Raw genomic sequence first — 54054 nt, forward strand, 5'->3', positions numbered from 1 at the left:
AATCGTTAATCCTTGTTCTTAAATCCTTTTATCACCCTAACAAACCATTTAACTACTATTGATTTACGAATATCGATTAACGAATCATGATTTTAGAAGATAAAGAATGCAACACACAAGCATTTCAGCTTATAGATATTGATTGTTCCCTTAACTTCTGAAATCTAAAATCGTTAATCCTTGTTCTTAAATCCTTTTATTACCCTACCAAGCCACTCAACAACTTAGCAGAGCGATTTTCCTATGTAGCTAAGTGACTTTCCTAGGTAGGAAGTCGATAAAACAACATGGAAAAATGGTAAAAGGATATAGAAAAGTCGTTCGGGAATGTAGGAAAGTGACTTTTCCATGTAGTCGAGTCACTTTTCCATGTAAAAAATCGATAAAACAATGTAATAAAGTCGTTGGGGAAGGAAGAAAAGTGACAAAACAATGTAGGAAAGTGACTTTTCTATGTAGTAAAATGACTTTGGGATGTAAAAAATTGATAAAACAATTTGGAAAATGGGGTCTATTCAATGAAGTGTGTGGGTCTATTCAACGAACTGTGTCATGTGGGGTAATTATTGGATATTCATTCTATTAACACGTTCAAAAAAGCAAATTTATTTTGATGATAAATAAATTTGTTTAACTTTGATATAAGGATTACATACATGTATGCGGTTCATTCCAAATAGTAGTGTTTATGTTTTTGTAAATTTTGTTATGGAACATGGGGATAAAACCCTATTAATTTGGATGTAAGGTATTTTATTAGAACTTATAAATTTTATGAAATCGAAACAAATAAACATGATAACCCCTCACAAAAAAGTAGAGAATGTTAGTTCTTTCCTTTCGTGCCTCCCTGCACTGTTATACACTGGTCTCTCACCACCGTACTAACTAGTTGTTCGATTGGATATATCAAAATTGTATGAAAATAAAAACAATTGAAAAGACCATGAAAACAATAAACTAATAATTCATTCAAACTGTGGAAAAATATTTTGAAATTAAATTTTTCGTAAAATAAATAAACATGAGAAAAATAAATAAACATGAGAAAAATAAATATTTACATAATTGAATTAAAAACTATTATGAAAAGGTTGTTAAGACTTCACCTTGTTTGTTTAATAGTTATGGTCAGTGCCAATTTGGTTGTGGCTCAAATAAGTCAAATAAGGGTTCCTCGAAGTTTTGAAATAATTGACAAAAGCAAAACAAATATTGTTCCCTTTCGAACTATGCGTGCTGTAGATGTTGAAAAACTAAAAAAAGAGGATATAATTAACGATCAGCACAAGGATATTCCTTGGCGATTTGGCGATAATATTGATGTAAACTATAATATTTATGAATCGGGTGTGTGTGATAAATTCATAGATGGAAGTAAGTTATGGCGTTTTGGGATTAAATCATCAGGAGCTCTATCGATAAACCTATTATTTGGCCAATATAAACTACCCAAAGGAGCTGAACTATATATTTATAGTCGGGATTATAAACAACAACTTGGTGCATTTACTGATTTCAATAACCAAGCCGATGGATTATTTGCTACAACACTTATATTTACTGACAATATCATTATTGAGTATTACGAACCTGCAAAAGTAGATTTTCATGGAGAACTTGTACTATCTCAGGTAACACACGGTTATAGAGGAGTTGGAGATTTTGTAAAAGCATTCGGTGATGCTGGCACTTGCAATGTTAATGTTGCTTGTCCTCAAAGTGCTGGAAGAGAGGAGCAAATCCGATCAGTTGCAATGCTTGTTACAGGAGGAAATGGGTTTTGTACAGGAGCTCTAGTTAATAATACAAGTAACAATGGTACACCATATTTTCTTTCTGCCAATCATTGCTACACCACTCCAGGTTCAGTTGTTTTTTGGTTTAACTGGCAAAGCGCAACATGTTCAAAACCAAGTTCTTCACCTGCTTACAACTCATTAAGTGGGGCGGTTACTAAAGCTCGTTATGCTACTTCCGACATGTGGCTTCTGCAACTTAACAATACTGTTCCCGAAAGTTTTAACCCATTTTTTGCAGGATGGAACAGAACTTTAGACAATAATATCGCAGGAACTGTTTATGGAGTACATCACCCTTCAGCAGATATAAAAAAACTCAGCTGGTCAACTCTAGGAGTTTCTACAACTACCTACCTTCAGAACCCTGTCCCCGGTGATGGATCTCATTGGAGAATAACTAACTGGAGCGATGGCACTACAACTGAAGGTGGCTCCTCTGGCTCTCCTCTTTTTGATCCTTATGGCAGAATTATTGGTCAACTTCACGGTGGTTATGCTTCATGCACAAGTATTACTTCCGATTGGTATGGAAAATTAGGCGTTTCGTGGACAGGTGGTGGCACCGATGCAACCTGCTTAAGAACTTGGCTTGATCCCATAAATTCAGGTGTAGCTACTCTTAATGGATACGATCCTTTTTGCTTAGTTACCTCAGTTTCGGGCACAATAAGTACTAATAATACTTATACTGGTTGTAAAATAGAAGTAAACAATACATCTGTGACAAATTATTCAACTGTTACTTTTGATTATGAGTCCAAAATTATAATTAATGAAAGCTTTGAAGTTCAACCAGGATCATCATTAATTGTGCGTTAATACATTCTGAAAATTAATCTTTTAAATTAAAAAATAAAACAATGAAAAAACTAGTATTTCTTATTTCGGTTATGTCAATATTTATCAATGCTCAAAGTCAGATAACATTAAACGGATATACAGGCATTAATGGCCCCCCTGCAGTAGGATATCCATTAAATGTTACAAGTTATTATGGAAAAATAATAATGATCGATCCTAGTTTAACCGAAAGTATAATAGGGTCAAGTACAGATGTTATTAATTTTTATTATTCTTCTTCTATTGGTCATAATAAAGTGTATGCTCAATCGTTTAGCACAACTTCTGATTCAACAGTTAAGAAGAATATAGAGACATTATCGCCAGGAGCACTGCATAAAGTTTTAAGTTTACGTCCAATTAGTTTCGAGTTTAAGAAAGAAACGAATGCATCAACTAAAAGTAAACTGAAAAAAATTGGTCTAGTAGCCCAAGAGGTTGAAGCAATTGTTCCCGAAGCAGTTTCTTTCAGCGAAGTTGGTAATGTCAAAATGATTGACTATAATATGCTTATACCTGTATTAATTAAAGCTATTCAGGAACAGCAAACTACAATAGAAAACCTTCAAAAAGAAATCGATAGGCTTAATCCTGAAAAAGACAATTTAAAAAGTGCTACTAGCACCAAAGATATTGAACAAGAAGTAATTTCAGTACTTGAGCAAAATGCACCAAATCCGTTCACTCAAATTACTGAGATTAGATATAATTTGTCCAAAAAATCACAGAAAGCCACCCTATACATTTATAATATGAATGGTATACAGATAAAAAGCATACAAATTGCCCAAAAAGGACAAGGAAGTGTAATTATAAAAGGCTCTGAACTAAAAGCGGGAATGTATCTTTACACATTAATTGTAGATGGCAAAGAAATTGACACCAAAAGAATGATACTAACCCAATAGTGTCGAACCTAATGAATATTAAAAACGAAACCCTACTTTTGCAGGGTTTCGTTTTTCTTCTTAAATACAATATTATGGTTAATTGTTTCGCTATTGGTCACGACTATAGTATTTTTTTTGTTTCTTAAACGCCCCTGCGGGATGAAATCTGCGGCTTCATCTCACCTAAACAGCGTTTTCTAACCGCACCAAATCAAAAACAAACATTTCGATTATCCTATATTGCCTTCGCCAAGTTTGTGCGCCGTTTCTTATCTTCAAACAAATCCACTATTTATTCCTACTATCGCAAAATGCGATAATTAATCAAATTTTCTTGATCCCAGAGGGATCGGATGTTTATAGGGCTTGCTTTTCCTTTGCTATTCGACTCCTTCGGAGTCGGATTATTGCGGTGTGGGTTGTTTCTATAAATATCTGACCCCAATGGGGGCAATGCTATCCTCTGTTAGGCAAAATCTGCGGCTTCATCTTACCTAAACAGCGGTTTCTGACTGCACCAATTCAAAAAATAAATATTTTGTTTATCGTAGACTTCTTTCAACAAACTCACAAAACTTGTCTCTGTGCTTTTTATTGGGAGTAATCCAATTTTGGGCTTTCATGTTTTTTGGTAATTTTGTTAGGGGAATGGAGGGTAAATGCTATTAGGTTATGGCACTTTTAATGACAAAACTATGATTATTAGATTAATGATTTTTGTTTGCTTGACAGTTATAAGTTGTAATACAATTACAAAGAACAAATTGAACAATGATGACAGTTCATTTGAAAAAATAAAAATTGTAAGGAGACATTTTATGGCAAAAGAGGTTCAAACACTTTTTATTTCGGATAGGAAAGTTAAGAAGCCTGCTTTAGTTAAGAACTCTGAATTACCTGATTCCGTATATTTTCAATTTGAGAGGGAAAGTTATGCTTTATATAATAATGGGAAAATTGATCTTATTAAGAATGATACTATTGTTGAATCGTTCCAATTGAGTAAAGATTTAGCAATTATTGAAAGAGCATTTTTTTATTCTTATAATAATAACTTAATCGTATTTTTTTCAGATACAGATCATGACTCCGGTGGAAGCCTTATAGAATGCTTTGAGAAGCCTTCATATAAATCAAAGTGGAAGAATCAAATTGGTGGTTTTAATCTATCAGATCCAATAATTATAGATAGTTTGTGTTATGTTGCATCCATTGGGTTTATCGGGAAGTTAAATCTTAATAATGGGAATTTCTTTTGGCAACATGATAACTTATATGATACAACAAGAATCTCCTCATTCAGCGATATTGAATTTAGTAATGGTGTAATCCATTTTAATGAAGAACTTCTAATAAATAAGAATAAAAAACCTAATAAGATAATTGTTGATGACGAAACTGGTGAAATATATGACATACAAAAAAACCTGCCATAAAACTCTCTTCAAAGACTCATGTAAGTTATTTTCCCTCCCATCCTAGATTGCTTTCAGCAAAATCACAAAACTTGTCCCAGTTCTTTTTATCGGGAGTATGCTTGGTTAGGGAAGCGTATCTATATTGTAACTGACAGAACGAAAACTGAAGGAGTTAACGAAGTTAACGGGGCTCATCACTAAAATTGTTATCTTTGAAATAAAAATCGAACAATGAGAATTGTTGAAGAGAAATATTTTAATCAGTACAATGATTTAGTTGGGAATCAAATCGACAAGTTTATAGTGTCTTTTGATTACGCCGAAAAGGGTACTGATTTAGGATACAAGACACAGGCTTCAGCGGTATACTCATCGAATATTGAAGGAAACAGCATTGACTTGAATTCTTTCATGAATTACAAACTCTCACAGGAGAAGTTTAAGCCTCAAAAAGAGATACAAGAAATTGAGAATTTAATTTCTGCTTACGAATTTGCACAATCAAATGATTTGAATGAAAAGAATTTCTTGCATTGTCACAAGATACTATCTAAAACATTGGTGATTAAAAGTAAGCAAGGGAAATATCGCAATGATAAGGTAGGTGTATTCGGGCAATCGGGATTGGTTTACCTAGCAATCGAACCTGAATACGTTAAAGATGCAATGACCGAATTCTTCAACGATTTAGACATCTTAATAAAAGTGGATTTATCAAAAACTAAGGTGTTTTACTTCGCTTCAATGATTCATCTTAAGTTTGCCCATATTCATCCATTTAGAGATGGTAATGGTCGTGCCGCTAGGTTGCTAGAAAAATGGTTTCTTGCACAGAGATTAGGGAAAGATTTTTGGAAATTATCTTCTGAAAAGTATTACAGGGAGCATCAAATGGAATATTATAACAATATCAATTTGGGTGTGAATTGTTATACATTGAATTATGATAAGTGTATTCCGTTCCTATTAATGCTTACTAAGTCAATAGAAAACAAGTAAAGCACGTTGCCAATAAATAGGCTTTTTGCTGCATGCAGTTCCAAGCAAGAAACCTCCCACCCATCATACATTACTTTCAGCAAACTCGCAAAACTTGTCTCGGTTCTTTTTATTAGGAGTAATCCAATTTTGGGCATTCATGTTTTTTTGTAGTTTTGTTAGGGGAATGGGGGTAAGACCCTGTTAAGTTATAAATTAGCTAAGAAACCATTTTACATAAAGCGATGATTTTGACCGAAGACCAAATAAGAGAAATTGCTGGTCAGTTGGACTGTGGATTTAGATGTTTTATTCATAAACAAACAAGGGAATTAATCTTTATCCCTGATACGATTAAAAATCCAGACATGGATATGGAAGGCTGGATTGAAGAGAATGAAGAAATTGAGAATAACCACCTTGACTACTTTGAAATTGAACCGCTAGAATCATACAATTCCTTTCGAATCATGGAAGACTTTGCTGAAACCCTTGATGACTCGAATAGGCTAAAGGAAAGACTTTATGAAGTTTTGAATAAACGAAAACCGTTTAGAAATTTTAAGAATGTGATAGATTATTCTGGTGAATATCGACAGAAATGGTTTGATTTCAAGAATCAGTGGTTAAGAGATTTGGTAAGAAGAAGTATCGAAAGGATTGAGAATGTTGACGAATAATAAGCCAATGCATAATACGTGGTTTAAATTTATTTGGGTTGATGGAAATCGATGCTTGAAACAACCAATGAATTAAGGTTATGGTTACTAGAGAAATTGCAATAAATACTGAATGGCTTGACTTCTTATTAGATGCTTTTGTTTAGTTTAACTGCAAAGAACAAAGCCCATGAATGGCCGGATATTGATTTATTGCTTATTTCAGACCAGTTTGGCGACAATGTGTTTGAGAATCTAAAATTGTATTCCAGAATAAATATTAAATATCCAATAATTGAAACACATCCATACCCAACTAAATACTATAAAGAAGGTGACGACTTTATAAAAAAGATAAGCAAAGAAGGTATTGAAATAGCATAAATCGTCTACAGTCAATACATTGTTTCTTACATCGAACTGATGTTAATTTAGCAGAAGAAAAACATAAGAACCCTCGATATCATCCCTGGCGGGATACCTGAAAACCATCGTATTACCCTTTGCCGAGATAAAGTCCCTGGCGGAACCATCCTGTAAACATAAAACAACTCGTAGAACCCAGTATCGCATTTTGCGATATATAAAGATTTGGAATTATTCATCAAATTCCTTCAAAATTATCTTTTTAGAGCATATTAACACAAAGCCCTCTTTCTTTAAGTACCTTTACATATTATTTAACCACTAAAAACAGAAACCATGTACCTAATAGTAATTGGGATAATTGTAATCGTTATAGGATTTGCCCTTGCAAAGGGCGATCCTCAAGTTCGAGTTTACAGCTCCGTTGTAAAAATTGTTGGAATTGCAGTGCTGGTTATTGGCTTGCTTGTCGCCTCGCTTGTTCAAATTGAGCCAGGGGAAGTAGGAGTTCAAAAGCTATTCGGGAAGGTTAATAACACCACCCTCGAAAGCGGTTTGAATTTTATTAACCCTTTGGTTGAAGTTGTTCCATTCAATATCAAAACTCAGAACTATACTATGGCAGGAAAACACGATGAGGGCGACCAAACTGGCGATGATGCAATTCGTGTTTTATCAGCCGATGGGCTTGAAGTAGTAGTAGATCTCACCGTTTTGTATCGGGTTGTTGCGGCTGAGGCTCCAAGAATTTTGAGGGAAATAGGGCCAGATTATAAGAACACAATAGTTCGCCCTATTTGTAGAACAAAAATTAGGGATAATGCCGTATATTACGATGCAATTTCCTTATATTCAACCAAAAGGGATGAGTTTCAGGCAAGAATATTTAGTACTATCGATAAAGATTTTAAGGAAAGAGGTTTGTTCCTTGAGCAGCTGCTAGTTCGAAATCTTACTCTTCCCGAATCGGTAAAAACAACCATTGAATCGAAGATAAATGCTGAGCAGGATGCACAAAAAATGACCTTCGTTCTTCAAAAGGAGAAACAGGAGGCAGAACGTAAACGTGTGGAGGCACAAGGTATTGCCGATTATCAAAAGATACTAAGCACTGGGCTTAGCGATAAACAGCTACAGTACGAAATGATAAAAGCAATTGCAACATCACCCAATGCTAAGCTAATTATAATGGATACAAAAAAGAGTATGCCAATTATTCTTAATCCGGATAAGTAAAAAAACATAAGAATTTGTAAAATATAAGGCAGTAGATTAGGCATAAACGCTTTCTACTGCCTTTCTTATATCATGATCATTAATAAATTATAATTATCCTTATACGGTAAGGAAAAATTGTTTTATATCTGTCATTTTTTTGGAAAACTAGAAATTATTGTTAATTTCAATCTCTTAAAAATAATTTTAATGAGACAGATATTATTTCACCTTTTCTTTTTTCCATTGCTGATATTTTCAAACGCCTTATATTCAATAACAATCGATTGCGAAATTGTTAAGTACACATCGAGGTACGAGCTGAAAAATGGTAAATTAATTTTAAAAGATACAATTGTATTTCAAATTAATAATCGTAATGGGGAGCAATATTCTAAGTTTGCCATTCCATATTCTAAAATGGTAAAAGTTTCGGATATTGAAGGATGGATAGAAGATTTGAATGGAAAAATAGTTCGAAAATTAAAGAGCAGTGATATTGAAGAGCGAAGCGAATCTCCAGATTATACTTTTTATGAAGATAGTTATGTAAAATCCTTTAGCCTAAAACATAATTCTTACCCTTATAGAATCTATTATACATATAAGATAACCAAAGAGGAATTTATTACCATTGCCAACTGGTCTCCAGTCTTTTACTCAAAGGTTTCAACTCTAAAGGCTAGTTTATCTATTATTGTTCCAAAGAATTGTCCTATTAAAAAGTATATTAGGGGTGCAACTTTAGTAAAGGCAGATTCAACCAATAAGGAATTCAATAGCTACGTATTCTCTTCTAAGTATGATAGAATAAATACTGATGAGAAATTTTCAGAACCTTTTGAGGACATAAAGCCAAAAGTAGTTATTGTTCCCAATGAGTATCATTATGGTGTTAACGGTAGCTCAAGAAATTGGGTAGATTATGGTAATTGGTTTCTGGATTTGAATAGAGGACTCTTGGGTCTACCAGAATCTGAAAAGAAAACTATAGATGAACTTGTAAAAGGAATAACTGACCCCAAGGAGAAAATAAAAAAACTTTACTACTACCTTCAGGATCATACCCGATATATAAATGTATCCATTGGACTTGGAGGGTTTAAATCCTATCCAGCATCGTATGTGGCTGAAAATAAATATGGTGATTGTAAGGCTTTAACAAACTACATGAAAGCTCTTTTAGAGTATGCAGGAATAAAAAGTTACTTTACACTAATAAACAGTTCTGTTCAGCCAGAAAAAGTAATTGAAGAGATACCTTTTGATCAGTTTAATCATATTATACTTACTGTCCCATTGGAGAAGGATACTATTTGGATTGAGAATACATCTGCCACAGAACCTTTTGGTTACATTGGTTCATCAATTCAAAATCGAAAAGCCTTATTCATTGATGAGAATAGAAGTCGATTGATTAAAATTCCAATTGAAGGTAATAACCAAGTTTCAGTAATCAGAAATATTAAAATAGCTATTAATAAATTTGGTAATGGCGACTGTCAAATAAGTTTTGCTTTTGGAGGGTATAATTACGAACAGTATAATCAATTAAATACTTTTTATAGCAAAAAGGAACAAGATGATATAGTAAAAGAATTAGTCTCTTTTCAAAGTTATGATTTATTGAACTGGGAGTTAAAGAAGTTTAAAAGAGATTCAGTGGGAATTAGACTTGATTCTAGATTGAATATTTATAAGTTTTTCAAACCATTAGGATCAGAGGTATACTTCAATTTGAATCCAATCCTTCCATATTCATTTGAACGACCTGCGGATAGGAAACATAATCTTCAGATACCTTTTCCAATCAACAATATTGATACAACTATATATCAAATTCCTGAAGGATTTACATTAAAAAAGATTCCTGAAGATGTCAGAATTGCTACCAAATTCGGTAGCTGCGAGTTAAGTACAAAAAAAATGGGAGATTCAATATATGTCGTTAAAAAATTATTAATATATCCACAATCCTATGACCTTGAGAAATATAAAATATTTTACGAATTTATAAAGTCAGTTAAAGAAGTTGACAAAAAAGTAATAGTTTTTACAGGTAACATAACAAATTAAAGTTTATTTAAATATTCTGAAAATGAAAAAACTAAGTTTAGCAATTACCTTTTTTTTATTAATGATTAATATGGTGAAATCACAGAACTTTACTCATGATTTTGGTAAGTATAATTTTGAGGAACTTCAGATGAATTCATATAGTAAAGATGTTAATGCTGAGGCTGTTGTTATTTATGATATTGGAAAATCTTATTTTTTTGTAAATAGATATTATCGCTTGGAATTAATGTTTGAGAAAAAAATTAAAATTAAAATATTCAGTAAAGCAGGAATTAAATGGGCTCAATTTGAAATTCCTTTTTATGAAAAAGACAATAGCTCAGAACAAGTATTAACTATTGAAGGGAATACATATAATTATGAAAATGGACAAATACGGTGTACCCCTTTAAATGTCAAAAATATCTTTAATGAAAAGGTCGATAAAAACTGGAGTAATAAAAAGTTTGCAATGCCTGACGTTAAGGAAGGATCTGTGATTGAGGTGAAATATACGATTAGCAGTCCGTTCTTCTTTAACTTTCGAGGGTGGGAATTTCAAACCAAAATCCCGGTAATATATAGTGAGTACATTACTAAAATGATACCATTATATACTTACCAGTATATATTGCAAGGAACTAGCAAGTTAAGTGAATTTAAGCAATTTATTGATCCCGGTCTTGAAACTAGGTTTGGTGGTTTAACTTGGAAGGATATGGATTATGTTTTTATTATGAAAGATGTACCTGCTTTTAATGATGAAACGTTTGTCACTTCATCTGATGATTATATCATTAAACTTGATTTTCAACTTTCAGAATATATGGATTTAAGTGGTGTTAAAACCGAAGTAATGTCTACTTGGCCTAAATTGGTAAAAGATATTCTTGATGAGGATACATTTGGTGGTTATATTAAGAGTTGTCAGAATCAAGCAAAAAATATTATTGATACAATGGATCTAGTATCAATGTCACCTCAAGAAAAAGCTGAAAAAATATTTAGATTTGTTAAATATAATTATAACTGGAATGGAAGGTCGAGCAAATTTTCTTCACAGAAAACAAAGGAGTTTCTAAAAACTAAGGTTGGTAATAGTGCTGATATAAATCTGTTTCTTCTGGGAATACTTAAAGTCGCTGGTTTGGAAGTCAGTCCATTAATTATAAGTACAAGGAGTAATGGGAAGATAAAGTACGATTATCCTTTTCAGCATTTCTTTAACTATGTTATTGTAGTTTTAACCATTGATAATAAACATATTACGCTTGATGCAACAGAACCATTATGTAGTTTTGGAATGATTCCCCCGAGATGTTTAAATGATAAAGGGTTATTCATGAAAAAGGCTAAAGACGTTGAATGGTTTGAACTTTCAAGTTCATTAACTTCAAATACTGAGTATGAAATTGATTTACAACCTAAGATTGAGGCTGATTCTATTACTGCCACCATAAAAATTCTTACATCTGGGTATGATGCTTTAAATCTAAGAAAAAGATACTATAAGAGTTCATCGGATTTGAAAGAAGAAATTATAATGAGTAATCAAACTCTTATAGATTCAATTAAAGTGGTTCAGTTGACCCAAATAGAAAAACCGTTTATAACTAGCTTTAAAGCCAATACCAGCATTGATATAGTGGATGATAAATTGATCATATCTCCATTTTATGGTTTTTCTATTTCTGATAATCCACTTAAACAAATAGTAAGGCTTTATCCTATAGATATGACTTATAGAAAGCAAAGAAAATTTACTGCATCTATAAGCGTTCCTGAAGGGTACAAAGTACTTACAACTCCTGAAGCATTAGAAATTGATAATGATATCGTAAGAATTTCGTATTCATTTATTAATGAGAGTGATAAATTGGTTAAATTGATTGGTTTATACGAATTTAAAAAGGATGTTTACCCATCAACCTCATACCAAGTTCTTAAATTTTATTTTAAAAAAATTATCGATAAGTTTAACGAAAAGGTGATTCTTGTTAAGGAGTAATTCGCACTAATCAAAAAGAATTAAACTTCAATCCGATCTGATATTAAATTTTAACACCTTAAGGTGAACTCTATCATTCTATTTTTATTGCAGCATGATAGGATTTAAATATCTTTGCTCGTCAATTCGTAATGTAATGGGAAATAGTATAGAAACAAGAAAACCGGTAATTCTGGTAACAAACGATGATGGATTTCGTGCAAAGGGGATAGAGGCCTTAATCGAAATGGCAAAACCTTTTGGGCGAATTATAGCAGTTGCCCCCGATGAGGGCAATTCAGGAATGTCACATGCCATTACCATCAAAACTCCATTACGGTTAAAGAAACGCCAAAGGACTGATGATGTTGAGTTCTACTCGGTTAACGGCACACCCGTTGATTGCGTAAAGTTGGCAATGAATCAGCTATTCACAAACCCACCCGATTTAATTCTTTCGGGAATTAACCACGGTTCAAATTCATCGGTAAGCATTATCTACTCAGGAACAATGGCCGCAACAATTGAGGGTAGCCTTTACAATGTACCATCAATAGGATTCTCGCTGCTCGATTACGGTAGCAATCCCGATTTCTCTGCCGCCGTGCATCATGGTAGACCAATAATTGAAGCTGTTCTTGAGAATGGATTATCGAACAGATCGTGCCTAAACGTTAACTTCCCAGTATTACCAGTTGATAGGATTAAAGGGATAAAAATCTGTAGGCAGAATAATGGCATTTGGAGGGAAGAGTTTGAAAAACGAACCGATCCACGTGGTCAGGACTACTTCTGGCTAACAGGCTTTTTTCATAATAACGAACCCGATGCAACAGATACTGATGAATGGGCGTTAGCAAACGGCTACATATCTATTGTGCCAATAACCACCGATTTTACAAATTATAAGGAGATTGAAAGATTAAATCAATGGAATTTTAATAAACAGGATCAAAAATATGCTGGAAAAAATCGATAGGCAATGGATTGGCTTTGTTTTGGGAATGATTGTACCCATAATAGCCTTCTTTGGAATCTACTTCTTTGGGTTTAAATACAAAAGTTTGATTTCGTTCTACGAGATGATTTTAGCAAGAGGATTCTTTTCGCAGATACTTAGCTTAGCGGTTATTCCTAATGTTGCAGTCTTTTTCATATTTATTTGGACAAATAAACTTAGTGCTGCCAAAGGGGTACTTGCTGCAACAATTGTTATGGCTCTTGTAGTTTTTGGATTGAAGATATTTGGATAGATTTGATATTATAAAGTCTAAAATATTTCGATGCGAACCCTTTCAGGGTTCAAAACCCTGAAAGGGTTAACATGTGTTTACAACTTATTAATGAAATTTTTATACAAAACGGTTTTAGAATGAAATACTACCTTGTTGCTGGTGAAGCCTCTGGCGATTTACACGCATCAAACCTAATGCGCGGAATTAAGAAGCAGGATTCGAATGCAGAATTCCGTTTCTTTGGGGGTGACCTAATGGTAGCTCAGGGAGGAACTCTGGTAAAACATTATCGTGAAATGGCATTCATGGGATTCGTTGAAGTGCTGATGAATCTCAAATCAATCTCTAAAAATCTTCGTCTTTGCAAGGAGGATATAGTTGCTTATAAACCAGATGTTATAATTTTGGTTGATTACCCCGGTTTTAACCTTCGAATTGCAAGATTTGCCAAAGAGTCAGGATTCAAAGTGTTTTATTATATAGCACCCAAGGTTTGGGCGTGGAAGGAGTCTCGGGTTAAAATATTGAAAAACTATGTTGATCAACTCTTCATCATATTCCCTTTCGAAATAGATTATTTCAGGAAACATTCAATTGAACCAATTTTTCAGGGAAACCCTTCAATTGATGCCATTGCCTTTAAGCTGGATAAGAATCAGGTATTTGGTGAGTTTATTAAACAGAATAATCTCCCAAATAAACCTATAATTGCACTGGTTGCGGGTAGCCGGAAGCAGGAGATTAAGTACAACCTGCCCATAATGCTAAAAATGGTTGATAGATTTCCCGATTATCAATTCGTTATAGCCGGAGCACCATCACTTGGGGCAAGTGTCTATGAACCATATTTTAAAGGCAAAACCGTTTCAATTGTGTTTGGGCAAACCTATCAGCTATTCAGGCATAGTACCTTGGCACTGGTAACATCTGGCACTGCCACACTGGAATCGGCATTGCTCAATGTTCCCGAAGTTGTTTGCTACAAGGGAGGGTTCTTCTCCATGCTCATTGCATGGATTGTAATTAAAGTCAAGTATATCTCGCTGGTTAACCTAATAATGGATCGCGAAGTGGTGAAGGAACTAAAGCAGTACGATCTTAACCCATCAAGACTCTACAAAGAGGCATCAATTCTACTACCTGGCTGCAAGCAGAGGGACGATATGTTAGATGATTTCTCCAAGTTAAGGCAGATTTTAGGAGGTGAGGGTTCTTCGGAACGAGTTGGGGCACGAGTGGTTAACCTTTTAAAACAATAAATTCAATTTTTGGCAATGAATAGAACTTTATTGGTTACTTTAAGCCTTTTGCTCTGCACAAGCCTTTATTCACAGAAATTAAGCATCAGCCTTTTCAACGATTTAAGCTTAAATACAGTTTTGGTAACACCAACAGAAGGTAGTTACAAACTTATAACAGGAAAGGAGGAGATTCAGCTCAGAACAGATCAAATAATCTATTTGAGTAGGGTTGGGGATTCTATTCTCGTTCGCGATGCTAATTCAAACCTAGGAACTTGGGCAAGAGTCTCAATTGTTGGGCAAACCGAAAACGATGCCATTCGGGTTAAACCCATACTTCCATCGTTTCCTGCTCGGAACTATAGCGATAATATCAGCCTATATGTGGAATTCAATAGGCTTATGGTAATCAATATGATTGACCGCGAAAAGTATATTGCATCTGTGGTTGAGGCGGAATCTGGTCCAAATAAAGATGAAGAGTTCTACAAAGCCCAATCGCTAATTGCTCGAACCTTTGCATTGGCTCACCTCGAAAAGCATAAAGGCGAAGGATTTAATCTTTGCGATGGAACGCATTGCCAAGCCTATAAAGGAAAAATGAATTTTGATAAAGATATTTATAAGGCAACAGTAGATACAAAAGATTTAGTAATTGTTGATACTACCATGCAATTTATCACCGCTGCATTTCATTCAAATTGTGGAGGTTTTACTGCTAATTCACAGGATGTTTGGCTTGCCCCAAAATCATATTTAGTATCGGTGGAAGATAGATATTGTACGAGCACACGAAATGCCACTTGGGAGGTGAAAATTCCTCTTGGGAAATGGAAGAAATTCCTTCAATCAAAAGGTGTTGATACTACAGCAATAACCGACATTAAGCAGTACGATTTTAAACCCAAGGAACGACCAGTTTACTATCCTATTGCAAATCAGAAAATACCAATGATTCAAATTCGGAGCAATTTTAAACTTCGCTCTGCGTTTTTTTCAGTAACATCAGTTAAAAATATTATAAGAATTGATGGACGTGGCTATGGTCATGGAGTTGGCCTTTGTCAGGAGGGAGCAATGCAAATGGCATCAAGGGGTTGGAAATACGATAAGATTATCAATTACTACTATAAAAAAGTAAAGATTGTAAATATCAGCGAGGTTGATCAAACCCGATCCATAGATTTGATTATTGAGAATAAGGACTCAACCGTTGTGCAAACGGAGAAAAATAGTCAATAATTATAATTTAAAATATACCTATAATATAAAAAAGAAACTTACTGTCATTCCGGGCGAAGTCCCGGAATCTCTTAAAAGAAATAGATTCCTGCATTATTCGCTTCGCTCATGAGCTAGCGATTCGCAGGAACCGAGTGTATTTTGCGAGTTCGCCGAAAGGCAATGACAATTTGGTTTTTTTATTCTTTATTAGTTATTATTGCAAACAATAACAAAATTAACCCAAAGGAAATGTTCGCAATATTTAAAAAAGAGGTAAGTGGATTTTTCTCTTCACTAACAGGATACATAGCCGCATCGTTCTTTTTAGTGGTGAATGGTCTTATTATGTGGGTATTCCCTGGCTCTTTAAACGTTCTCGATAGCGGTTATTCCACCCTTGAAACTCTTTTTGTCATAGCACCTTGGGTATTCCTTTTCCTTATTCCCGCTATAACCATGAAAACTTTTGCCGAGGAAAATAGGAGCGGTACAATAGAGCTAATCCTAACCCGACCCATTAGCGATTTAAAATTGGTGCTTGGAAAGTATTTTGCCTCGGTTCTACTCGTTTTACTTATCCTCATTCCTTCGCTAATCTTTTTTATATCGATATTCTTCCTAGGAAGTCCTATTGGTAATATTGATACTGGCGGAACATGGGGTTCGTTTATCGGGCTGTTTTTTCTAGCATCGGCCTATGCTGCCATAGGAGTTTTTGCATCTAGCCTAACCGATAACCAAATAGTATCATTTATCCTTGCAATTATTATATCTCTGTTTATTTATAGCGGGTTCGATTCACTGGCTTCGCTTGGACTATTCACCGATTTCAAATATTTATTAGTTCAACTTGGCATCAACGAACATTACAGCTCAATGAGTCGTGGGGTGATTGATACTAGAGATGTTATCTACTTTGGATGCTTATCATCCATATTCATTATCGCCACACGGGTTAGAATTCAAAGTAGAAAATGGTAATATTTAACAGATAGGGTTATGTCGAAATCCGTTAAGAATCGAAATATTGTTCAACTCATAATTGCAGTTACTTCAGTTATCATTATCAGCTATATATCTAGTTTTATTTACTGGAGAATCGACCTTACATCTGAAAAAAGATACACCCTTTCGGAGATATCAAAGAGTACCTTAAAAGATTTGAAAGACGTTGTTTACGTTAAGGTTTACCTCGATGGGGATATGCCCATTGGTTTTAAACGGATGCAAAAATCTTTAAAGGAAACGTTGGATGAGTTTAGAGTCTATAGTGGAGAGAATATTCAGTACCAGTTTATTAACCCATCTGAGAGCACAAACCAAAAGGTTCGCGATGCAATTTTTAAAGATTTAATTGACAAAGGGCTTGAACCAACAAACATTCAGGTTCGCGATAAAGAGGGTGGGAATACACAGAGAATGCTTTATCCTGGCACGATCATTTCATTTAAGGGCAAGGAAATTCCAGTAAATCTTCTCCATAACAACCCTGCGCTTTCTGGTGATGAGAATATAAACCTATCCATTCAAAACTTTGAGTTCTACTTTATTGATGCCATAATTAAGCTGAGTACCGAGAAACTTCCAAAACTTGCTTTCATCCTAGGTCATGGCGAATTGGATCAGTATGAATCTGGCGATATTGATAAAAAACTATCCGAATACTATGATACCTACAGGGTAGAAATTAATGGCGATATCAAGGCTCTCGATCCCTATAACGTAGTGATTATTGCTGGTCCCCAGCAACCAATACCCGAAGCCGATAAACTGGTTATAGATCAGTACATCATGCGAGGGGGAAAAGTACTATGGTTTGTTGATCCCGTTACTGTTAGCATCGATAGCCTTTCGCAAGGTGCATCAACATTGGCGTACATGAATCAACATAACCTTGATGATCAATTGTTTCGGTATGGTCTTCGCCTTAATCCTTCATTAATTCAGGATGCACAATGTGCAATAATTCCTGTTAACACATCTTTGCCAGGGCAGAGTTCAAAGTTTGTTGCATCCCCTTGGGTTTATTACCCATTGATGTCTGCGTCAGGTAATAGCCCAATTACAAGGAATTTAAATATGATTAGGGCACAATTTATTAGCCCAATCGATACCGTTGGAGGAAACAGCAGCGTTAAAAAAGCCGTTCTACTTACAAGTTCAAGGTACTCTAGAACGCTTAATGTCCCATTACTAGTTAATTTGGCGGAGGTGAGCAGAAAACTTAATGAACGGGAGTTTAATCGCTCAAACATATCTGTAGCGGTTCTTTTAGAGGGAAAATTCGAGTCAGTTTTTCAGAATCGACCTTTATCAAAGTATAACCACGAGCACCCCTTTGAATTTAAGCCTTCCAGCGTTTTTACTAGGATGATTGTTGTTTCGGATGCCGATATTATTCGAAACGAGGTTCGACGTAGACCTGATGGGGCTTATGTTTCACCTCTAGGTTACGACCGTTACACTAAGCAAACCTTTGGTAATAAGGATTTAGTGATAAACATGGTTAAATATCTTGATGATAATATTGGGCTTATGAATCTTAGAACCCGTGATTTTAAGCTTCGTATGCTCGACAAACAGAAAATTACCGAATCGAGGTTTGTATGGCAGCTGTTTAACCTTGTTGTTCCTTCTGCAATACTTATCTTTGGTGGTTTAATTTGGCTTTATTTTAGAAAGAGAAAGTTTACACGGTAAAAACAGAAATGATTACAAAAATTTTTATAAAAAGATACATTTGGCTATTCATCCTATGTTGCATTGCCCTTTATTTCTTTATTTTCCATTACAAATCGGGAACAATTAACCCTGCCAGCAAAAACTTTTCTATTGCCGATACATCTACAATCAATAAAATTGTACTCAGCAAAGATTCAATAACAGTCACATTAAACCGTACGGAAAAGGGGTGGCTACTAAATAATACTACCTCCACGAGAACAGATGCCATAAAGGCTTTGATGAAGGTTTTAATGCTAGTAGATATTGGATCCCCGCTTCCAAAATCTGTTTCCGATAGCTTATCGGAGCTGATTTCATCTACCGGCTTAAGTGTTGAACTATTTAATGACGATGAGATTGTAAAATCATACTCTGTACTATCAACAAAAACATTAGGTTTGGGTGCTATTGGAAAACTAAAAAAATATAGAACCTCATATACTCTTAAGTTACCCGGTTTCAAGGGCGATTTATCATCGCTATTTGTAATTGATCCTGATTATTGGAAAAGCAATCGTTTGTTTATTGCTGATATTAAGCAGATATCGCATATCGATGTTGAAATACCGAATAGCCCCGAAAAATCATTTTCAGTTTCATTGGATGAAAAAGGCGTTCACCTAAAAGCCACTTATTTTGATGAGAATGTTAGTAGATTCGATACTTCTCGCGTTGTCAACTTTATTTTTGGTTTGAGCGATTTATCTTATGAAAGACTTCTGAATAAATCTTCTGCAGAGGAAAAAGCTGCAATTATTCTATCCCAACCCGAACAAATATTTACAATTACCCTTACAAACAGAAACAAACTTGTTCTAAAAACGTATCCAATCCCGGTTGACGAGTATAGGGATGAATTTGGACGAACAGTTAAGTTCGATCTTAACCGATTGTATATTTCTTTTAACAATGATGCAATCATAGCCATTGCTAATTATGTGGCATTTGACCCTGTACTTAAGGACTTATCGTCATTTAGATTGAAAAACTAGATATACCTTTGCCCTTGTGCTTAAAAATTTGTATTATTGACTCGTGAATTCTCAAAGGTAATTCCTTTGATTATCAATGATGAGGATTGTAAATATCAACCTTGAATAGATTAGAATCTGCATCTGCCCTTTATTTTTATGTTGAATATTTGAAAAATCGATAGCTTAAAATATATTTAGACTTTACATAATCATTAAAACGAATATCAGATGAAATTTGTAGTTTCAAGTACCGAACTGTTAAGTCATCTTAGCATTGTTAGTAGGGTAATTAGCAATAAAAACACCCTGCCTATCCTCGATAATTTTCTTTTCAAGCTCGAGGGGAATGAGCTTGAGATAACCGCATCGGATCTGGAAACCACCCTATCCACTCGGTTACATCTCGAAAATGTTATGGAAGATGGCTCCATTGCTATTCCTTTCCGTATTCTTGTTGATACTCTTAAGGAATTCTCCGAGCAACCTTTAACTTTTGATATTAATCACACAAACCTTGCTGTTGTTGTTAACTCTGAGAATGGACAATTTAATATTGTTGGACAACCTGCTGAGGACTTCCCCGTACGTGCTGAACTTAAACCAGATCGTAAGGTTACAGTTAAAGTAGCTGCGGATCTTCTTTTAAGTGGAATATCAAAAACCATTTTTGCAACCGCTGATGATGAATTACGCCCTGTAATGAATGGTATTCTTATGGAGTTAGCTCCTAATAGCCTTTCTTTTGTAGCTTCTGATGCTCATAAGCTGGTTAGATATAAACGTAAAGATGTTCAATCAGAATCTGAGGCATCATTTATCCTTCCAAAGAAACCAGCAGCATTACTAAAGAATATTCTTGGAAAAGAATCAGGTGCAATTATCTTAGAATTTGATGATAAGAATGCTCTATTTACCATGTCGAACTATACATTAGTTTGCCGCTTAGTAGAAGGTTCATATCCAAACTACAACTCGGTTATACCTGCTGATAACCCAAATAAACTTTCAATTGATAGGGTTGAGTTATACAACGGACTTCGTAGGGTTGCTGTTTATGCAAATCAGGCAAGTAATCTCATTAAACTAAGCCTTGGCGGTAATCAGCTTACGGTTTCGGCACAGGATCTTGACTTCTCTATATCAGCATACGAAAGGCTTAAATGCCAGTATGAAGGTGATGAGATGGAAATCGGGTTTAAATCTGTTTTCCTTATTGAGATTTTAGCAAATATTTCTACATCTGATGTAGTTCTTTCGCTATCAGATCCTTCAAGGGCTGGCTTAATATTCCCATTGGTTAATGAGAATGCAGATGAGGACATCTTGATGCTCTTAATGCCAATGATGATTAGCGCTTAATTTTTTAACAAACATATTTTAAGGCTGTTTCAAAACTAATATCGTATTGTCTGAGCGAAGGAACTGTAAGTATTCTTCGTTTTACTGATAATCAATAATATTTGGGTTTTGAAACAGCCTTTTATCTTTATAAATTGTAACAAACTGTAAACTGTCCATCAATGAAACTTAATATTAAAAATCCACTCGTTTTTGTTGACCTCGAAACAACAGGTATTGATGTAATAAAAGATAGAATTGTTGAAATTGCTGTTCTTAAGATTCATATTGATGGGAGAGAAGAACTAAAAATTAAAAGGGTAAACCCTGGAGTGCCAATTCCGCCTGAAACGACTGCTATTCATGGTATTACTGATGAGGATGTGAAAAATGAGCCTTTGTTTAAGGAGGTGGCAAAATCATTGGCTAATTTTATCGAAGGATGCGATTTTGCTGGTTTTAACTCAAACAAATTTGACTTCCCATTACTTGCAGAAGAATTTCTTCGTGCTGGAGTTGATTTAGATCTTAGAAAACGTAAATTTATTGATGTTCAAACCATCTTTCATAAGATGGAAAAGAGGACTCTAGGTGCTGCGCTTAAGTTTTACTGCGATAAGGAAATAGAAAATGCGCATAGCGCAGGTGCTGATTCCTATGCTACCTATGAAGTGCTTCAAGCGCAACTCGATAAGTATACAGATATTAAAAATGATGTTGATTTTCTTGCCGAATTTAGTGCTCAAACAAAAAACGTTGATTTTTTAGGACGAATAATACTTGACGAAAAAGGAGTTGAGGTTTTCAACTTTGGAAAGCATAAAGGCAAATCGGTAGTTGAAGTGCTAGAGAAAGAACCCAGCTATTACGGATGGATGATGAATGGCGAGTTCCCCCTTTATACAAAGAAGGTACTCACCAATATCTATTTGAAGATGAAGCAGAAGTAGTTATTCCCAGAGAAGAAATATTAAAAAAGTTAAAACTTGTCCGTTATAAATTTATAAACAATACCATTCATTTAGGTGGATGGTATTGTTTTTAAATTTACAATTACAGTTAAACTAATCTGTGTTTTCGTGAAAATCTTCCTTGCCAATACATGTATTGCCTATAGTAGTACCAACTACACATGTGCCACCAAGACAATCGCAAACTGTACATTCACCACCTTTAATTTCAATCATTTCTTTAGCATCCATTAACTGGATTACATTCAATTTTTCGTTTGTAAAATCATGAAGTTTTTTCATAAAAAATCATATTAGGTTTATTTTACAGTAACCTTTCCCCATTACTGGTTGGGTTTTCCTGATTTGAGGCGCAGGAGAGCCTTAGGGTATAGAAATATTGATTGATGTTAACTTTTTGAGTAGGTATTAAATTATTGGATTAATAAATGCTGGTGCTTTTTTGCAGCGAGGATCGGGATAATCCCAATTTTCGTCGCCATACACTTTTAAGACATCCGCCCAACATTTATTTGGATATTTATTGTAGCATTCATCAAGTAACTCACAATTTTTACAAGCACTTTCATCTCTGAAATCTTCCTTTTTGAAATTAACCCATTTTAAGGCGGCTGGAGAATTCCATATCTCTTCAATCGAATTTTCAAGGATATTTCCAATTGTAAACCTTTTTTTCCAATACATTTGTTCACAAATAGTAACATCACCATCTGGAAGAATATAGATGTGTGATCGATTGGCAGAGCATGATGCTCCTGGAAAAGATATGCTTCCTTTTTCAGCGCTGAAAAATCCTCGTTCCAAATAAGATTTATCAATGTTGACTTTAAGAGTTTTGCGATTATTCAATTCTTCTAAATGAGCAAATACCTCTTTACGCTCACGCTCCTGAAGTTTAATACTTTCAAATTCTGTAGAACTATATAATGATCTATAGGCGATACGTGCTTGCCATTCTTTTATGTTTTTTAGCGTTGATAAATAGCTATGCATTTCGGTTAACTCCTCTTTGTTAGAGTTTATGTTTGTTAGTACGCTTATTACATGGTAAGAAAGGCCATGCTTGTCCATCAGTTCCAAAGTGTGCTTCATCTTTTCAACATAACTCTCTGGCACATCCAGAATTTTATTTATTTTTTGTTTTGAGAGAGAATCAAAGGAGAATTGGTAGGTAAGAGAAGGGAATTGTTTAAGTTTAATTATATCTTTTTCACTTATGGGTACTTTTGTTGAAATAAAATTTTTATAAAATCCATACTTATATAATTCGCATAATAATTCATACCATTCTTTATACAAGAAGAATTCACCTCCACCGATCTGAACATTTTTGATTTTTAAATCTTTGGCTTCTTTAATTAATTCCTTTATTCGTTCAAAAGGAATTGTACAGGTTACCTCTTGGCTTTTATCAGCATAGCAGTATATACAATTTGTTACGCAACGATTAGTCACCATAATAGTTATTATGGAAGGGCTCTGGATTAATCTTGCCGAATCAAAATCTAACTCTTTATAAACAAATTCTTCGGGTTTGTATGTATATAAGATTTTTAAATTTTCATGGTATTTAATAATAATTTGTTTTGGAAATTTAAAGTTATGCCCGTTATATTCTGTGAAAATGGCCTCCTTGTTCTCTATGAAAGGTTTAATTATATTGAGAGTTTCTTCTTTACTTAAACTCAAAAATTCACTCAAATTTTCAACCGCTTTGTCAATACTAATGGGTTTAGAAAAAAATGAAAGAATCATTGCTTGAACGGGATGAATAACGGATACCCATTCTGTATTGGTTTGTTCGCACTGAGCATCTGAATTTGCAATGATTATACTTCTTTTTATATCATTTTTGAAGTTATAGTCTGGATTTAGAACATATAGATCCTCGTTTATCATAAGTGGATTTATTTTTATAAATAATGAAATTTAAAAACGATATAATATCAAAACCGATTCGACAAAGACAATAAAATGATCCCATTCAACTCAAAGAATGGGACTATTTTAATAACAACACACAATTTGGATTAGTTGGCAGATTGCTGTTCTTCAAAGGCGATTTTACCAAGGGTGCATTCACCCATGTGCAATCACCGCCCCAATACAAACCATCACTACAATCACCACCTTTAGTTTCGCTCATTTCTTTAGCGTTCATTAATTGTGTTAAGTTCAAGTCTTCGCTTACAAAATCTTGAAGTTTTTTCTGGTTGAACGTTATTTAATTAATTTTACAGTAACCTTTCTCTATTACTATTTGGGGCTTCCTGTATTAAGGTTCAGGAGAGCCTTGAGTAAAACCGATGAATACTCTATTTTTTTGTTTTTTTTGAATATTATCTAATGGTTGATTAGTTTTTACCAATCATCTTGTTATGTGAAAAAAATAGTCATAATAATTCACTAAAAAACAGTCATTTTTAAATGATGTAAAAATTATTTAACATCATTTAAAATAAAGGTAAACAAAATGTTTGATTGAAAAAAATAATAGTATAATTTTTTTAATAAAAAACAGACACTACACAAAGTAATGTTCATTCTTTCTAACTGTCGTTATTGACTTAGGTATGGAATTATTAATAAAGGTAGTTGTTTAATATGTCCTAGGTATTCTGCTTTTCAGTTTTTAGAATGGCATATAATGGTTCATAAATTAACGATACATATTAAATTTTTCCGTCAATTTTGAAACCATTCTTCCCATTATGGTTTTATCCTTAACAATTATTTCCCCAACACCAGTCATTCCGTGCTTTATGTTAACCTTTACTTTATGACTTGTTATAAATTCTGTGTTGCAATTTACTTTAACCAAGAAACAGCTGTCGTTCAGTTGAGGTGATATATAATTTATCTTTCCTTTAATATAACCATAGTCCTGAATTGGATAGGCTGGGAATTTTAAAACCACATCCTGATTTAGTTTTACTTTTGGGAATATTTGCTGTGAGATGTACATCTCAACATAATTTTCGTTGTTATCCGGGCTAATCATTCCAAAAGATTTACCAGCCTGTAAAAGTTGATTCTCCTGAATAAACGTGGTGTAAACTAACGTGCCATTAATGGGGGCTTTGATAATGTACTTATTTATCCATTCATCAAATTGGCTTTTAAGCGTGTTCAGCGATTCGATGAAAAGCGATTGTTGGTTTTTAGCTTGTTGTTCAAGTTCTATTAGTTCTCGTTTCTTTTGATTGGTTTGGGTCTCGTAGCTCAACTTTGTTGATGTAAATTGCATTAGAGTATTTTTCCTTGCAATAAAGTTGGCTTGTGTTGTATTGTAATCATCACGTGAAATCACTCCTGATTTATAAAGAATTTCATTTGTTTTTGACTTTTCCTCATAGAATTTTAATTCCTCTTCGGCCCCCTTTCTCTGGCTGTTGATGTTATCTATTTGTTGTTCCAAAATGCGAATGTCATTTTGAATTATACTTCGTTTTTTTTCAAAAATTCCACTATTCAAATTGTCTTTGTAATTAAGGTAACTTTGTTTGAAAGTTTGAATTTGGGTTTGTAATTCTCCGTATTGAAAGATGTGGCCATCGAATATTGAAAAATCTAATTCAGCAATTCGGTCTATATTAATTGTAAACTGTTCTATTTCTTTATATGCGGATAAAACTTCATTGTGATTTGCTGTACTTTCCAGATAAATAATATTATCACCTTTCATTAATATATCGTTATTCTTTCTGATTATAGTTGTAATCTTTCCACTAATGTTTGGTAATAATGCCTTTGGGGCATTCTCGGATTGAACTTTGATATTCCCTTTAACAATTTCTGGGTATTTTATAAAACAACAAGCCAGTAATCCCAAAGCAATTATAAAAGCAATAATGGCAATTCCCCATTTTTCAAAGAAGCGAGGTCGAATACATATAAAATCAGTATAAGAATCGCTCCTTATTTGGAGTTCATCAGGTTCGGAAGTACTATTTATTTTTTCAGATTTTAGCCGATTTATCTCTTCAAGAAAATTAATGCTAGCCGCTGTTTCCAACTCTTCATTTTCGATTTTCTTTATACCCTTATTTTCAATCTCCTTTTGAAATTGCTTCAGCATCGCCTCCATATTCGGGGGCATAAATTGTTGAGTAGTATTTTCGGCCATATTAGCTTTGTTTTGAAATGATTAGGCTCCTAGTTCTAATTGATTTCTTACTAAATTAAAATATTTTCCATTCAATGCAACTAATTCATTATGTGTGCCTTGTTCTACAAGTTTAGAGTCTTCAAGTACAATTATATTATCTGCATTTCTAACCGTACTCAACCTATGAGCAACAACAATTACAGTTCGGTTTTTGAAAAAGGTACTTAGATTTTCTACAATTACCTTCTCATTGTTTGCATCTAATGCATTTGTAGCCTCATCAAAGAATAGAAATGCTGGGTCTCTATAAATGGCACGAGCAATAATAATTCGTTGCTTTTGTCCTGTGCTTATACCATTACCTTCCGTTCCAATTTTTGTGCTAAATCCGAGTGGGAGACTTTCGATAAAATCCAGTATGTTTGCTGTTTTGCAAGCTAGTACTAGTTTTTCCATATCGGGAAGATCATCGCTAACTGCGATATTTTTAGCAATGGTATCATTAAATATAAAACCATCCTGCATCACTACACCTACATTCTTCCTCCAGTATTTGTGGCTTATGTCCTTGAGTTTTATCGAGCTTCCATTTGTATCACCAATTACTATTTCACCTTTATCGGGGGAATAGAATTTTAGGAGAAGTTTTATAAGCGTTGTTTTGCCACTTCCACTCGTACCAACTATTGCCGTGGTTTTATTGCAAGGAATTACAAGGTTTATATTGGATAAAGCAGGTTCATTTCCTGCTCCATTGTATGTGAATTGTACATTCTTAAAAGTAATTGAATTGTTTTTCGGAATCACTTTTAGAAGTTTATCCTCAGTTTGCTCCTCATCCTTTAACGACATAACTTCGTTCAATCGTTCTAAGCTGATTTTAGCTTCCTGACCGCTTTGAATAAACTCAATTAGCTGCTCTACAGGCCCTGAGAGTTGCCCAATGATATATTGAATGGCAAGCATGGTTCCAAGCGTGAATTGTCCTTGTAGTACTCCTTTTGCAACAATAAGTGTGATAAGAACATCCTTAGTTTGATTGATAAATAGGGCGCCAAGTTGTTGTATCTGCCCGATATTCATCCCTTTAAATGTTAAATGGAATAATCGTGTTTGCAGATTCTCCCATTCCCAGCGTTTCTGGGTTTCGCAATTGTTTAATTTAATATCTTGCATGCCCTGAACCAGCTGCATTGTAATTGTATTCTCACGTGATGCAACGGAGAACTTTTGGTAGTCCAGTTTTCTTCGATATTTTAAGAACAGGGTTATCCAAAGTATGTAGAGTATACTTCCAGCTAGAAAGAAAAGAAAGATTGAATAGTCATAGTATAATAAAACAATTGAATACACAAGAAGGGTTATTATACCGAATATACTTCCTACAGCAACCTTTGCCATGAATTGCTGAATCCTATTTTGATCTTGGATTCGTTGCATTATATCCCCAGTTTGCTTTTGATCGAAATAGGAGATGGGTAGCCCCATCATTTTGATCCAAAAGTCTGAAAGTACAGATATATTAACCCTTGTGCTTATGTAAAGCAGTAGGCGGCTGCGAATAAAATCTACAAAGAAACGTCCGAAGTAAATAGCCAACTGCCCAATTAGCATTAGGTAGATAAAACCAATATCGTTTGAGTTTATTCCAATATCAACAACATTTTGGGTAAGAAATGGGAGGATTAGCTGGAATAAGCTGGTAACCATTACCGCTAAAAATACTTGAGCAATAATGAATTTATAGCGTAAAAAATATTTTGAGATTCTACTGAAATTAGTTCCCGTTTCGGTCTCACCACTTTCCTCATAGAACTTTGGCGTTGGCTCTATTAAAAGAACAATGCCATAATCCTTACTATCATCCTTAACTGAAATCCAATTCTTTTTAAATGTCTCTTCATCAACCTCAATTAGCCCATTTAAGCCAGGATCCGCGATGGTAATATTTTTATTTGATTTAAACCAATGCTTTTTTTGAGGAGGCAGTACAACAAAATGATTCTTATTCCAATGTAAAACACAGGGTTTGGAAGCACCCTCTATTAATTCTTTATATTCCATTTTTGCTCCAATAGTGTTGAAGCCAATTAATTCGGCTGCCTCACTAATGCCAAGCATGTTTACGCCATCCTTACCTATTTGCGATTTATCCCTTAACGATTGTAGATTGTAGTTTTTACCATAGTACTTGCTAATCATGCGAATGCAAGTTGGACCGCAATCCATCGAATCTAATTGTCTGAAATGTGGAAATTTTAACATTATAATGGATTCTAATATTCTTAATTAGTATGCTCTAATGTGGCTAAAAATGTTGGAATTATTTTTTCCAAATCTTCAACCCTATATAAATCAGGTAATAATTTACCATTCATAACAATAATTGGTGTGTGTGTGATGCCTAGCGATTTGGCAATTGAATTATGCAATCCAATTATTTCTCGATTTTCGGCAATTGCATCACCTATTACAGGATATTTAGCCATCCATTTTTCCATTTTTCTATTTTCATCGGCATGCCAATCATTTATGGCACGGTGTGCATCCGCTTTTTCTATCTTTTTGTTTAGTTGAAGCATATGAGCCGCTAATTTTACTCTTTCATCTCTTTCGTCGTTACTAACAGCAAAAATTTCAGTCAAGGCAACGTCGTTTGGGTAATTGTCGAGTAATTTATTAATGACGGTGTGTGTCTTACTGCAATATGCACATACCGGGCTTGTGAAAATTGTAAAATGTATTTTTGGATTTATGCTTCCAAAACGAAGTACTTCAGCTTGTTTTGGGTAGGTGACTTTAGGTTGATTACTGAGGGTGTAATGAAACAAGGATATATTTTGTTTGAATTTTCGTAGATCTTTTTTTGTAACCGCAAGTTCTGAATTTGCTTCTAACAAAGGTTTTATTAAATACCAGGTAGTGATTATAAATAGACTCGAAAGTGAGATTGTTATAAGGGGTATTGTAATGTTTTGTAATGAAAAGGATGACCAAGCGGATAACCCAACTACAAACTCTAACAATAATAGGGCTTGTATGCTAAGACACATCACACACCATGATTTTGCCACCTTTTTTTGATAGTATACCGAATAAACTGTGTAGGGAAGGGCAAGTATATTTATTCCAACTATTAGATAGTATCCTTGAATTTGCTGATGTGTTTCCGATATTATTATGGTTAGTAGTGTTGTGGCAAAATAGAATAGACCAACTTCGGACCAACTTAAGAATGAAAAAACTTTTGCTGCTTTGCTTTTGAGAATGTTCCCGCAATTTGTTTTTTTGCCAACGTTACAAATCTCTTTTATAAATAGATTATCGCTGTTGTATGTGTAGCTTATTAATAATATTGAAACAGCGATGCCTATTAGTTTTAGAAAAATTAGACCCATAAATGGTACGGGCAAAATGATGGGTATGCAGGCATATATAGAAGCGACGAATAAAATTGATATTGAAATTATAAATAATAATATTTTGAAATTATTTAATCTTGTCTCCTTTAAATTATCATTATAATTGGGCTCTGCTGAATCTTCGTTTTTTGTAAAGAACAGAACAAATCCTTGCCATTTTTTGAGGTAATCTTCTAGCGACTCAACAATTTTTTTGCCTTTATTGTAATATGTAATTGTGTTTTCTTTTATAGTTTCAACAACAACAAAATATACTATATCTTTATCTGCCAGTTGACTGATATGTGCACCAGGGTAATTAATTATTTCAGTTTTGTTTTCAAATTCTCCTCCAGTATTTTCCACTTTATATGAATCGTACAAATCGCTTAGGCATAGCATGGAGTGGGCATCTGTGTGATTATCCAAAAAACTATTGATATAATTTTTTGTGTATGGAATATCCAATAACTGTAACGATTTACGTATACTTTCTTTAATATCCTTCATTGTACTTATAAGTCTAAAAGAATTATAACGACATTTTCATTTTTTGATAAATATTCAGCAAAGAGATTCAAAACTAGGAAGGCTTTGAAGAATAAGCCCTCCTAGTATAATAGTACATTAATTAACTATTCACAATGAAGAAATCGTGTAGCTCCACCATAGGTATAAGTTCCCACACACCAATAACCATTGTCATACTTGATTGAGCAGGAACTTGTTCCGTTGAAATTATCCCAGCATTCCTGAGTAAATCCCCCTTCCATTCCTCCATTAATACTTTTCATTTCACTTTTTTCTAACTTTTTCATGATTTTAGATTTTGTTAATTTTTCCCTACTCTATTAAGGCTTTTCGGAATCCGCCTATTGTTTTTGTGAGAATGAACTATTTTATAACTTAGCTCCAATTAAGGTTTTATTTAAGTCATATAATTATGCAGCCCTATAATTTGTAAATATTGGTTATTCTTAAAAGATTTATTATTAGGAAAAAGTTTTTAAATCATCTTAAGAACTCATATTTAAAGCTGGATAATAGTATCACACAATAACAAAAAAGAAAGGTTTTTTAAGAATTGACATTTTTTTGATGAATGCTCTCTAATTATTATACCAGCACTCAAGGCTTATTGTAGCTCCACCATAAGTATACACTCCATGACAATTTTTACCATCACCATAAACTATATTGCAGGAGCTTGTTCCATCGCCATTGTCCCAACAACCTTGTTTAAATTCATCCGCTCTTTGTCCACCTTTTACTAATTTCATTTCATTTTTCTCTAACTTTTTCATGATTTTAGATTTTAATTATTTTTTCCTACTCTATTAAGGCTTTTCGGAATTCGCCAATTTGTTTGCAAACATTTCCAATTTTATTCAAAATTGATTTTTCAGACTTTAACAGTTATTCCAAATGCTTGTACTATTGTTCCATTTATTATATCATTATAAATCAGTATTATAGATATTTTTTTCGGTAATATTTGTAATGGATAAAAATGTTACTAACATTTTTGCTATTCAGGATATCAACTATGAGTTTATTTTATACAGAATTGCTAGGTTCGTTTATTATCTGTTAAGAAACGATTGCAAGCAATGCTGCGAAACTAGTACTATGAAATAGGTGACTGGTAGTTAATTTATGCGGAGAGAAACAATTCTAATTAATGACTGTTCAATGCAGTAAACGGCGTATTAATCTGAATATCAATCAAATTATTTTGTCCGAAACGATGGAATCGAGTTTGCGAGTTTGATGAAATTAATCCCGGAATGATTAAAAATAGAAAAAATGAACAAGAGCGTAACCTTTATTGTCTAATATTGGCTACGCCGAGTTCTGGTTGACTTTGTCGATCCCTGCGGGATTCGCTCCAGTTTCACTTTTCCATCCATCAGTGTTGTATTTGCAAATACTGTTTTATACTATTATTGCGATTTCCTTTATAGAATCAAATTAATATTACCCTGACAAGAGCCTCCCTTGCATATTCCGTCTTTACAAAGTTTTACAACCGCATCATTAATACATTCACCTTCATTGGTATTACTAGTGTATTCACCAATATAAATTTTGCTCATTTCTTTAGCATTCATTAGCTGTGATACATCCAAGTGCTCGTTCGTAAAATCTTTAAGTTTTTTCATGCTTATAAAAAATTAGTTTATTAATAAGTAATAAGTTTCCAAAATGAGTTAAAGAAACTTATACTAGAATAGGTTATCTATTTATTAACAATGCAAATATGATTGAAAATTTAATCCAGTTAGAATGTGAATGCAGTTTTATATGATATGCAATTATTTTGATTTTATTTTGTTGCTGCATTTGTAAGAAACTAAACATTTGACTATTTCGAAATGTAATCAATTTCTCTTAATCGGATTTTAACAGATGTTCCTTTTTTTTGTACCATTATTCCATTAAATAGATATATTTGTAGGTCAATGAATTAGAATATCATAGATAATTTTGTAATGTTATAGTAGCTATGAAAAAAGTTATTACATCTTCACTTTTAGTATTAATTACTTTTAGCGTATTTTCACAGATTACCGTAGATTCACTTAAAGAGGATTTGAATAATGCTACAAGCGATACTTCAAAAACTATTATTCTACTAAAACTGGCTGATATTTATTTATATGATGATGAAACCAAATCTCAGGAATACACCCATAAAGCCAAAGGATTACTAGAAAAAAATCCCTTCAAGAAAGGATATGCTTATTACTATTTGATTAATGGGTTTTTAATAAAGGGCACACCCTCAGAGAAACTTGAAAACTTTAATAAATCCCTAAAACTCTATACGGAGTTAAAAGATTTATCGGGAATTGCTATGGTCAATTTTAACATGGGACGTTTCTATGTAGCAAATTTTAATTCGAAAAAAGCGATGCTGTGTTATTTAGCCGCTTACAAGATTTATCAATCGTTAAACTACAAAGAAGGAATGAGTGCTTGTTATACTAGTATAGGAAGCATCTACAATAATCAAAATCAGTATAAAACGGCTCTAGAATACTTTAAAGAGGCGTTAAATTTATATTCAGATAAAAACTATGAATATTATTGTATATATGTTAGGATTGCAAACAATTATGTAGCAATGGGTGATGAGAAAACTGCATTACATTACTTCGAAAGTTTGATTGATACGTTAAAGCAAAGGAATTATCCAGATTTACTTATTAATGTATATAATAGTATAGGTGATATTTATGAAAGTGCTGATAATTATGGTAAAGCTAAGCAGTACTATAAATTATCGTTTGATGTTGTAAAAAAGGCTGATGGCAAATATTTTAATATTAATTCATGCTTGAGTATGGCCAAATTATTTATTAGTATGAATCAGCCGGATTCAGCGATAATTTTGCTTGAAAAGAATTTGCAACCTACTATATCATTAGATTTAAAGTATAATTATTATAAAATTTTATCATTAGCATACGAAAAAAAAGATGATATAAGATCTGCCTATAAGTATTATAAGTTTTTTAAAATTGCAAGTGATTCTATAAATAGCGATAAATCGAACCAACGACTTTATGAATTGCAGATCTCATTTGAGATGAACAAGAAGAATGAGGAGATAGAATTGCTTAATAGGGAGAATCAATATAAATCGCTCCAATTATCTAAACAGAGGATTGTTATTTTACTTATCCTATTGTCAACGGTGCTATTCATAGTTATGGCATTTGTTTTATACACTCGTTTCCGATTAAAACACAAGCTGGTTGGTATGTTGGAAAATAAGAATAGAGAGATTGAGCAACAGCAGCAGGAAATTATGACAATGAACGATATGCTTGGAAAGCAGAATGAAAGTTTACTGGAATTGGACGATATGAAATCCCGATTCTTTACCAACATATCGCATGAATTCCGAACACCATTATCACTTATAATTGGACCGTTAACATCCATGTTGGAGGAATCCAACAACAAGGAAGCGCAAAATGATATTCGCCTAATGCTAAAACATGCAAATAGCCTATTAAATCTTATTAATCAGTTGCTTGATTTATCTAAACTTCAAAAGGCAAGTCTTAATCTACAACTTTCCTTTTATGATATAAATACATTTTTAAATATACTAATTGATTCATTTTCTGGGCGTGCAAAAGATCTATCCATTTCACTTACCTATAATTCAAACCCTTTGCCTTTGCTTGTTTGGTTTGATAGAGATAAAGTAGGGACAATTGTTTTTAATATCATTTCGAACGCATTAAAACATACCAATAAAGGAGGTTTTGTGGAGGTTTCTCTGTCCATAATTGGTGAGAGCAACGATTATGTTGAAATCATGATAAAAGATAATGGAATAGGCATAGAATCGCATGAGCTAAAGAATATATTTGAACCCTTTTATCAATCCAGTGTCACAATAAATCGGAAAATTGAAGGCAGTGGTATAGGATTAGCCTTAGCAAAGGAGTTGGTTGAATTACATGGAGGTAAAATTACAGTGAAGAGCGAGGCAGGGAAAGGGGCTCAGTTTACAATAACTTTAGCAGTGAATAAACATCTTTTGCCATCGGCAGAAATATTGTCCGATGAAGATCATGAAATTGATGTGATAGATAGATTTCCAAAACTTCATGAATTCGATTTAGGTGGCGAGGCCGAAACTAGAATAATTAAAGGGGAGACAACAATTCTTGTTGTTGAGGATAATGATGATATGAGAGATTACATATCAAAATCGTTAGCGCAGGATTATCAAATTATAGTAGCTGTAAATGGTAGGGAAGGATTTGATAAAGCAATGGAGGTATCGCCAGACCTTATAATTACTGATATTATGATGCCCGAAATGAATGGGTATGAAATGACAAAGCTGATTAAAAACAATCAGCAAACAAGTCATATCCCTGTAATTATTCTTACCGCAAAAGCCTCGGAGGAGAGTAAAATTGAAGGTCTTGAAGCTGCTGCCGATGATTATGTAGTTAAGCCCTTTAATAAGGCAGAATTGCTGTTGAGGATTAGAAATACAATAGCAAATCGACAAAAGTTAAGGGATAAGTTTCAGAAATCTATCACGGTAAACCCTTCGGAAGTAACAGCAACATCATTAGACGAACAATTTTTAACAAAAGCACTTCAAATTATTGAAAATCATTTGGCAGATGCCGAGTTTTCCGTGAATGATTTTTGCGATGAAATAGGAATGAGTAAAACCAATGTGTATAGAAAACTCAAAGCGTTAACCAATCAATCCTTTACAGAATTTATGCGTTGCATAAGGTTAAAACGAGCAGCTTCTTTGCTACTAATGAAATCGGGCAACCTGACTGAAATTGCTTACCAAACAGGATTTTCCAACCTATCCTACTTCTCCCGAAGTTTTAAGGAGCAATTCGGGGTAAGCCCATCGGAGTATATAACAAAGACAATCATAAATCGTTGATCCTTGTTCTTAAATCTAAATAATGCTACTTTAAAGATAGGGACTAGCTAGTTTGATGAATGTGTTTTGCTTATAGGTATTAAAGCAGATATAGATATTATATAATATATCGCAAATTGCGATATTGATCAAAGGCATTGCAAAGCGAGGATATTTCTATTCGTTTATTTAATTACCAACTGCTTTATAATAAGAGTTCCGAACTTTTAAAAAGTTCGGAACTCTTTGGCTGGCAGAGATTGCTATTTACCTTCATTTGGTTAGTTACAACTAAGTTACGCTTCGCTGAACGGGGTTTGTAATTATTCGTTTTTCTGTACTTGCTTTTCAAACTTGTCAATTATTGTTAAATCAATTGCAATACCCAATCCAACTCCAATTGTATACATAAGAATATCCCAGGGGTCATATGTGCTGCCAAGAAATTCAATTTTATAAAGTTGTAATATTTCTACTATTGTTCCAAAAGTAACAGTGAATATTGCACCTATGATTCGGGCTTTATTTACTGATATGCTCTTTCTTAGTGATATTTGCATCAATAAGTATAGATTCATAGGTAGCAGAATATCAATTAAATACCCACGAATAAAATGCTTGAAAATTCCTTGATAATCAGGCCCAATAACGAAATGTAATAGTCCAACGAATATGGAAATTGCAACAATTATATAAGTGCTTTTTTTGTTCTTCATACTGTTATATTAATGCTTGTTAAATTGCTCTTCTATCAATTACTTTGAAAGTTATATTTCTTCTATTATAATACGCTAACGTTTTGTTTATTTGTTGTGATTGGGAGTTTTGCTCCACCAGTCGTTATTTGGCAATACAAAAATAATTATTCCATTTTACTTGCATGTGTCTTAGAATGCCGAGCGGGGAGTAATACATATGTCTTGTTTTATGACCCTTTGGTCTGAACAACGATAATGAAGTTAAATTTTTTTCAGTAAAATGTTTGTTAATATTCATTAATGCCTGTCGGGCTTGATATTCAATTCTATGATTACATAATTTTTCCTCTGACCCATTATGTAGATTAAAATATAGCGCATATGCTATATTTTCCAAAGTTGCAATATTTCGACAAAAATTTTCCAAATCATTCGACTCAATTGGACAAAGATTCTCACCCTCTAACTTATAAAGTATTTTACCTGCACCTTTTAAACAGGCTTGTAAACATATCATTTCTTTTATTACCAATTTAGGCATATAGTCAAAAAACTTATAATATGATAATGAAATTGAATTAAGTGTACGATTCAACCATTCTGAATCTTGAGAATTAGCATTTACAGCACATTCGGCAACTAAGGTACATAATTCATCCCTAGCATCTAAATAGCGTTTCACAATCGATTCAGTAGTACTTTGACGGAATCTTAGTTTATTGAAGTATGATTGTGCAATAAATCCTAATCCAGCACCAATTAAAGAGCTTAAGACGAGTAATAATATTTTTGAGTACAGTTCCATAAATTTAAGTTTTGTCAATAAACTCACAAATACTCTTTAAAGTCGGACTTTTAAAAGTATCAATTAAATTCAGCCTAACACCAGTTTCTTTTTCAATTCTTACAATTAAACGAATAATTTCAATAGAAGCCATTCCATAATCATATAGATTAATGTCAGGTTCAATATCTTCTATCTCAAGTATCTCACGTAATATTGTTTTCACAATGTATTCTGTCTTCATTTTAAATAATATAAATAATTTCTTATAAAACATTTAATTGAATTAGTTCAATCTTTTTTAAGTAAAATCAAGTAATTGAATATTTGCAAATAATTAGATAAAGTTAGTTTTGTATTTTATCAATTGATGCAAATTTTCAAAAATTAAAATTATCCCCCTCTCACCAAAATTAAACTCTTAACCCTAACCTCATTATTTTAAATTGCCGTTTTGTACTGCATAAAACTCTTAATATGTTTCCCATGCAATTTAATCTTCTGTTTTATTGCATATATTTATTCTGCTATTGCTAGTAAATTTATGATTTTTAATTGGTATTAGTGCGGGTTGTTATTTGGCAATACAAAAATAATTATTCTATTTTACTTGCATATGTCTTAGAATGCCGAGCGGGGGCTGTTGGCAGTAGTACATTATTGTCAGCTAACTTATTTCTTCTTTTGTCGTTCTGTTGACACTGTCCAAGCAATTGTTTTAGCTTGTGAAATGTTTTTATATGTATGCCAAAAGTCAAAACCACTTACAATAAATGTTGTCATAGCTACTGTAAAAATCCTTTCAATTAAAGGAAATAATACTGGGAAGCTGTTGTATCCTTGTCTTGACATAATTAATAACCAAATCCCTGTTAAAATTAAAATTGCAAGTGCGGTTTCAGAAATATAAAAGTGTTTTCCATTTTCTTTAATTGCTTCTTTGAAAGCACTATTTATTACTCGTCCTTCAATAATTTGATATGTTTCTTTGTGTTCCAAAATTTCAACTTCATTATTTACAACTTTCAAAGGAGCTTCAGTCAAGATTGATTTTGTTAGTTTTTTAACAATGTCCTCTGTCGCTTGTTGAAGTTTATCCAATTTGGGATTTATTAATCTTATTTTTGCTTCGGCTGGAATTTGCCTTGTAATAATAATTTTAGTCTGTGAACTTGGTATATCTCCACAAAAAATCAAAAATTTTTTTTCTTCTTTTGCAACTTCTGGCATTAAATCCCAAACACACAGCCCTGAACTATTTTCTGTGTCTGCGATTTTTTTATAGTCATCAATTGTTTTAGTTGTATCTGCAAGTCCTAATGAAGTAATTCTAACCAAAAATTCTTGATCTGTCGGAAAGGATGTACCTGCTGTTGATGGAATGTCAAATGTTGTTACCGACCTCATATTTTAAATTTTATTTGTTATTGTTAGGGTTTCTGTTGTATTACTGCCAACTTATTATACATGTACCAAAACTACATATATATCCCCATATTGGAATGTATTGTGTACCTTCTAGTAATCTTTATCAAACTTAGTGATTTATTATAAATTATCAAAAGGCGATTTTATCTTTTGGAGTTTAAAAACAATCATATTCTATATTATATCAAATTGGAGATATGAAAAACAAAAGCATCTGCTCCTTTTTTGTTTTTGTTTTGCTGGGGAATTTTAATTTGGTATTGGTGCGGTTTAAGACCTCTATTTATCCTCAATGAGTTCAGTTGACTTCGTCGATCCCTTCGGGATTCGTTCGGTTAATTACGACGAAGTTACGCTTCGCTATACTTCGACGAGTGGGAGTATTTTTTTTTCTTTTTTTTCTCTTTCTCCATCTAAATATTTATCTAATTTTTTTCTAGTCTTTTTATTAAGTTTTGATTGTTCTCGTTCATTAATAATCCCTTTTTTGGATTCTAACTTTGCACCTTCCCACTCAAGTTTCAAAAGGTACTGTGTAGAAATAACAAATTTATCAATTATTTCTTCTAACTCAGAGAGACTTTTAGTACTTTGAGAGTTCAACACTAATTCTTTGTGCAATTCTTTAATTTCATTAATAATGTATTCATCCCAAATCTTGTTCTCGGGATTAAGAAATAATAGTATCTGAAACCTCGATGTTTCAAGTAATTTCAAAGTTTCAATTTTTTTATCATTACAATTGGGTTCATTTTTCAATTTTTGATATATTTTAATAAGACCCAAATAATCTGACACACTAATTCTAAAATCTTGTATGTATTTAAATCGTGAACTTGTAACTGCATTAATGAATGTTGTTTTACGAGCGTAAAAAAGCGTGATTAAAAGACTTACTGTACTAACTAAAAATGTCAGAATTATTCCAACTAAAGTTATTTTATTACTATCCATATCAATTCATCTTAAAGGGTTGCCTAAAATGTTTCGCGTATTTGTTGTGTTTGGCGAGCTCCCGATAGGCTAAAAGCCTATCGGCTGCCTACTCGATTGGCGTTAGTTATTTTTACATGACATTATTTTAGTGAATTTTATATTAAGACTTTTAGATTTTTCGAAATTTAGCCATTTCCCTTCTATCGGATAGTTATCAATATTAATATCAAATTCAAAGAATCCAGTTTGATTATTGTTAACTGACTCGGTCAAAAACATTGTATTATCATTACTTTGTCCTTTTAAGTTGATTTTTTGAAGTTTTGAATCGTAATAATAGAGTCCTAAAATTTGTTCTTTTTTATCAATGTTAATTGCCATGCTAAACGGGTATCTGTCATCAATTTTTCCGAACAAAAACACGTTGTTGGGAACTTTTTCTTTTAATTTCTCATTCTCTAAAAATTTTTGAATTGGGGTCATGGTCATATATTTGCTCTCTAATAGAATATATTTCCCGATATTGTTTAAGTATTGCTTAATTGAATCAAGTTCTATGGATTTACTATATATAGGTGAACATCCTTGAGCCACATGAGGATAACAGTCATCTGTAAGAGAAATAGAAAACATGTTGCTGTCAATATCATAATTATTAATGTCGTAGTAACTGCAATAAGGTTCAATTTCTGCACATTCGATTGCGGTTACAAATTCTTTTTTCACTCCTTCAAGCCAATATTTATTGAGAAAATTCAAATACCCCGATAATGTAAATAATGCCTGAAAAGGAATTACACTTAATTTTAAAGACTCTCCAGATTTTAAATCAAAAAATAATTCATCAGCAACGTAATTTGGATAAGCCCCATAATATTCTCCTGCAAATGATATGTAAAGAATATTCTCTTTAATCTCGGAAGAACAACCAACTTCGTACCATCTAAACTCTTCTAATTCACTTTGCACATAACTATTAATCATAAAACGGTCAAGAATCTGGAAATTAATCCTATCTACAACAGGATTACTATCATCTAATTTATCCTTTAATCTTGGGATTTCAGATACGTATTTATTATCAACAGTTTCTATCAATTGAACCTTTTCTACAACAAATTCTTGACTATAACTAATCAATGTGTTAATCAAGAAAACTATTAGTAATTTATATCTCATTTTATAATTGTCATTTTAACAGTTTTGTTCGTTATAATTAACGCCAACGTCCGCAAGTATGAAAAGTAGCGGATTGCGATATTACAACTGTATCACACGTAACAAAACTTTATACGGGCTGAAACGCTTGCTAATCCTGTGAAACCGCTATTTTTTATACTTGCTGTTACCTGCTGGGCTTTTTTTCTTTCATTTGTTTTCGTAATGATTTATCACTTCATTCAAATAGTGCAATGTTGATTTCCGAAATCTGCTATCCTTTAAGTTGTTTTTTAATAAATGGTTGTAAGCATTTATAAAAAGCAATTCATTGTCCTCAAGGTAGTAGGTCATTATTTGAGCTTTACTAATTTTTGATTTTTCATAATTACCTACTAATGTCTTAGTTTTCTCGTCCCATGTGTATTGAACAATTGTCGAATCGTTTATATATTTTGGACTTTCTGCTGAATCTGAATATGCTTGGTAATAAACCATTTTCAAAGTCAAAGGATTTGTTTTTTGAATTGTAGATTCAAGCCATAAAATACGAATACTCCAAGGAAATTGTAGATTGCCATTTTCAAGTTCATTCAATATTGGAATGAGTTTATTGTTGTAATATTTGTAAAAGTAAAAGTTAAACCACCAAATCCCTGAACCGCTTTGATAGTTTTCCTTATAATAAATAACGGTCCTACCATCAATATCTTTGTAATGCTTTAATTCAAGTCCATATCGATGATAGATGTTATGCTTCGCAATAATCTTATTGCCAGAAAAGAAATACATTTCACAACTCCATTCTTTATCAGCGTAGTCCGGGCAAACAGCAAATTCTTTAAAATCATTCTTGTTTTTATCAAATGAAACAAAGGTCAACGGAACGATTCCGTCTTTTAAATACACACTGTCGATTTTTATATCGCCAAAAATAGCTTTTACTGTCTTAATATCAAGGTGCTCGACATTGCAGCCCTTTTTAAGTTTTTCAAAGTCTGAACCTTTTACTGAAATATCAAGTTGCTGTTGATTTTTAAAAATCGAATCAGTCATACAAGAGACTTTCTCCATTAAAGGCCTTGAAGGTAATTTTCCAATACTATCTAAAAATATTTCAAGTTGTTGGTCACTATATTGAAATGATTTTTTATTCTCATTTGTTGAATCTTTCGGGACTTGTAAATAATCAAAATTATTTTTTTGATTCGCTGGATTCTGTCCGTTTTTACAACTAATCAGAGTTAAAAAAGTCAGTATGTAAATAAATATCTTCATCGTTTCTGGTTCTTAGCCTTGCAGGTAACTCATTTATAACCATCCCAAAGGTGTGGTTATACACCTAAATATGGATGTTAAAACACACCTTTGGGTGTGCCTTGTTTCCAAACTTAATGATTTATTATAAATTATCAAAAGGCGATTTTATCTTTTGGAAGTTTTAGAAATACTTATATTCTATATTATATCAAATTGGAGATGGGAAAAACAAAAGTGTTTGCTCCTTTTGTGTTTTTGCTTTGCTGGGGAATTTTAATTTGGTATTGGTGCGGTCTAAGACCGCTATTTATCTTTGATGAGTTCACTCCGGTTGGTTAATTACGACGAAGTTATGCTTCGCTAACCGAGCATCTTTACGAGTTCGCTGAAAGCAAACTTTGCCGAGCAGGAGCCTGGTATGAATTCTAAAAGTTAACCCTATAGCTCATTCCAAACCCATTTTCTCCAATCAGTATTGGGGTAACAGAAGAGCTCATCATTGAGTTAGAACGTTTTTTATGAATAACTTGCTGTCCATGCGAGAGTGCAATTTTGCCATAAACATAACCAATTGCAATTGCTAACGGATAATCGCTAACCCAATGAACACCATTGTTCATCATAGAATATCCTAATACCCCCATCAATGTATAACCAATGGGTTTCACGTAGCGATATTCTGGGTAATTTCCCGAAATAATTGTAATTGTAGCCATTGCAGTGGCCAAATGACCAGAAGGGAAGGCATCAAAGTATGGAACATGCTTTTGGTAGTAGCTAGGATTTGGGAAAGGTTTCCATTTTCCTCCTGGAGAAGAAGCAACAAATGGACTTTCACGCCCTGTAACTCTTTTAATAAATTGAGTGGTGATAGCTAAAGTTAAAAACATTTCAGCTAGTTCTGATGAGGTTTGGAGCGCACGATAATCTTTTGCAAAACTACCGTAGCTATAAAAACTACCTGCAATAAGTATACTTGGCCAGCCTTCACCCAGAAAGTAGAATCCAGAATTTAAGTTTTGAGGAATATCAAGGACGGGTACTCGAAAGCCACCCAATTTTAAAGTTATGGCATTAGCAAATTTTCTTTCTGCATCAAGGTGTATAAATCTACCAAATTGTTGAGATGCGTCAAGAATTTTTTGATCCAAAGCAACAAGAATAGCTGTACCGCCTATTAGCATTCCTAATTTTGGAAGGTTCTTTTTTCGGGTACTAACTTTACAAAAATCGGCAATATTTCTTGGCACATATCCTACAAATCCAAATGGACGGGTTTTATAGAATAGTAATGATTTTGAGGAGTCAATATCTACAACTTGTGCTTTAACTAATATAACGGTATCTCTTTTATGTTTATATACCAAAGTATCCCTCTTCTCAGAGGCATTGCTTGTTATTTGAATGATGAAAATAAATACAAAGGCTAGTGTAATTCTTTGTAAGAAGTATTTAATATTTATTCCCATCTATCCAATTTTTTCTTGTAAACGTAATTTGAAGATTGGTAGTAACCAACAGCATCTTTTAGAAGATCATTATCCGCAGGAATATCAAGCATAACTCCTGTTAATCTGTTAAATTGATAATAGCGAACCTTTTGCTGCGGGCTTAGAATGACTATTTTATCATTCTTTATAAATCCTAACTTTTGGTAATTTGCAATAAAAGCTCTTTCCTCAGCTGGTGTCATTTTAAAAATATCTTTTCCAAAGAATTTGCTCTTATAAGTCCAGTTAAGCATGCTAAGCAAAGTAGGAGCAACATCAATTTGACTCGATAATTTATCAATTTTCTGTGGAGGGAAAAGTGTTGGATTATATATAATAAGCGGTATTTGATACTCTAGAACAGGCAACTCGGTTTGTCCAGCACTTCCTGCGCAATGATCAGCCATTATAACTATAATAGTATTATTAAACCATGGTTTCTTTTGAACTTTACGAATGAAATCACCAATAGCATAATCGGTATATTTAACTGCACCCTGACGATTTGCAGGTGATATAATATCAATACGCCCATTAGGATATGTAAATGGCCTGTGATTTGAGGTTGTCATTACAAGGTTAAGGAAAGGTTTTCCTGATGCAAAAGACAGATCTGCTTCCTTTATGGTTTTTGATAGTAAATCCTCATCGCAAACTCCCCAAGCATTTTCGAAGTTAATTTCATTATCTTCAAAATCACCTTTATCTATTGATGTGTATCCATTCTTTTCATAAAAAGCGTTCATATTATCAAAATAACCATTGCCACCATATATGAATTTAAGTTCATACCCACGAGCTTTGAAAAGGTGACCAAGCGAGAACATATTACCATTATTTGGACGCTTAATTACACTTTGACCTGGTTTTGGTGGTGCTGAAAGAGCTACTGCTTCAAGTCCCCATATTGTTCGTGTGCCCGTTGCATAAAAATTTGTAAACAGTATTGAGTTATTTGCGATTGAATCAAGATGTGGTGTAATTTTTCCCTTTTTGCTGCCCATATATCCTAAAAATTCACCACTAAGACTTTCAATAGTAATGAAGATAACGTTGTGCCTCTTTTCCTCTCCTTGATTTGTAATAAGTTGGGAAATGTCTGTTACATTATCATTAATGAATTTGCCATTTTCACTTTTAATAAGTGAACGTAAATTTGTGAAATTTTCCTCGGTAGGTTTCTTAATATAAAATGTTTCGTAGTCGAGTTCATTGTTTATGAAAGCAGCAAAAATGGAATGTACCCCATTTTTTGATAATTCATTATTGTATCTATTTTCAGTTTTTTCGGCCCATGTATTATCTACAATTATAAACGAAAGAATAGGCAACACTAATAGAACTATTCCAGCTGTTAGGCGTCCTTTGAATTTAACTTTGCTATTTAATGAAGGAGAAAGCAGGTTCTTCTTTATCACTAAATACATTATGGCTGAATCAATAATAAAAATTGAGATAAGAAGTAGGGGTAGGGGATACGATTCACGAATATTTCCGATTACTTCTGTTGTATAAATAAGGTAATCTACAGCAATAAAGTTATAACGCACACCAAACTCTTCCCAAAAAAAGTATTCGGACACCCCGTTAAAAAGCATTATATAAATTGTGATAAATAGGATAAAATGCCCTAGCCATCTATTTATAATGGAATTATATAGTTTGCTTGGAATAAGTAATAGAAATAGTACAAAAGGTATCATAAAATATGAAAAAGCTACTGTGTCAAAGAATAGCCCAACTCCATATACTCTAAGTAGACTGAAGATACCAAGATTTACCTCATGAAACGACATGCTTAGTAGTACAGTTCGAGAGATAAATGAGATGATGATAAAAAGGCAGTACATAATTAGTATGCTTCCATACCTGTTGTTGAGTAGTTTTTTCATATATCCAGAATTGTAATTTTTAGTAAAACCCTTAATTATATGTGGTTGTATACCAGTTAATAATTGAAGGGCAAATATATAATATTTATTTATTTCTTCTCTCCTCTCAACCAAATCGATTTAGAAGATTCGACTCATTTTTTCCTGTATTTTATAAAATAGTTTTTTAATTATCGCATCGTAAATTACCTTTGGCAAGAATAAATAAATTTTATAGCGAATTGATATGATGCAAACAAATGATAAAGAGAAAATAATCTTTCTGATCAACCCAATTTCAGGCACGAAAAAGAAAGCAGATATACCTAAAAAAATACTTCAGCTAATTGATAAATCGATGTATGATGCTGAAGTTTATATCACTAAATATAAGGGAGAAGCAACAGAAATTGTTTCACAAAAAATAGTTGAAGGTTATTCACGATTCATTGCAGTTGGAGGCGATGGAACTGTTAATGAAATAGCCAAAGCATTGGTTGATACTAATGGGATTTTGGGCATTATTCCTATAGGATCAGGAAATGGGCTTGCCAGGCACTTGAGGATTCCTCTTGATCTTAAGAAGTCCATGGAACTTATTAACACAGGCAAATATGAGGCTATTGATTATGGGAGAGTTAACGATGTTCCGTTTTTCTGTACATGCGGGGTTGGTTTCGATGCACATATCGGACATAAATTTGCTGAGGCTACGGAGAGAGGTTTTGTTACATACCTCAAAACTACTCTAAGGGAATTTTTTAGCTATAAGGCAAAAAAGTACAAGCTGAAAATTGATAATACCATAAAACTTAAGTCACGCGCATTCCTAATAACATTTGCCAATGCCTCACAGTATGGGAATAATGCATATATCTCCCCTAAGGCGGATATTCAGGATGGAAAACTAGATATTTGTATCCTTTCACCTTTTAGATTGTATAGAGGCGTAAGCATTGGTATTCGATTATTTGCTAAAACAATGGATCGTAGCCCTTTAATGAACAGTATGCGGGCTGAAAAAATTGTTTTGAAGAGAAAGAAAGAAGGTGTTATCCATTTTGACGGAGAACCTTGTTTGATGGGAAAAAAATTGAAGATTAGTATTGTTCACAATGGATTAAAGGTGATGTTTCCTAAAATAGGTTAATTTTACTTTAACAGATTGGTTATTACACGAAAAATCAACCCAATTTTACCCCTACCCCTAAAGGGATTGGGTTGATTTTTCTGATTTCTCCCTTTAGGGCTTGGGGTAAAAAGCAGAACCGAAGTGAAACGAGTTCGACGAAGTCAAAAATCAAGTTTATTTCAAATCTGTTAAAGTAGAATTAATATATCAAGATGAAATTAGATGAGATAAATGTGGGGTGTTATAATTATTTTCAAAATAATTTAATCAATTTTGAGAGCAATTTTCTAGTAAACAATCATACAACCTAATTCTACACCTATGAAAATCATATGTATTGGTCTAAATTACATGGATCACATTAGGGAAATGAATAATCCTATACCACAGGTTCCTGTTTTTTTCCTAAAACCTGATACCAGTTTAGTTAGAAACAATAACCCTTTCTTTTACCCTGAATTTACTAACGACTTACAGTATGAGTTAGAGGTTGTTTTAAAAATCAATAAGTTAGGTAGAAATGTTAGCGAGAAGTTTGCACATCGTTACTATAATGAAATAGGTCTAGGGATAGATTTTACCGCTCGCGATTTACAACGACTCTGCAAGGATAAGGGAATGCCTTGGGAAATGGCAAAGGCTTTCGATGGATCAGCACCTATCAGTAGTTTTGTTAAAAAGGAGCGGTTTGAGAACCTCAATAATATTAATTTCAAACTCGAAAAGAATGATGTGATTGTTCAAAAGGGTAACACTAATGACATGGTCTTCAAATTCGATCATATAATCTCCTATGTCACTAAATTCATAACCTTGAGAACAGGAGATCTTATTTTTACTGGAACTCCTGTTGGTGTTGGCCCTGTTAAAGTTGGGGATAGGCTAAAGGCTTATTTGGAGGATGAGCTAATGCTTGATTTTTTTATAAGGTAGATTCTAATACTTTTTTTGCAGCGGAGTTACCAGCAAGCCATCCTGTTGAAAATGCAATTTGGAGATTATAACCTCCTGTATTACCATCAACATCAATTATTTCTCCTGCGAAATAGAGATTGCTAACTATTTTGGATTCCATTGTTTTTGGGTTTATCTCTTTTATTGAGATACCTCCAGCGGTTACAATTGCCTCATCCCAACCTCTGAAGTTTGTTGCTTCAATACGAAAATCTTTTAGTAGGTTGATAAGGCTCTTCTTGTCTTTAATATTTAATTGATTTACAGGTTTTAACGGATCGATGCGCAGAATTTCAATGAATGTGTCAATTAGCTGAGAGGGTAGAAGTTCCTTAAGTAATGTGGCAATATTCATCTTACTTGAATTGGTAATATCCCGTTGTATTCTTGATTCGATTTTTTGATAATCCAACGCTGGTTTAAGATCTAAGGATATCTCGACCTTTTTATTATTAGTTAATGAATCAACAATTAACCTGCTTAATCGCAATATTATAGGGCCATCTAACCCATATTCAGTAAAAGAGAGCTCACCAAATTCGCTAATGCTTTTCTTTCCACCAATCCAAAGCGTTGCATTGATATTTCTGAGATTTAAGCCTATGGCTTTATTGTAAACCGTTTTAGTTTCAATCCCAACAAGAGACGGACGTAGATTTTCGATTTTATGCCCAGCTAATTTTGCAAATTGGTAACCATCCCCAGTTGAACCTGTTGCAGGATATGATTTACCTCCAGTTGCTACAATTACACATTTACTATTGACAGTATCAATTAATCCCGATTTTGTATTTTTAACCTTTATACCTTTTATTATATGTTCATCTACTATAATATTTTCAATTTGTGAGTTATTGTAGATTTCTACGTTCAAAGATTTTACCCATTTAATAAGTGCTTCGGCAACATCCCATGCTTTTTCGCTAGTGGGGAACACACGTTGACCTCGCTCTATCTTAGTATCAACCCCCATTGTTTTTAGTAAATCCACAATATCTTGGTTGAAAAAAGAACCAAATGCTTGTCGTAAGAAACGAGGCTCAGGTGAAATCTCTTTAAGGTATTCCTCTAAAGATTTCATGTTGGTGATATTACACCTCCCTTTACCAGTAATTCTAAGTTTTCGGGCAGGTTTCTCCATTTTTTCTAGGAGAACAACTTTTGCACCAAGCATTGCTGCACTTCCTGCCGCAAGTAAACCAGCTGCACCAGCACCAATGATGGCAATATCATAGGAGTTTTTCAAAATAATTTGATAAGAAGGGTAATTAATCAAGTAATAATGCCGATGTCACCTCAAGTTCATTTCTAAGTTTACTAAAATACCAAAGAGGATAACCTTTAGTATTTATTCTTAGAGTTTCTTCAATGGTTTCATCTATTCCTAACTTTTTCTCAACAAGACTTTCTTTTAATATCTTAAAAACAGTGAGTTGGCTATCTGGAATTTCAGTCTTTTGCGAGAAGTAACCATCAAGTTCAGCAAAGAAATCGAAGGTTTCTTTATACCTTATCTTTTGCCTTTCTGCGAATTTAGGAAGACCTGAGTAAGTGCTTAAAAAATTCGAAAACCTATTTTTTAAATTAGTAGTAACCTTTTTAGGAATTTCAGTGTCAGGGATGCATCGCTTTAGATAAATCTCAACATATCTAAAAACTCCTATATAACCCAATGCGTCAAGATCATCTGCGGCTGAAACAAGCCTCAGAATTGTCTTCATTGTATATGGGGTAACAGTCGAGATTTCCTTTTTCGATTTATCGTCGTGTTTTTCAATAACATCAAGCACTTCTGGTAGATCAGGAACTTGAAGGTTAGGGTTGTCTTTGAAGAAATCTTCACAAATTTTTCGACCTAAAAAACCATGTTGTTCCCCAACATCCAATGTTAACCCTGCATCGTGAAAGAAGCAGGCTACTATAGCTTTGTCAATAGAATCGAGAGTTGTTTTTATTCCTGCTTTATGTAGTTCAATAAGTAAACCACGGCAATGTAACCAAACTCTTAAATGATGCTCTGCATCGTGGGAAGGCAAATGTGTATTTTGAAAAAGGGATTTACTATGCTTGTATAGAGGTTTAAGCCATTTTTGCTCAGAGCTATTTATCTTTTCGAGTAGTAGTTCCATTATAGTTAGTTAAAAATTCGTAGCTCGAATTTCGTAAAAAAAAGAAAGCAGGACAATTTTTTATCCTGCTTTTTTAGTTTGAAGATATAATGTTTTCTACACTAATTCCCCCGACCTTGTGATAAGCTCCTTAGCCATATCTAGTATCGTTGAATCATCTAATGTAACAATCCCGCCATCGGGTCCCTGCTCAACGTGAAAGCCTACTGCACCTCCCTTTTCGTAATTTGTCCCACCAAAATAATTACGTACAGTTTCGACATTCACGTTTAACCTGTCTGCGATATGTTGCATACTCCCTGAAGGAAGATTGTCTTTTATCCTCCTTAACTCATTAAATGTTATTAATTTGGTCATATTTGTTAAGATTTTAAAGATATCAAATGGGGCTTAAATATATGAAATGCTAATTGGAATTAAAAATTATTTAACTGTTACTTAATGTTAATTTTATTAACCATTCCTAGAAGCCACAACATGATTGGGTATGGTTAATAAAATCAGGAAGTTGATATATGTCATTAAACGATTTTTACGATGACTTGTTTGGTTGAGAATTCAGATTTTGATGAATGAGAATGGTTTTTACTTAATGGTTATCTTTGAGCATTCCTTTTATGTTTTTTTATGCTAAAAATGGTTGTTACAGATCTTGATGGTACACTGCTGAATAGTGATGCTATTGCTGAGAAGCCTGTTCTTGAAACATTATTCAGTTTAGGTGAAATGGGGATAGTAAGAACAATTGCCACAGGTCGTTCGCTTTACTCAATCAATAAGGTTTTATCGGATGATTTTCCAATTGACTATATAATTTTTTCTTCTGGTGCTGGTGTGATTCGATGGAAAGACAAACAGATATTGAATTCTCGTCTTCTATATCAGCACGAGGTTCAATCTGTTGTTGATGATTTGATTTTACATGGAATTGATTTTATGATTCACGAGCCAATACCTCACAATCATTGCTTTCTATATCATTCAGCTAATCATGAGAATTCCGATTTTGATAGAAGAATCGAGACGTATAGAGCATTTTGTAGACCATACATCTCAGGTATCGAATTTCCTGATGGAGCTACTCAGATAATAGCCGTTCTACCCAATGATGCCGATCTTTTTAAAAGATTAAGCCTTAAATTTCCAACATTAAAGGTTATTAGAACAACATCCCCTTCGGACGGAGTTTCAATTTGGATGGAAATTTTTCCGCTTGATGTTTCAAAAGCGTATGGAATAAGTTGGCTTTGTGGTGAGGAGGTGAAATGTAATATAAATGAGGTTATTGCAATAGGAAACGACTTTAACGATTTGGATATGCTCGATTTTATTGAACTTTCTTATGTTGTTTCGAATGCACCTGATGAGTTAAAAAACCTATATAAGGTTGTGCCATCTAACAATGAGTATGGTTTTAATTTTGCTGTAAAAGATGCGCTGATTAACCTCCGATGATTCCAATATCTCGTATGATGTATACATCATAATCACCTAAATAGGTGAAACCTAAATTTTTATAAAGTTCTATTGCCGCAATATTGTTTTTATGAACCTCTAACTTCACCTGATAACCTTTTTGCTTAACGAATTTGAGTGATTCTTTTGCTAGCTGTAATCCTATTCCTTTACGTTGATAGTTAGGATGAATACCGAAGTGATGTAAATGAATTCTTCTCCCATCAAAGGTCATCCATGATGTGCCAATAATCTCATTATTTGATGATTCAACAACTAGCATCTTACCGCCCATATTAATACTATGCTCAATAATTTCGAGGTTATCTCCCCGTTGAGCACTACCAAGGTTTGTAAGTTGCCAAACATTCATTAATCCCTGATAATCAGTTGATGTGAAATCTCTTATTGTAATTTTTTCCATAATTTTATTAGATCTCTTTACTAAGACTCCAAAATAGCTTTAATGCTTCCTTCTTTTTACTGTTCAAGTCGAAAGAGATATTATTCTTAAAATAGAGCTGAGCATCAAGCCTACTTATATTAAGTGTGGTGAGCGAATCAATAGATGCATCAATATTTTCAACTCCCAGTTTTAGGGACTGGTTAAATGAGTCGAGGAAGGTTTTGTCAATCTGTTTGTTTGCAGTCCATGCAGCAAAAACGAATGGTAGACCTGTAAGCCTAATCCATTCTTCAGCAAGATCGTATCGATATTTAAATTTGGATTCAGATTCAAATACTCTATCGCCAATTATTACAATTCCATCATAAGGATCTATATCATTTAATGTATGTTGTGGGGTATAGGGAATCCATTCGGGGTTAATTTTCCAAAGGTTATTCGATAAAACTTTAATCAACATAACAGATGTTCTTGATTGATAATCAAGGTAAATTCTATCGAGAGTTTCAATTGGTGAGTTGCTAAGTAATACTACCGTCCTTACTGGACCTTCAGCACCTATGCAGAAATCAGAGATAATATTATAATAAGGTAGAGATGGTATAACAGCTACAGGAACTAATCCTATATCGACTTCATCATCAGCAAGTTTTCGTGCGCATTCCGCTGGATAATCTAACGACAAGTCTATTTTTTCTAATATACTTGAATTTTGTAACCCGTAAACAAAAGGAATAGAGTTTAAATATGATACTGCCGATACCCTAATCTTTTCTATCATCTTTTAAATTATTTATTGTGTTTTAACAACTTACAAGTGGAAAGGTTTATTTACCTTGCTACGAAATTAGTAAAAACAGAACAGAAGAGTTCCATAACCCATTAAATAATGATGTTTTAAATCTATCTTCTAATAGATTAGCGAATTTCAAGGGTTCTTTATTAACTTTGGCTCTTAATTAAAAGTTGACTATGGACTTTACTCAATTAACTGCGGTTTCTCCAATCGACGGTAGATACAAAGATAAAATTGAAGAGTATTCCACCTTCTTTTCGGAATTTGCACTAATCAAATATCGAGTTTTTGTAGAGGTTGAATACTTTATTGCCTTATGTGAGTTACCCCTTTTTCAATTAGCCAAGGTTGATAAATCATCATTCGGAGTTGTGAGAGAAATTTGTAGTAAATTTTCTATTGAAGATGCCCTACAAATTAAGGAAATTGAGAAAACTACAAATCATGATGTAAAGGCTGTTGAGTATTTTTTAAAGGAAAAATTTGATTTGAATAACTTGGGTGATTTTAAGGAGTTTATTCATTTTGGGTTAACCTCACAGGATATTAACAATACGGCATTCCCCTTAATGTTAAGGGATTCGTTAAATAATGTGTACTTTCCCTATCTTGAACAAGTTATTGAGAAATTAAAATATTTTTCCAATGAATGGAAGGATGTGCCTTTGCTTGCAAGAACACACGGACAACCAGCCTCACCAACATGCCTTGGTAAGGAGATAAAAGTATTTGTTGAACGCTTAGAAGTACAACTTAAGCAGCTAAAAAGCATACCATTATCTGCTAAATTTGGCGGAGCTACTGGTAATCTTAATGCTCACCACATCGCATATCCTGAAGTCGATTGGATTGTATTTGCAAATAGATTTGTAAATCAGATTCTTGGGCTTAATCGTTCTCAAACAACAACCCAAATTGAGCATTACGATAATTTAGCGGCACAGTTTGATTGCATGAAAAGGATTAACACTATCCTCATCGATTTGTGCAGGGATATCTGGACATACGTGTCGATGGATTATTTCAAACAAAAGATCAAAAAAGGCGAAATTGGATCATCTGCAATGCCACATAAGGTAAACCCTATAGATTTTGAGAATGCCGAAGGTAATTTTGGAATGGCAAATGCAATTTTCGAACACCTTTCTGCTAAATTGCCAATATCACGCCTGCAGCGTGATTTAACCGATAGCACTGTAATGAGAAATATTGGTGTGCCGATGGCTCATACACTCATATCATTTAAGTCTACCTTAAAAGGTCTTGATAAACTACTGCTTAACGTTGAGGCCATAAATAGCGATTTGAATAAAAATTGGACCGTAGTAGCTGAAGCTATACAAACTATTCTTAGGCGTGAAGGTTATCCTAATCCTTACGAAGCTCTAAAAGACCTAACTAGAACCAATAAGCCCATTTCACAAGCTGATGTTGTTCAATTTATTGATAGTTTAGAGGTTAGCCCAAAAATCAAAGAGCAACTGAAACTTATTACACCTTTTAGCTATACAGGTCTTTATTGAAGGTATTAACCTCGATTGTAATAATACATTATAAGGTGTTTACCACAAATTATATTTTTTACCTTTGTCCGAAATTAATTGCTACTAACATTACAATAATTGACGTTGATGAAAAGATTTCTTAAAGTTTTCCGCTTTATATATCCCTATAAATGGCAAGCAATAGCAAATATTATAACCAACCTTTTGGGGACTGCTTTTGGCTTGTTTTCAATTTTAATGGCAATCCCTTTCTTAAAAGTGCTTTTTGGAACACAACCTTTAGTTGAAGTCAAGCCAGAATTTACTTTTAATGCCGACTCATTAACTCAATACTTTAATTACTTAGTATCCCAAATAATTACTGAACATGGCAAGGCCAAAGCACTATTATTTATTATTCTTTTAGTTATTGTAACCTCATTTTTGAAAAACCTTTTCTCATACCTTGCTTTATGGTTTTTGGCTCCAATTAGAAACGGTGTAGTTAAGGATATAAGAAATGCTCTATTTCAAAAGATAATGGTATTGCCATTAAGTTATTTTTCTGATGAAAAAAAAGGCGATATCATTAGTAAGATGACCAATGACGTTAACGAGATAGAAGTTTCAATAATTAGATCTCTGGAAATGTTTTTTAGAGATCCTATTGCAATTATTGTATATCTATTGATACTAATCAAGATGAGTCCCAGCTTAACAATGTTTGTACTTATCTTATTACCTATTGCTGGTTTTATAATTGGTCGAATTGGTAAGAACTTGAAGAAAACATCTTTTAAAGGGCAGAAAAGGATGGGCACTCTTCTCTCTATTATTGAGGAGACGCTTGGAGGACTTCGAATCATTAAAGCATTCAATGCAGAAGGAAAGGTTACGAAGCGTTTTGAGAATACCAATAGTTTTTACACTCGCCTAATGATCAAAATGTGGCGCAGACGAGACCTAGCCTCGCCATTAAGTGAATTTTTAGGAACAGTAGTTATTGCACTCGTACTATGGTATGGTGGAAAACTTATTCTTAGTGGTAATAGCAACCTCTCAGGGGAGGTTCTAATTGGCTATGTAGCCTGCTTTTATATGATTATCAACCCGGCAAAATCATTTTCTAGCGCATATTTTAATATTATTAAGGGATTAGCTTCGGCGGATCGTATAGATACTATTCTTAGTGCTGAGAATAGTATTAAAAATAGTGCGAATGCTA

The 54054-nt window shown here is 33.4% G+C and carries 47 protein-coding genes; 24 read left to right on the forward strand and 23 right to left on the reverse strand.

Annotated elements, in window-relative coordinates; all coding sequences use genetic code 11:
* Positions 1–1043: 1043 nt before the first annotated feature.
* The 18 genes from HY951_04390 (at position 1044) to HY951_04475 (ending at position 21899) form a co-directional block, all read left to right on the forward strand.
* Complete coding sequence (locus HY951_04390; protein ID MBI5539273.1) at positions 1044–2621, forward strand: hypothetical protein; 1578 nt, start codon at positions 1044–1046, stop codon at positions 2619–2621.
* Positions 2622–2662: 41 nt separating this feature from the next.
* Positions 2663–3550 carry a tail fiber domain-containing protein gene (locus HY951_04395; protein ID MBI5539274.1) on the forward strand — a complete coding sequence of 296 codons (888 nt, stop codon included), beginning with the start codon at positions 2663–2665 and terminating at the stop codon, positions 3548–3550.
* A 677-nt stretch (positions 3551–4227) separates the two neighbouring features.
* The gene (locus tag HY951_04400) at positions 4228–4968 is read left to right on the forward strand and encodes a hypothetical protein (protein MBI5539275.1); all 741 of its coding nucleotides are present in this window, start codon (positions 4228–4230) and stop codon (positions 4966–4968) included.
* 213 nt (positions 4969–5181) lie between these two features.
* Positions 5182–5949 carry a Fic family protein gene (locus HY951_04405; GenBank protein ID MBI5539276.1) on the forward strand — a complete coding sequence of 256 codons (768 nt, stop codon included), beginning with the start codon at positions 5182–5184 and terminating at the stop codon, positions 5947–5949.
* Between the two features lie 224 nt (positions 5950–6173).
* A complete protein-coding gene (locus HY951_04410; GenBank protein MBI5539277.1) occupies positions 6174–6608 on the forward strand; it encodes a hypothetical protein in 435 nt (144 codons plus the stop codon).
* A 132-nt stretch (positions 6609–6740) separates the two neighbouring features.
* Complete coding sequence (locus HY951_04415) at positions 6741–6971, forward strand: hypothetical protein (protein MBI5539278.1); 231 nt, start codon at positions 6741–6743, stop codon at positions 6969–6971.
* Between the two features lie 318 nt (positions 6972–7289).
* On the forward strand, positions 7290–8189 hold the full coding sequence (locus HY951_04420) for a prohibitin family protein (protein ID MBI5539279.1): 900 nt from the start codon (positions 7290–7292) through the stop codon (positions 8187–8189).
* A gap of 189 nt (positions 8190–8378) precedes the next feature.
* Complete coding sequence (locus HY951_04425; GenBank protein MBI5539280.1) at positions 8379–10244, forward strand: DUF3857 domain-containing protein; 1866 nt, start codon at positions 8379–8381, stop codon at positions 10242–10244.
* A 22-nt stretch (positions 10245–10266) separates the two neighbouring features.
* On the forward strand, positions 10267–12234 hold the full coding sequence (locus HY951_04430) for a DUF3857 domain-containing protein (GenBank protein ID MBI5539281.1): 1968 nt from the start codon (positions 10267–10269) through the stop codon (positions 12232–12234).
* Positions 12235–12370: 136 nt separating this feature from the next.
* Positions 12371–13192, forward strand: coding sequence for a 5'/3'-nucleotidase SurE (gene surE / locus HY951_04435; GenBank protein MBI5539282.1), 822 nt, complete (start codon positions 12371–12373; stop codon positions 13190–13192).
* A gap of 85 nt (positions 13193–13277) precedes the next feature.
* A complete protein-coding gene (locus HY951_04440; protein ID MBI5539283.1) occupies positions 13278–13466 on the forward strand; it encodes a hypothetical protein in 189 nt (62 codons plus the stop codon).
* A gap of 119 nt (positions 13467–13585) precedes the next feature.
* Positions 13586–14707 (forward strand): lipid-A-disaccharide synthase, encoded by a 1122-nt coding sequence (gene lpxB / locus HY951_04445; GenBank protein MBI5539284.1) that lies wholly within the window; start codon positions 13586–13588, stop codon positions 14705–14707.
* A 48-nt stretch (positions 14708–14755) separates the two neighbouring features.
* A complete protein-coding gene (locus HY951_04450; GenBank protein ID MBI5539285.1) occupies positions 14756–15931 on the forward strand; it encodes a SpoIID/LytB domain-containing protein in 1176 nt (391 codons plus the stop codon).
* Between the two features lie 231 nt (positions 15932–16162).
* Positions 16163–16894, forward strand: a complete 732-nt coding sequence (gldF, locus tag HY951_04455) for a gliding motility-associated ABC transporter permease subunit GldF (GenBank protein ID MBI5539286.1) — start codon at positions 16163–16165, stop codon at positions 16892–16894.
* A gap of 18 nt (positions 16895–16912) precedes the next feature.
* Positions 16913–18613 carry a gliding motility-associated ABC transporter substrate-binding protein GldG gene (gldG, locus tag HY951_04460; GenBank protein MBI5539287.1) on the forward strand — a complete coding sequence of 567 codons (1701 nt, stop codon included), beginning with the start codon at positions 16913–16915 and terminating at the stop codon, positions 18611–18613.
* An 8-nt stretch (positions 18614–18621) separates the two neighbouring features.
* The gene (locus HY951_04465) at positions 18622–19629 is read left to right on the forward strand and encodes a hypothetical protein (protein MBI5539288.1); all 1008 of its coding nucleotides are present in this window, start codon (positions 18622–18624) and stop codon (positions 19627–19629) included.
* Between the two features lie 210 nt (positions 19630–19839).
* Positions 19840–20970 (forward strand): DNA polymerase III subunit beta, encoded by a 1131-nt coding sequence (dnaN, locus tag HY951_04470; GenBank protein ID MBI5539289.1) that lies wholly within the window; start codon positions 19840–19842, stop codon positions 20968–20970.
* A 161-nt stretch (positions 20971–21131) separates the two neighbouring features.
* Positions 21132–21899 carry a 3'-5' exonuclease gene (locus tag HY951_04475; protein ID MBI5539290.1) on the forward strand — a complete coding sequence of 256 codons (768 nt, stop codon included), beginning with the start codon at positions 21132–21134 and terminating at the stop codon, positions 21897–21899.
* A gap of 114 nt (positions 21900–22013) precedes the next feature.
* Here HY951_04475 and HY951_04480 read toward each other — a convergent pair whose 3' ends face one another.
* The 9 genes from HY951_04480 to HY951_04520 all read right to left on the reverse strand — a co-directional run bounded on the left by HY951_04480 (position 22014) and on the right by HY951_04520 (position 31525).
* A complete protein-coding gene (locus HY951_04480) occupies positions 22014–22202 on the reverse strand; it encodes a hypothetical protein (GenBank protein ID MBI5539291.1) in 189 nt (62 codons plus the stop codon).
* A 126-nt stretch (positions 22203–22328) separates the two neighbouring features.
* Positions 22329–23819 (reverse strand): radical SAM protein, encoded by a 1491-nt coding sequence (locus HY951_04485; protein MBI5539292.1) that lies wholly within the window; start codon positions 23817–23819, stop codon positions 22329–22331.
* Positions 23820–23922: 103 nt separating this feature from the next.
* Positions 23923–24066, reverse strand: coding sequence for a hypothetical protein (locus HY951_04490; GenBank protein MBI5539293.1), 144 nt, complete (start codon positions 24064–24066; stop codon positions 23923–23925).
* Between the two features lie 513 nt (positions 24067–24579).
* Entirely contained in the window at positions 24580–26046 is a 1467-nt protein-coding gene (locus HY951_04495) for an HlyD family efflux transporter periplasmic adaptor subunit (protein ID MBI5539294.1), read from the reverse strand.
* A gap of 21 nt (positions 26047–26067) precedes the next feature.
* Positions 26068–28296 (reverse strand): peptidase domain-containing ABC transporter, encoded by a 2229-nt coding sequence (locus HY951_04500; protein MBI5539295.1) that lies wholly within the window; start codon positions 28294–28296, stop codon positions 26068–26070.
* A 17-nt stretch (positions 28297–28313) separates the two neighbouring features.
* The gene (locus HY951_04505) at positions 28314–29939 is read right to left on the reverse strand and encodes a thioredoxin domain-containing protein (protein MBI5539296.1); all 1626 of its coding nucleotides are present in this window, start codon (positions 29937–29939) and stop codon (positions 28314–28316) included.
* A gap of 125 nt (positions 29940–30064) precedes the next feature.
* On the reverse strand, positions 30065–30247 hold the full coding sequence (locus tag HY951_04510; GenBank protein MBI5539297.1) for a hypothetical protein: 183 nt from the start codon (positions 30245–30247) through the stop codon (positions 30065–30067).
* 291 nt (positions 30248–30538) lie between these two features.
* Positions 30539–30733 (reverse strand): hypothetical protein, encoded by a 195-nt coding sequence (locus HY951_04515; protein ID MBI5539298.1) that lies wholly within the window; start codon positions 30731–30733, stop codon positions 30539–30541.
* 654 nt (positions 30734–31387) lie between these two features.
* Positions 31388–31525: a hypothetical protein gene (locus HY951_04520; protein MBI5539299.1), complete on the reverse strand. Its 138-nt coding sequence runs from the start codon at positions 31523–31525 to the stop codon at positions 31388–31390.
* Positions 31526–31935: 410 nt separating this feature from the next.
* Here HY951_04520 and HY951_04525 point away from each other — a divergent pair, with 410 nt between their 5' ends.
* Entirely contained in the window at positions 31936–34869 is a 2934-nt protein-coding gene (locus HY951_04525; GenBank protein MBI5539300.1) for a response regulator, read from the forward strand.
* A 302-nt stretch (positions 34870–35171) separates the two neighbouring features.
* Here HY951_04525 and HY951_04530 read toward each other — a convergent pair whose 3' ends face one another.
* The 9 genes from HY951_04530 to HY951_04570 all read right to left on the reverse strand — a co-directional run bounded on the left by HY951_04530 (position 35172) and on the right by HY951_04570 (position 44452).
* A complete protein-coding gene (locus HY951_04530) occupies positions 35172–35564 on the reverse strand; it encodes a DUF2809 domain-containing protein (GenBank protein MBI5539301.1) in 393 nt (130 codons plus the stop codon).
* A 124-nt stretch (positions 35565–35688) separates the two neighbouring features.
* The gene (locus tag HY951_04535; protein MBI5539302.1) at positions 35689–36351 is read right to left on the reverse strand and encodes a hypothetical protein; all 663 of its coding nucleotides are present in this window, start codon (positions 36349–36351) and stop codon (positions 35689–35691) included.
* A 4-nt stretch (positions 36352–36355) separates the two neighbouring features.
* Positions 36356–36574, reverse strand: a complete 219-nt coding sequence (locus HY951_04540) for an acyl carrier protein (protein ID MBI5539303.1) — start codon at positions 36572–36574, stop codon at positions 36356–36358.
* A gap of 428 nt (positions 36575–37002) precedes the next feature.
* Positions 37003–37668, reverse strand: coding sequence for a hypothetical protein (locus HY951_04545; protein ID MBI5539304.1), 666 nt, complete (start codon positions 37666–37668; stop codon positions 37003–37005).
* A 450-nt stretch (positions 37669–38118) separates the two neighbouring features.
* Positions 38119–38712, reverse strand: coding sequence for a hypothetical protein (locus tag HY951_04550; GenBank protein MBI5539305.1), 594 nt, complete (start codon positions 38710–38712; stop codon positions 38119–38121).
* Between the two features lie 102 nt (positions 38713–38814).
* Positions 38815–39873 carry a hypothetical protein gene (locus tag HY951_04555; GenBank protein MBI5539306.1) on the reverse strand — a complete coding sequence of 353 codons (1059 nt, stop codon included), beginning with the start codon at positions 39871–39873 and terminating at the stop codon, positions 38815–38817.
* Positions 39874–40062: 189 nt separating this feature from the next.
* Positions 40063–41130: a hypothetical protein gene (locus HY951_04560; GenBank protein MBI5539307.1), complete on the reverse strand. Its 1068-nt coding sequence runs from the start codon at positions 41128–41130 to the stop codon at positions 40063–40065.
* A gap of 407 nt (positions 41131–41537) precedes the next feature.
* Positions 41538–42479, reverse strand: a complete 942-nt coding sequence (locus HY951_04565) for a phosphatase PAP2 family protein (GenBank protein ID MBI5539308.1) — start codon at positions 42477–42479, stop codon at positions 41538–41540.
* 92 nt (positions 42480–42571) lie between these two features.
* Positions 42572–44452: a sulfatase-like hydrolase/transferase gene (locus HY951_04570; protein MBI5539309.1), complete on the reverse strand. Its 1881-nt coding sequence runs from the start codon at positions 44450–44452 to the stop codon at positions 42572–42574.
* Between the two features lie 268 nt (positions 44453–44720).
* Between HY951_04570 and HY951_04575 the strand changes: the two genes are divergently transcribed.
* Positions 44721–45623 carry a YegS/Rv2252/BmrU family lipid kinase gene (locus HY951_04575; protein MBI5539310.1) on the forward strand — a complete coding sequence of 301 codons (903 nt, stop codon included), beginning with the start codon at positions 44721–44723 and terminating at the stop codon, positions 45621–45623.
* Positions 45624–45926: 303 nt separating this feature from the next.
* Positions 45927–46538, forward strand: a complete 612-nt coding sequence (locus HY951_04580; protein MBI5539311.1) for a fumarylacetoacetate hydrolase family protein — start codon at positions 45927–45929, stop codon at positions 46536–46538.
* Here HY951_04580 and HY951_04585 read toward each other — a convergent pair.
* From HY951_04585 to HY951_04595, 3 genes are all read right to left on the reverse strand, one after another.
* Entirely contained in the window at positions 46528–47832 is a 1305-nt protein-coding gene (locus HY951_04585) for an NAD(P)/FAD-dependent oxidoreductase (protein ID MBI5539312.1), read from the reverse strand. The two genes, HY951_04580 and HY951_04585, sit on opposite strands and share 11 nt — an antisense overlap.
* Entirely contained in the window at positions 47828–48595 is a 768-nt protein-coding gene (locus tag HY951_04590) for an HD domain-containing protein (protein MBI5539313.1), read from the reverse strand. The genes HY951_04585 and HY951_04590 overlap by 5 nt, the downstream gene beginning before the upstream one ends.
* Before the next feature lie 189 nt (positions 48596–48784).
* The gene (locus HY951_04595) at positions 48785–49045 is read right to left on the reverse strand and encodes a DNA-binding protein (protein MBI5539314.1); all 261 of its coding nucleotides are present in this window, start codon (positions 49043–49045) and stop codon (positions 48785–48787) included.
* Positions 49046–49324: 279 nt separating this feature from the next.
* Here HY951_04595 and HY951_04600 point away from each other — a divergent pair, with 279 nt between their 5' ends.
* A complete protein-coding gene (locus tag HY951_04600) occupies positions 49325–50143 on the forward strand; it encodes an HAD family phosphatase (protein MBI5539315.1) in 819 nt (272 codons plus the stop codon).
* On the opposite strand, the gene HY951_04605 is transcribed toward HY951_04600, so the two are convergent.
* Positions 50130–50567 carry a GNAT family N-acetyltransferase gene (locus HY951_04605; protein MBI5539316.1) on the reverse strand — a complete coding sequence of 146 codons (438 nt, stop codon included), beginning with the start codon at positions 50565–50567 and terminating at the stop codon, positions 50130–50132. The genes HY951_04600 and HY951_04605 overlap by 14 nt on opposite strands.
* 7 nt (positions 50568–50574) lie before the next feature.
* Positions 50575–51330, reverse strand: coding sequence for a menaquinone biosynthesis protein (locus HY951_04610; protein MBI5539317.1), 756 nt, complete (start codon positions 51328–51330; stop codon positions 50575–50577).
* A gap of 191 nt (positions 51331–51521) precedes the next feature.
* On the opposite strand from HY951_04610, the gene purB reads away from it, so the two are divergent.
* Together purB and HY951_04620 are read left to right on the forward strand one after the other, a co-directional pair.
* The gene (purB, locus tag HY951_04615; protein ID MBI5539318.1) at positions 51522–52868 is read left to right on the forward strand and encodes an adenylosuccinate lyase; all 1347 of its coding nucleotides are present in this window, start codon (positions 51522–51524) and stop codon (positions 52866–52868) included.
* A gap of 108 nt (positions 52869–52976) precedes the next feature.
* Positions 52977–54054, forward strand: a 1078-nt coding sequence (locus HY951_04620; GenBank protein MBI5539319.1) for an ABC transporter ATP-binding protein, incomplete at its 3' end; no start/stop codon positions are given.

The organism is Bacteroidia bacterium, assembly GCA_016218155.1.
Classification (GTDB): Bacteria; Bacteroidota; Bacteroidia; order Bacteroidales; family GWA2-32-17; genus GWA2-32-17.

Coding starts and splice junctions, on each gene's coding strand:
- HY951_04390 (MBI5539273.1), top strand. CDS start 1,044: ATGAGAAAAATAAATATTTACATAATTGAATTAAAAACTATTATGAAA.
- HY951_04395 (MBI5539274.1), top strand. CDS start 2,663: ATGAAAAAACTAGTATTTCTTATTTCGGTTATGTCAATATTTATCAAT.
- HY951_04400 (MBI5539275.1), top strand. CDS start 4,228: ATGATTATTAGATTAATGATTTTTGTTTGCTTGACAGTTATAAGTTGT.
- HY951_04405 (MBI5539276.1), top strand. CDS start 5,182: ATGAGAATTGTTGAAGAGAAATATTTTAATCAGTACAATGATTTAGTT.
- HY951_04410 (MBI5539277.1), top strand. CDS start 6,174: ATGATTTTGACCGAAGACCAAATAAGAGAAATTGCTGGTCAGTTGGAC.
- HY951_04415 (MBI5539278.1), top strand. CDS start 6,741: ATGCTTTTGTTTAGTTTAACTGCAAAGAACAAAGCCCATGAATGGCCG.
- HY951_04420 (MBI5539279.1), top strand. CDS start 7,290: ATGTACCTAATAGTAATTGGGATAATTGTAATCGTTATAGGATTTGCC.
- HY951_04425 (MBI5539280.1), top strand. CDS start 8,379: ATGAGACAGATATTATTTCACCTTTTCTTTTTTCCATTGCTGATATTT.
- HY951_04430 (MBI5539281.1), top strand. CDS start 10,267: ATGAAAAAACTAAGTTTAGCAATTACCTTTTTTTTATTAATGATTAAT.
- surE (MBI5539282.1), top strand. CDS start 12,371: ATGGGAAATAGTATAGAAACAAGAAAACCGGTAATTCTGGTAACAAAC.
- lpxB (MBI5539284.1), top strand. CDS start 13,586: ATGAAATACTACCTTGTTGCTGGTGAAGCCTCTGGCGATTTACACGCA.
- gldF (MBI5539286.1), top strand. CDS start 16,163: ATGTTCGCAATATTTAAAAAAGAGGTAAGTGGATTTTTCTCTTCACTA.
- gldG (MBI5539287.1), top strand. CDS start 16,913: ATGTCGAAATCCGTTAAGAATCGAAATATTGTTCAACTCATAATTGCA.
- HY951_04465 (MBI5539288.1), top strand. CDS start 18,622: ATGATTACAAAAATTTTTATAAAAAGATACATTTGGCTATTCATCCTA.
- dnaN (MBI5539289.1), top strand. CDS start 19,840: ATGAAATTTGTAGTTTCAAGTACCGAACTGTTAAGTCATCTTAGCATT.
- HY951_04475 (MBI5539290.1), top strand. CDS start 21,132: ATGAAACTTAATATTAAAAATCCACTCGTTTTTGTTGACCTCGAAACA.
- HY951_04480 (MBI5539291.1), bottom strand. CDS start 22,202: ATGAAAAAACTTCATGATTTTACAAACGAAAAATTGAATGTAATCCAG.
- HY951_04485 (MBI5539292.1), bottom strand. CDS start 23,819: ATGATAAACGAGGATCTATATGTTCTAAATCCAGACTATAACTTCAAA.
- HY951_04490 (MBI5539293.1), bottom strand. CDS start 24,066: ATGAGCGAAACTAAAGGTGGTGATTGTAGTGATGGTTTGTATTGGGGC.
- HY951_04495 (MBI5539294.1), bottom strand. CDS start 26,046: ATGGCCGAAAATACTACTCAACAATTTATGCCCCCGAATATGGAGGCG.
- HY951_04505 (MBI5539296.1), bottom strand. CDS start 29,939: ATGAAGGATATTAAAGAAAGTATACGTAAATCGTTACAGTTATTGGAT.
- HY951_04510 (MBI5539297.1), bottom strand. CDS start 30,247: ATGAAAAAGTTAGAAAAAAGTGAAATGAAAAGTATTAATGGAGGAATG.
- HY951_04515 (MBI5539298.1), bottom strand. CDS start 30,733: ATGAAAAAGTTAGAGAAAAATGAAATGAAATTAGTAAAAGGTGGACAA.
- HY951_04520 (MBI5539299.1), bottom strand. CDS start 31,525: ATGAGCAAAATTTATATTGGTGAATACACTAGTAATACCAATGAAGGT.
- HY951_04525 (MBI5539300.1), top strand. CDS start 31,936: ATGAAAAAAGTTATTACATCTTCACTTTTAGTATTAATTACTTTTAGC.
- HY951_04530 (MBI5539301.1), bottom strand. CDS start 35,564: ATGAAGAACAAAAAAAGCACTTATATAATTGTTGCAATTTCCATATTC.
- HY951_04535 (MBI5539302.1), bottom strand. CDS start 36,351: ATGGAACTGTACTCAAAAATATTATTACTCGTCTTAAGCTCTTTAATT.
- HY951_04540 (MBI5539303.1), bottom strand. CDS start 36,574: ATGAAGACAGAATACATTGTGAAAACAATATTACGTGAGATACTTGAG.
- HY951_04550 (MBI5539305.1), bottom strand. CDS start 38,712: ATGGATAGTAATAAAATAACTTTAGTTGGAATAATTCTGACATTTTTA.
- HY951_04555 (MBI5539306.1), bottom strand. CDS start 39,873: ATGAGATATAAATTACTAATAGTTTTCTTGATTAACACATTGATTAGT.
- HY951_04560 (MBI5539307.1), bottom strand. CDS start 41,130: ATGAAGATATTTATTTACATACTGACTTTTTTAACTCTGATTAGTTGT.
- HY951_04570 (MBI5539309.1), bottom strand. CDS start 44,452: ATGTACTGCCTTTTTATCATCATCTCATTTATCTCTCGAACTGTACTA.
- HY951_04575 (MBI5539310.1), top strand. CDS start 44,721: ATGATGCAAACAAATGATAAAGAGAAAATAATCTTTCTGATCAACCCA.
- HY951_04580 (MBI5539311.1), top strand. CDS start 45,927: ATGAAAATCATATGTATTGGTCTAAATTACATGGATCACATTAGGGAA.
- HY951_04595 (MBI5539314.1), bottom strand. CDS start 49,045: ATGACCAAATTAATAACATTTAATGAGTTAAGGAGGATAAAAGACAAT.
- HY951_04600 (MBI5539315.1), top strand. CDS start 49,325: ATGGTTGTTACAGATCTTGATGGTACACTGCTGAATAGTGATGCTATT.
- HY951_04605 (MBI5539316.1), bottom strand. CDS start 50,567: ATGGAAAAAATTACAATAAGAGATTTCACATCAACTGATTATCAGGGA.
- HY951_04610 (MBI5539317.1), bottom strand. CDS start 51,330: ATGATAGAAAAGATTAGGGTATCGGCAGTATCATATTTAAACTCTATT.
- purB (MBI5539318.1), top strand. CDS start 51,522: ATGGACTTTACTCAATTAACTGCGGTTTCTCCAATCGACGGTAGATAC.